At 42.2% G+C, this 57,536-nt stretch carries 64 protein-coding genes and 1 pseudogene (1 of these 65 running past the window's edge); 50 read left to right on the top strand and 15 right to left on the bottom strand.

Annotated elements, in window-relative coordinates; genetic code table 11:
* Both AC1U9Z_RS02340 and AC1U9Z_RS02335 read right to left on the bottom strand, forming a co-directional pair.
* Positions 1–260: the 5' end (the start) of a coproporphyrinogen-III oxidase family protein gene (locus AC1U9Z_RS02340; protein WP_479955568.1), read on the bottom strand. It extends 1,012 nt beyond the left edge of the window; the window shows 260 of its 1,272 coding nt (coding positions 1–260); its start codon is at positions 258–260; its stop codon lies off the left edge, out of view.
* Between the two features lie 2 nt (positions 261–262).
* Positions 263–721: a helix-turn-helix transcriptional regulator gene (locus AC1U9Z_RS02335; protein WP_479955567.1), complete on the bottom strand. Its 459-nt coding sequence runs from the start codon at positions 719–721 to the stop codon at positions 263–265.
* Positions 722–1,274: 553 nt separating this feature from the next.
* On the opposite strand from AC1U9Z_RS02335, the gene mtnP reads away from it, so the two are divergent.
* Genes mtnP through AC1U9Z_RS02310 form a run of 5 tightly spaced genes read left to right on the top strand, consistent with a single transcriptional unit; the run spans position 1,275 to position 6,390 of the window.
* Positions 1,275–2,066, top strand: a complete 792-nt coding sequence (gene mtnP, locus AC1U9Z_RS02330; RefSeq protein ID WP_479955566.1) for an S-methyl-5'-thioadenosine phosphorylase — start codon at positions 1,275–1,277, stop codon at positions 2,064–2,066.
* Between the two features lie 5 nt (positions 2,067–2,071).
* Positions 2,072–3,115: an S-methyl-5-thioribose-1-phosphate isomerase gene (gene mtnA, locus AC1U9Z_RS02325; protein WP_479955565.1), complete on the top strand. Its 1,044-nt coding sequence runs from the start codon at positions 2,072–2,074 to the stop codon at positions 3,113–3,115.
* A 1-nt stretch (position 3,116) separates the two neighbouring features.
* On the top strand, positions 3,117–4,373 hold the full coding sequence (locus AC1U9Z_RS02320) for an adenosylhomocysteinase (protein ID WP_479955564.1): 1,257 nt from the start codon (positions 3,117–3,119) through the stop codon (positions 4,371–4,373).
* Positions 4,374–4,385: 12 nt separating this feature from the next.
* Positions 4,386–5,045 carry a class II aldolase/adducin family protein gene (locus AC1U9Z_RS02315; RefSeq protein WP_479955563.1) on the top strand — a complete coding sequence of 220 codons (660 nt, stop codon included), beginning with the start codon at positions 4,386–4,388 and terminating at the stop codon, positions 5,043–5,045.
* Between the two features lie 43 nt (positions 5,046–5,088).
* Positions 5,089–6,390, top strand: a complete 1,302-nt coding sequence (locus AC1U9Z_RS02310) for an amidohydrolase (protein ID WP_479955562.1) — start codon at positions 5,089–5,091, stop codon at positions 6,388–6,390.
* An 82-nt stretch (positions 6,391–6,472) separates the two neighbouring features.
* Here AC1U9Z_RS02310 and AC1U9Z_RS02305 read toward each other — a convergent pair whose 3' ends face one another.
* On the bottom strand, positions 6,473–7,645 hold the full coding sequence (locus tag AC1U9Z_RS02305; protein ID WP_479955561.1) for an AlbA family DNA-binding domain-containing protein: 1,173 nt from the start codon (positions 7,643–7,645) through the stop codon (positions 6,473–6,475).
* 260 nt (positions 7,646–7,905) lie between these two features.
* Positions 7,906–9,330: an aspartate aminotransferase family protein gene (locus AC1U9Z_RS02300; RefSeq protein ID WP_479955560.1), complete on the bottom strand. Its 1,425-nt coding sequence runs from the start codon at positions 9,328–9,330 to the stop codon at positions 7,906–7,908.
* Positions 9,331–9,533: 203 nt separating this feature from the next.
* Here AC1U9Z_RS02300 and ylxM point away from each other — a divergent pair, with 203 nt between their 5' ends.
* The 23 genes from ylxM (at position 9,534) to AC1U9Z_RS02185 (ending at position 27,018) form a co-directional block, all read left to right on the top strand.
* Entirely contained in the window at positions 9,534–9,887 is a 354-nt protein-coding gene (gene ylxM / locus AC1U9Z_RS02295; RefSeq protein WP_479955559.1) for a YlxM family DNA-binding protein, read from the top strand.
* An 18-nt stretch (positions 9,888–9,905) separates the two neighbouring features.
* On the top strand, positions 9,906–11,246 hold the full coding sequence (ffh, locus tag AC1U9Z_RS02290) for a signal recognition particle protein (RefSeq protein ID WP_479955558.1): 1,341 nt from the start codon (positions 9,906–9,908) through the stop codon (positions 11,244–11,246).
* 35 nt (positions 11,247–11,281) lie between these two features.
* Entirely contained in the window at positions 11,282–11,551 is a 270-nt protein-coding gene (rpsP, locus tag AC1U9Z_RS02285; RefSeq protein WP_333530334.1) for a 30S ribosomal protein S16, read from the top strand.
* Positions 11,552–11,575: 24 nt separating this feature from the next.
* A complete protein-coding gene (locus tag AC1U9Z_RS02280; RefSeq protein ID WP_011878377.1) occupies positions 11,576–11,803 on the top strand; it encodes a KH domain-containing protein in 228 nt (75 codons plus the stop codon).
* 51 nt (positions 11,804–11,854) lie between these two features.
* Entirely contained in the window at positions 11,855–12,268 is a 414-nt protein-coding gene (locus tag AC1U9Z_RS02275; protein WP_479955557.1) for a YlqD family protein, read from the top strand.
* Between the two features lie 3 nt (positions 12,269–12,271).
* On the top strand, positions 12,272–12,781 hold the full coding sequence (rimM, locus tag AC1U9Z_RS02270; protein ID WP_479955556.1) for a ribosome maturation factor RimM: 510 nt from the start codon (positions 12,272–12,274) through the stop codon (positions 12,779–12,781).
* A 14-nt stretch (positions 12,782–12,795) separates the two neighbouring features.
* On the top strand, positions 12,796–13,560 hold the full coding sequence (gene trmD / locus AC1U9Z_RS02265) for a tRNA (guanosine(37)-N1)-methyltransferase TrmD (RefSeq protein WP_479955555.1): 765 nt from the start codon (positions 12,796–12,798) through the stop codon (positions 13,558–13,560).
* A 113-nt stretch (positions 13,561–13,673) separates the two neighbouring features.
* The gene (rplS, locus tag AC1U9Z_RS02260) at positions 13,674–14,021 is read left to right on the top strand and encodes a 50S ribosomal protein L19 (protein WP_333530338.1); all 348 of its coding nucleotides are present in this window, start codon (positions 13,674–13,676) and stop codon (positions 14,019–14,021) included.
* A 93-nt stretch (positions 14,022–14,114) separates the two neighbouring features.
* Entirely contained in the window at positions 14,115–14,672 is a 558-nt protein-coding gene (gene lepB, locus AC1U9Z_RS02255; RefSeq protein ID WP_333530339.1) for a signal peptidase I, read from the top strand.
* A 78-nt stretch (positions 14,673–14,750) separates the two neighbouring features.
* Positions 14,751–15,605, top strand: a complete 855-nt coding sequence (gene ylqF / locus AC1U9Z_RS02250) for a ribosome biogenesis GTPase YlqF (protein WP_479955554.1) — start codon at positions 14,751–14,753, stop codon at positions 15,603–15,605.
* A gap of 77 nt (positions 15,606–15,682) precedes the next feature.
* Positions 15,683–16,336 (top strand): ribonuclease HII, encoded by a 654-nt coding sequence (locus tag AC1U9Z_RS02245; RefSeq protein ID WP_479955553.1) that lies wholly within the window; start codon positions 15,683–15,685, stop codon positions 16,334–16,336.
* A gap of 340 nt (positions 16,337–16,676) precedes the next feature.
* The gene (locus AC1U9Z_RS02240; RefSeq protein ID WP_479955552.1) at positions 16,677–17,030 is read left to right on the top strand and encodes an NADH-quinone oxidoreductase subunit A; all 354 of its coding nucleotides are present in this window, start codon (positions 16,677–16,679) and stop codon (positions 17,028–17,030) included.
* Positions 17,021–17,617, top strand: a complete 597-nt coding sequence (locus tag AC1U9Z_RS02235; protein WP_479955551.1) for an NADH-quinone oxidoreductase subunit B — start codon at positions 17,021–17,023, stop codon at positions 17,615–17,617. Before AC1U9Z_RS02240 ends, AC1U9Z_RS02235 begins: the two co-directional genes overlap by 10 nt.
* On the top strand, positions 17,595–18,038 hold the full coding sequence (locus tag AC1U9Z_RS02230) for an NADH-quinone oxidoreductase subunit C (RefSeq protein WP_479955550.1): 444 nt from the start codon (positions 17,595–17,597) through the stop codon (positions 18,036–18,038). Before AC1U9Z_RS02235 ends, AC1U9Z_RS02230 begins: the two co-directional genes overlap by 23 nt.
* Before the next feature lie 29 nt (positions 18,039–18,067).
* The gene (locus tag AC1U9Z_RS02225; protein WP_479955655.1) at positions 18,068–19,162 is read left to right on the top strand and encodes an NADH-quinone oxidoreductase subunit D; all 1,095 of its coding nucleotides are present in this window, start codon (positions 18,068–18,070) and stop codon (positions 19,160–19,162) included.
* A 20-nt stretch (positions 19,163–19,182) separates the two neighbouring features.
* Positions 19,183–20,232 carry an NADH-quinone oxidoreductase subunit NuoH gene (gene nuoH, locus AC1U9Z_RS02220; RefSeq protein ID WP_479955549.1) on the top strand — a complete coding sequence of 350 codons (1,050 nt, stop codon included), beginning with the start codon at positions 19,183–19,185 and terminating at the stop codon, positions 20,230–20,232.
* A gap of 5 nt (positions 20,233–20,237) precedes the next feature.
* Complete coding sequence (locus AC1U9Z_RS02215; RefSeq protein ID WP_479955548.1) at positions 20,238–20,735, top strand: NuoI/complex I 23 kDa subunit family protein; 498 nt, start codon at positions 20,238–20,240, stop codon at positions 20,733–20,735.
* The gene (locus AC1U9Z_RS02210; protein ID WP_479955547.1) at positions 20,735–21,253 is read left to right on the top strand and encodes an NADH-quinone oxidoreductase subunit J family protein; all 519 of its coding nucleotides are present in this window, start codon (positions 20,735–20,737) and stop codon (positions 21,251–21,253) included. The genes AC1U9Z_RS02215 and AC1U9Z_RS02210 overlap by 1 nt, the downstream gene beginning before the upstream one ends.
* A complete protein-coding gene (gene nuoK / locus AC1U9Z_RS02205) occupies positions 21,237–21,554 on the top strand; it encodes an NADH-quinone oxidoreductase subunit NuoK (RefSeq protein ID WP_479955546.1) in 318 nt (105 codons plus the stop codon). Before AC1U9Z_RS02210 ends, nuoK begins: the two co-directional genes overlap by 17 nt.
* Positions 21,555–21,584: 30 nt before the next feature.
* Positions 21,585–23,519 (top strand): NADH-quinone oxidoreductase subunit L, encoded by a 1,935-nt coding sequence (nuoL, locus tag AC1U9Z_RS02200; protein ID WP_479955545.1) that lies wholly within the window; start codon positions 21,585–21,587, stop codon positions 23,517–23,519.
* Positions 23,519–25,033 (top strand): complex I subunit 4 family protein, encoded by a 1,515-nt coding sequence (locus AC1U9Z_RS02195; RefSeq protein ID WP_333530352.1) that lies wholly within the window; start codon positions 23,519–23,521, stop codon positions 25,031–25,033. Before nuoL ends, AC1U9Z_RS02195 begins: the two co-directional genes overlap by 1 nt.
* A 3-nt stretch (positions 25,034–25,036) precedes the next feature.
* Positions 25,037–26,467, top strand: coding sequence for an NADH-quinone oxidoreductase subunit N (locus AC1U9Z_RS02190; RefSeq protein WP_479955544.1), 1,431 nt, complete (start codon positions 25,037–25,039; stop codon positions 26,465–26,467).
* A gap of 182 nt (positions 26,468–26,649) precedes the next feature.
* Positions 26,650–27,018 (top strand): YraN family protein, encoded by a 369-nt coding sequence (locus AC1U9Z_RS02185; protein ID WP_479955543.1) that lies wholly within the window; start codon positions 26,650–26,652, stop codon positions 27,016–27,018.
* Between the two features lie 39 nt (positions 27,019–27,057).
* Here the strand turns inward: AC1U9Z_RS02185 and AC1U9Z_RS02180 are convergent, their stop codons facing one another.
* The 4 genes from AC1U9Z_RS02180 to AC1U9Z_RS02165 all read right to left on the bottom strand — a co-directional run bounded on the left by AC1U9Z_RS02180 (position 27,058) and on the right by AC1U9Z_RS02165 (position 29,158).
* Complete coding sequence (locus AC1U9Z_RS02180; protein WP_333530355.1) at positions 27,058–27,312, bottom strand: hypothetical protein; 255 nt, start codon at positions 27,310–27,312, stop codon at positions 27,058–27,060.
* A gap of 26 nt (positions 27,313–27,338) precedes the next feature.
* Positions 27,339–27,497 carry a hypothetical protein gene (locus tag AC1U9Z_RS02175; protein ID WP_333530356.1) on the bottom strand — a complete coding sequence of 53 codons (159 nt, stop codon included), beginning with the start codon at positions 27,495–27,497 and terminating at the stop codon, positions 27,339–27,341.
* Positions 27,498–27,602: 105 nt separating this feature from the next.
* Positions 27,603–28,352: an SIR2 family NAD-dependent protein deacylase gene (locus AC1U9Z_RS02170; RefSeq protein WP_479955542.1), complete on the bottom strand. Its 750-nt coding sequence runs from the start codon at positions 28,350–28,352 to the stop codon at positions 27,603–27,605.
* 467 nt (positions 28,353–28,819) lie between these two features.
* Positions 28,820–29,158: a DsrE family protein gene (locus AC1U9Z_RS02165; protein WP_479955541.1), complete on the bottom strand. Its 339-nt coding sequence runs from the start codon at positions 29,156–29,158 to the stop codon at positions 28,820–28,822.
* A gap of 141 nt (positions 29,159–29,299) precedes the next feature.
* On the opposite strand from AC1U9Z_RS02165, the gene AC1U9Z_RS02160 reads away from it, so the two are divergent.
* Both AC1U9Z_RS02160 and AC1U9Z_RS02155 read left to right on the top strand, forming a co-directional pair.
* Positions 29,300–30,829 carry a YifB family Mg chelatase-like AAA ATPase gene (locus AC1U9Z_RS02160; RefSeq protein WP_479955540.1) on the top strand — a complete coding sequence of 510 codons (1,530 nt, stop codon included), beginning with the start codon at positions 29,300–29,302 and terminating at the stop codon, positions 30,827–30,829.
* A gap of 59 nt (positions 30,830–30,888) precedes the next feature.
* Positions 30,889–31,335 (top strand): CBS domain-containing protein, encoded by a 447-nt coding sequence (locus AC1U9Z_RS02155; protein ID WP_333530360.1) that lies wholly within the window; start codon positions 30,889–30,891, stop codon positions 31,333–31,335.
* Between the two features lie 134 nt (positions 31,336–31,469).
* Here AC1U9Z_RS02155 and AC1U9Z_RS02150 read toward each other — a convergent pair whose 3' ends face one another.
* The gene (locus tag AC1U9Z_RS02150) at positions 31,470–31,844 is read right to left on the bottom strand and encodes a DnaJ family domain-containing protein (protein ID WP_479955539.1); all 375 of its coding nucleotides are present in this window, start codon (positions 31,842–31,844) and stop codon (positions 31,470–31,472) included.
* Between the two features lie 220 nt (positions 31,845–32,064).
* Between AC1U9Z_RS02150 and brnQ the strand changes: the two genes are divergently transcribed.
* Positions 32,065–33,369, top strand: coding sequence for a branched-chain amino acid transport system II carrier protein (brnQ, locus tag AC1U9Z_RS02145; RefSeq protein WP_479955538.1), 1,305 nt, complete (start codon positions 32,065–32,067; stop codon positions 33,367–33,369).
* A gap of 276 nt (positions 33,370–33,645) precedes the next feature.
* Positions 33,646–34,215 carry a hypothetical protein gene (locus AC1U9Z_RS02140; protein WP_479955537.1) on the top strand — a complete coding sequence of 190 codons (570 nt, stop codon included), beginning with the start codon at positions 33,646–33,648 and terminating at the stop codon, positions 34,213–34,215.
* 101 nt (positions 34,216–34,316) lie between these two features.
* Here the strand turns inward: AC1U9Z_RS02140 and AC1U9Z_RS02135 are convergent, their stop codons facing one another.
* Complete coding sequence (locus tag AC1U9Z_RS02135) at positions 34,317–35,078, bottom strand: TatD family hydrolase (RefSeq protein WP_479955536.1); 762 nt, start codon at positions 35,076–35,078, stop codon at positions 34,317–34,319.
* Positions 35,079–35,326: 248 nt separating this feature from the next.
* On the bottom strand, positions 35,327–35,509 hold the full coding sequence (locus tag AC1U9Z_RS02130; RefSeq protein ID WP_333530365.1) for a hypothetical protein: 183 nt from the start codon (positions 35,507–35,509) through the stop codon (positions 35,327–35,329).
* A gap of 450 nt (positions 35,510–35,959) precedes the next feature.
* Between AC1U9Z_RS02130 and AC1U9Z_RS02125 the strand changes: the two genes are divergently transcribed.
* Positions 35,960–36,784 carry an ATP-binding protein gene (locus AC1U9Z_RS02125; RefSeq protein ID WP_479955535.1) on the top strand — a complete coding sequence of 275 codons (825 nt, stop codon included), beginning with the start codon at positions 35,960–35,962 and terminating at the stop codon, positions 36,782–36,784.
* A gap of 293 nt (positions 36,785–37,077) precedes the next feature.
* Positions 37,078–37,470 carry a YtpR family tRNA-binding protein gene (gene ytpR / locus AC1U9Z_RS02120; RefSeq protein ID WP_479955534.1) on the top strand — a complete coding sequence of 131 codons (393 nt, stop codon included), beginning with the start codon at positions 37,078–37,080 and terminating at the stop codon, positions 37,468–37,470.
* Positions 37,471–37,528: 58 nt separating this feature from the next.
* Here the strand turns inward: ytpR and AC1U9Z_RS02115 are convergent, their stop codons facing one another.
* On the bottom strand, positions 37,529–37,861 hold the full coding sequence (locus tag AC1U9Z_RS02115; protein WP_479955533.1) for a helix-turn-helix domain-containing protein: 333 nt from the start codon (positions 37,859–37,861) through the stop codon (positions 37,529–37,531).
* Positions 37,862–37,920: 59 nt separating this feature from the next.
* A complete protein-coding gene (locus AC1U9Z_RS02110) occupies positions 37,921–38,400 on the bottom strand; it encodes a DUF456 domain-containing protein (protein WP_479955532.1) in 480 nt (159 codons plus the stop codon).
* 217 nt (positions 38,401–38,617) lie between these two features.
* Between AC1U9Z_RS02110 and AC1U9Z_RS02105 the strand changes: the two genes are divergently transcribed.
* From AC1U9Z_RS02105 to ligD, 8 genes are all read left to right on the top strand, one after another.
* Complete coding sequence (locus tag AC1U9Z_RS02105) at positions 38,618–40,018, top strand: MurT ligase domain-containing protein (protein WP_479955531.1); 1,401 nt, start codon at positions 38,618–38,620, stop codon at positions 40,016–40,018.
* Positions 39,990–40,712, top strand: a complete 723-nt coding sequence (locus AC1U9Z_RS02100) for a type 1 glutamine amidotransferase (RefSeq protein WP_479955530.1) — start codon at positions 39,990–39,992, stop codon at positions 40,710–40,712. The genes AC1U9Z_RS02105 and AC1U9Z_RS02100 overlap by 29 nt, the downstream gene beginning before the upstream one ends.
* A 98-nt stretch (positions 40,713–40,810) precedes the next feature.
* The gene (locus tag AC1U9Z_RS02095; RefSeq protein WP_479955529.1) at positions 40,811–40,966 is read left to right on the top strand and encodes a hypothetical protein; all 156 of its coding nucleotides are present in this window, start codon (positions 40,811–40,813) and stop codon (positions 40,964–40,966) included.
* 383 nt (positions 40,967–41,349) lie between these two features.
* Entirely contained in the window at positions 41,350–43,245 is a 1,896-nt protein-coding gene (locus AC1U9Z_RS02090) for a PrkA family serine protein kinase (protein WP_479955528.1), read from the top strand.
* A gap of 11 nt (positions 43,246–43,256) precedes the next feature.
* The gene (gene yhbH / locus AC1U9Z_RS02085; RefSeq protein ID WP_333530374.1) at positions 43,257–44,408 is read left to right on the top strand and encodes a sporulation protein YhbH; all 1,152 of its coding nucleotides are present in this window, start codon (positions 43,257–43,259) and stop codon (positions 44,406–44,408) included.
* Between the two features lie 5 nt (positions 44,409–44,413).
* Positions 44,414–45,832, top strand: coding sequence for a SpoVR family protein (locus AC1U9Z_RS02080; protein WP_479955527.1), 1,419 nt, complete (start codon positions 44,414–44,416; stop codon positions 45,830–45,832).
* Positions 45,833–45,960: 128 nt separating this feature from the next.
* A complete protein-coding gene (gene ku, locus AC1U9Z_RS02075) occupies positions 45,961–46,803 on the top strand; it encodes a non-homologous end joining protein Ku (RefSeq protein WP_479955526.1) in 843 nt (280 codons plus the stop codon).
* A 14-nt stretch (positions 46,804–46,817) separates the two neighbouring features.
* Positions 46,818–47,792: a non-homologous end-joining DNA ligase gene (ligD, locus tag AC1U9Z_RS02070; protein WP_479955525.1), complete on the top strand. Its 975-nt coding sequence runs from the start codon at positions 46,818–46,820 to the stop codon at positions 47,790–47,792.
* A 60-nt stretch (positions 47,793–47,852) separates the two neighbouring features.
* Here the strand turns inward: ligD and AC1U9Z_RS02065 are convergent, their stop codons facing one another.
* Positions 47,853–49,208, bottom strand: coding sequence for a sigma-54-dependent transcriptional regulator (locus AC1U9Z_RS02065; protein ID WP_333530378.1), 1,356 nt, complete (start codon positions 49,206–49,208; stop codon positions 47,853–47,855).
* The gene (locus tag AC1U9Z_RS02060; RefSeq protein ID WP_479955524.1) at positions 49,201–50,727 is read right to left on the bottom strand and encodes an ATP-binding protein; all 1,527 of its coding nucleotides are present in this window, start codon (positions 50,725–50,727) and stop codon (positions 49,201–49,203) included. The genes AC1U9Z_RS02065 and AC1U9Z_RS02060 overlap by 8 nt, the downstream gene beginning before the upstream one ends.
* Before the next feature lie 470 nt (positions 50,728–51,197).
* On the opposite strand from AC1U9Z_RS02060, the gene AC1U9Z_RS02055 reads away from it, so the two are divergent.
* From AC1U9Z_RS02055 to AC1U9Z_RS02020, 8 genes and pseudogenes are all read left to right on the top strand, one after another.
* Positions 51,198–51,356: a hypothetical protein gene (locus tag AC1U9Z_RS02055; protein WP_333530380.1), complete on the top strand. Its 159-nt coding sequence runs from the start codon at positions 51,198–51,200 to the stop codon at positions 51,354–51,356.
* Positions 51,357–51,505: 149 nt separating this feature from the next.
* Positions 51,506–52,000, top strand: a complete 495-nt coding sequence (locus AC1U9Z_RS02050) for a CBS domain-containing protein (RefSeq protein WP_333530381.1) — start codon at positions 51,506–51,508, stop codon at positions 51,998–52,000.
* A 30-nt stretch (positions 52,001–52,030) separates the two neighbouring features.
* Positions 52,031–52,354, top strand: a complete 324-nt coding sequence (locus AC1U9Z_RS02045; RefSeq protein ID WP_479955523.1) for a hypothetical protein — start codon at positions 52,031–52,033, stop codon at positions 52,352–52,354.
* Between the two features lie 28 nt (positions 52,355–52,382).
* Positions 52,383–53,171: a WCX domain-containing protein gene (locus tag AC1U9Z_RS02040; RefSeq protein WP_479955522.1), complete on the top strand. Its 789-nt coding sequence runs from the start codon at positions 52,383–52,385 to the stop codon at positions 53,169–53,171.
* A gap of 277 nt (positions 53,172–53,448) precedes the next feature.
* Positions 53,449–55,170, top strand: coding sequence for a SulP family inorganic anion transporter (locus tag AC1U9Z_RS02035; RefSeq protein ID WP_479955521.1), 1,722 nt, complete (start codon positions 53,449–53,451; stop codon positions 55,168–55,170).
* A 420-nt stretch (positions 55,171–55,590) separates the two neighbouring features.
* Positions 55,591–55,866: a hypothetical protein gene (locus AC1U9Z_RS02030; RefSeq protein ID WP_479955520.1), complete on the top strand. Its 276-nt coding sequence runs from the start codon at positions 55,591–55,593 to the stop codon at positions 55,864–55,866.
* 255 nt (positions 55,867–56,121) lie between these two features.
* Complete coding sequence (locus AC1U9Z_RS02025) at positions 56,122–56,505, top strand: Na-translocating system protein MpsC family protein (RefSeq protein WP_333530385.1); 384 nt, start codon at positions 56,122–56,124, stop codon at positions 56,503–56,505.
* Between the two features lie 227 nt (positions 56,506–56,732).
* A pseudogene (locus AC1U9Z_RS02020) lies at positions 56,733–57,536 on the top strand (SLC13 family permease); the annotation flags it as partial.

The raw sequence follows: 57,536 nt of genomic DNA, 5'->3' as shown, positions 1-57,536 counted from the left end.
GCGATGTTTTTATTGCTGAGATGCTCTTGATAGAGCATTAGTTCTTGGAGTAGGGCCTCTTTGTAGGCCAGAGCCTTGTTCCGATCATAGAGTACCTTATTATAAGGACAGTAAGGACAAAGGGTTTGGCAGAAGGGGATATGAATATAGATGCCCGTTTCATGATCGATTGTGTTAAAATCAACCATCTTTTCTTGATAGCCTTTGAATAAAAATTTATCTTTCTTTCCGATGATTCTTCGAAACAGGTCGGTAATCAAGCTTACCCCTCCCTTTCACATAATTCTGTTAATCTTTTTTGGATGTACGCAAGATCAAAGGAGGAACAGACGCGTCTGTCTTGCTGGTCCAAAATTCGATAATGTTGGCTGATGATGTTTTGCTGAACGATATAATTACCTCTTTGCTCTGTATGCTTCCACCAAATTTTACCGCCCAGAGTAGGTTCATAATTATCTTCATAGCTATTAAAAGCAAGGGAAAGTACTAAATCGTGGGGGTTTCCCCCTAAGGCCATTTGGATAATGTCACTATCCTTAAATAATACAGCCACTGCCACCGCACCAGTCCAACCTAAACTAGACCGGCCCTTTTCTATTTGGACCAAAGTCTTTTTTGATACACCGATAATTTCGGCCATTTTATCCTGGGTGAAGTCTTTCTCATTACGGATCAGCCTAAGTTTGTTATCAATAATTGTAATAAATTCGGTTCTATTCAAAAGCACCACCCTTATTTTCAATTTTAGTGTAATTTTACACTTTTTATTAACATATGTAAATGGAATTTTAAACCAAAAAGATTTAGCAATGCACCAGCCATACCTTATACTGGATACAGTGGTCCTGCTTAAACAGGATGCTAAGGAGGGCACGCATGGAGAAATGCAAGGATCTAATTAGCAGAGGTGCAAGGGATTAGACTGAGACCAGTGTAAAGGATGGCCTCGCACAGATGGCTAGTCGGTATCTGTTTTTCGATGGGTAGATGGGGCTAACCTTTCTAAATGAAGGGAAGATCCTTCGCTATCATTCAGGATGACATAGATAGTGGTTTTTAAAGCCCAAAGGCCCAAGGCCTTATCTTCGGGATGCTAAGGGCTAAGAGCTAACAGCCGGCCCTAAAGGAATGCCCTGCCAAAGGCGGACGGCTGATTTGTTGACCATACTTGAAAAATCAATTAGAATTGGAGGAAAGCATATCCAGCAAGGAGAATATTTCAAGTTTGTATATACCATTCTAATCATTAAGAATATAGTGAAAGGAGAGTCATTATGAGCGTTCGGATTGCGATAATTGGTGGAACGGGGGTTTACGATCCTAATATTTTAGATAATATTAGAAATGAGAAAGTAGTCACCCCCTACGGGGAAGTTGGCCTGAAAATAGGGGACTATCAAGGTAAATCCGTTGCTTTTTTAAATAGACATGGAGCAGGTCATTCTGTACCTCCACATTTGGTAAACTATCGGGCTAACATTGCTGCCCTTAAGGAACTGGGTGTTAAGAGTATTTTTGCCACAGCAGCAGTGGGTTCTTTAAACCGGAATATGGCACCGGGCCATTTTGTCTTTTCAGATCAGTTCCTAGATTTTACCAAAGTGCGTCAAAACACTTTTTTTGAGGGCGGCAAGCAAGGCGTTGTTCATATTGATATGACAGATCCCTACTGCCCGGAATTACGTAAGGTATTATCATCTGCAGCAGAAGAGTTAAGCTTAACGTATCACCAGTATGGGACCTATGTTACCTCTGAAGGACCCCGCTTTGAAACTCCTGCAGAAATAAATATGTTTAAACTTCTAGGTGGCGACCTGGTGGGGATGACCAGTGTGCCCGAGGTTGTTTTGGCTCGGGAGAAGGAGATGTGTTACGCCAATATTTCGATGGTAACAAACTATGCCGCAGGGATCTCGCCAACTAAGTTAACCCATCAAGAAGTATTGGATGTAATGGCTGAAAACGCTGGAAACCTTAGAAAACTTGCCATGAAAGCAATCAGCTTAATCGATGCCGAAAGGGGTTGTCTGTGCCAGGAGGCATTGGAAAAGCTGACGAAGGAGTGATTTGCATGAACGCAATTATTTGGCAGAATAACCAACTAAAGTTACTGGATCAGACTAAATTACCCGGCACCATGGAGTATATTGCATGCAATGATTATCGTACGGTGGGAGAAGCCATTAAATGTTTATCCGTTCGCGGGGCACCGGCCATTGGGGCTGCGGCGGCCTATGGGTTAGTAGTTGGTGCCCAACAGGTTGAAGCGAATGATCGAAAGACATTTTTAGAAAAGCTGGAAGCCATTGCCGGGGAACTAGGTGCCACCAGACCAACAGCGGTAAATCTTCGTTGGGCTCTGGATAGGATGTTAATGAGGCTAAATACTGCCCCAGAGCAGGACACTTTGGAACTAAAAAAAATCATGTTGGAAGAAGCCCATGCCATCTATAATGAGGACGTGGAAAGCAATCGAAGGATGGGAGCATATGGCCAGGAGTTATTGCCCGAAGAAGCCAGGGTACTTACCCATTGCAACGCCGGTGCTTTAGCAACGGCTGGCTATGGCACGGCCCTGGGGGTAATCCGAGCTGCCCATGAAAAGGGTAAAAAGGTCAGTGTTTATGCCGATGAAACCAGGCCATTGTTGCAAGGTGCCAGACTAACTTCCTGGGAAATGGTACAGGAAGGTATTCCGGTTACCCTGATTACGGATAATATGGCCGGCTATTTGATGTCGAAAAAAATGATTGACTGTGTGGTGGTGGGGGCTGACAGGATTACTGCCAATGGAGACGTGGCCAACAAGATTGGAACCTACGGCGTGGCGGTTTTGGCCAATCATCATAAGATACCCTTTTATGTGGCGGCACCCTTGTCAACCATTGATATGAGTCTTGCTTCGGGTGAAGAAATTCCCATTGAGGAAAGGGATGCTAAAGAAGTTACGCATCATGGCGGGCAGCCCATGGCCCCGGATGGGGTACAGGTATGGAATCCTGCCTTTGATGTCACACCAAACCCATTGGTGCAAGCGATCATTACCGAGAAGGGTGTTATTTTGCCACCCTACCAAGAGAACCTAGCTAAAATATGTAAAAGGCAGGAGGTCTAGTATGCCAGAATACATCGTAAGAGATATTAACCTAGCTCCTTCGGGCAGGTTAAAGATTGACTGGGTTAGTCAACATATGCCGGTATTAAATGAAATTCGCTCCCAATTTGAAAGGGAGCAACCATTTAAGGGTTATCGGGTGGCTGTATGTATTCACCTGGAGGCCAAGACTGCCTATTTGGCCGAGGTATTAAAGGCCGGTGGAGCCAAGGTATCCATTGCCGGTTCCAACCCTTTATCCACCCAGGATGATGTTGCTGCTGCCCTGGCAGTGGCTGGAATTAACGTGTATTCCTGGTACAATGCCACGGAAGAGGAATACTTTGATCACCTGCTGCATTTAATTGATGACCAGCCGGACATTGTTATTGATGATGGTGGTGACGTTGTTCAACTGCTTCATACCAAGAGAACAGAGGCTGCTGCCCGGATTATTGGCGGTTGTGAAGAAACAACCACCGGCGTATTGCGCCTGCGTTCACTGGCTAAGCAGGGCCAATTAAAATTTCCCATGATTGCGGTAAATGATGCTTATTGCAAGTATCTTTTTGACAATCGATATGGCACCGGGGAGTCTGTCTGGTCTGGTATTATGAGGACCACAAACCTGATTATTGCCGGCAAAACAGTGGTGGTGGCAGGCTATGGTTGGTGTGGCAAGGGTATTGCCATGCGGGCCAAGGGTATGGGGGCTAAGGTCATCGTAACCGAGGTAGATCCCGTCAAGGCCATTGAGGCCTATATGGATGGTTTTCACCCCATGAACAGTATGGAAGCTGCTAAACTGGGGGATATTTTTATTACCGTCACTGGCTGCAAGGATATATTTACTGCCAAACACTATCAACTGATGAAAGATGGGGCTATTCTTTGTAATGCCGGCCATTTTGATGTTGAGGTTAACAAACTCGATTTAATGTCTCTGGCCACCTCACGCCGCATTGTCAGGAAAGATATTGAAGAGTTTACCATGGCGGATGGTCGTAAAATATATCTATTAGCAGAAGGGCGTCTGGTAAACCTGGCTGCTGGTGATGGACACCCAGCAGAGATCATGGATATGTCCTTTGCCCTGCAAGCCCTAAGCGCCCGCTATGTTTTAGAAAAAGCTAAGGATTTGTCCAATGAAGTATATGTTGTTCCTAAAGAAATTGATGATCGGGTGGCAAATCTAAAACTAAAATCTCTGGGCGTAACCATTGATATACTTACCCCGGAACAAGAGGCTTATATTAATGAATGGAATCATGCAACCTAGGCGGGAAGATAGATGAAGAAGGATATTGAGCAAGTAAAACAGACAGTGGCGAGGCTGGGCAAAAAAATGTTGGAGTCTGGACTGGTTGCCGGTACCTGGGGAAATATCTCCTGTTGCATGAAGGGAGAAGGTTTAGTGGTGATAACTCCCAGTGGCATGGATTATGCTGCGATGCAACCCTCTGATATGGTGCTGCTGGATCTCACTGGGCAAGTAATCGAGGGAAGTCGCAAGCCATCCAGTGAGGCACCCTTGCACCTGGCAATTTATCGAAATAGAGAAGATGTAGCGGGGATAGTACATACCCACAGTGAAGTGGCAACCGCCTTTAGTGTTTTAAGGGAACCTATTGAACCAGTGGTGGAGGATGCCGCTATGTTAGTTGGCGGTCCTGTGCAGGTGGCTGACTATGCCTTGCCGGGAACAACTGAATTGGCTCAACACGTGGTCGCAGCTTTAGAAAACCGCTATGCCGTGTTGATGGCCAATCATGGCCTGGTGGGTGTTGGTCGAAGGGTTGAAGAGGCTTTTACAGTCTGTCAGGTGGTTGAAAAGTGTGCAAGGGTCTATGCCTGGGCTAGGGCCCTGGGAAAACCTGTGATTTTACCTGAACATGATGTATCGATGCTGAGCAGGATGTATCGTAGCTCTTATGGTCAGCCTCAAAAATAGATAGCACCCCTCTAAAGGGGAGCAGTTTTAGGAGAGATGAATTGTGAGTAGACTACTTATCCGCGGGGCGACAATTCTAACAATGGAAGGTCCAGATGCCATTATTGAGACCGGAGAAATATTAATTGAGGATGGCTGGATCACCCACGTGGGTTTACCTGGCTCAGCATCCGGCTCCTTTGATATGGACGAGATTATTGAAGCCGATGGGCAGGTAGCGATGCCTGGTTTTATTAATTGTCATACCCACGCTTCCATGACCTTACTGAGAGGCTATGCCGATGATCTTCCCTTGATGACTTGGCTGTCGGAAAAGATATGGCCCTTTGAGGCAAAAATGACCGGTGAAGATATTTACTGGGGGGCCATGTTGGCTTGTCTGGAAATGATAAAGTCCGGTACCACCTGCTTTGGCGACATGTACGATAGTATGCATCATGTGGCCAGAGCAGTGGAGGAAACAGGCATGAGAGCCATGTTATCTCGCGGCATGATTGGTGTTACACCCACTGCCGGTAAAGCCTTGCTTGATGCAGAGGAGTTAGCCAGGAATTGGAACGGGAAAGCAGACGGTCGCATTACGGTCATGCTGGGTCCCCATGCCCCTTATACCTGTCCGCCGGATTATTTGGAAAAAGTTATGAATTTAGCTGCCAAGTATAAGCTGGGTATTAACATCCATGTAGCTGAAACTTTAACAGAGGTAGCAGACATTAAAAAGCAGTATGGTAGGACACCGGTAAAACACCTGGACCACCTGGGGCTATTTAAATTTCCCGTGCTGGCTGCCCATTGTGTTCATTTGGATGACGAGGAAATGGGTATTTTAGCCCAAAAGGCCATGGGAATAGCTTATAATCCTCAGAGCAATATGAAACTGGCCAGTGGCATAGCACCTGTGGCCAGGTTGCTTGAATTGGGTGCAACGGTGGGGATTGGTACAGACGGTACGGCCAGTAATAACAACCTGGATATGCTGGAGGAATTAAGGGCTGGTTCCTATCTGCAAAAGGTCAGCACCATGAATCCAGAAGTAATACCAGCCTATCGGGCTCTTCAAATGGCTACCATTGACGGTGCCTTGTGTATGGGCCTAGGAGATCGGGTTGGTCTAATCAAGGAAGGTATGAGGGGCGACGTAATCTTATTAGACACTCAGGAACCCCACATGTGTCCACAGCATAATCTTGTGGCAAATATTGCCTATGCTGCAAACGCATCGGATGTCAGAACCGTTGTAATAGATGGTAAAGTTGTTATGCTGGATCGGGTTGTCTTGACCATTGACGAAGATAGGGTGATGTACGAAGTTAGGGAAAGGGCAGCACGTTTAGCTGGAAAATAGAATTACCAGCCCCAAACAGGATGGAAGTGAGAACCCGCTCACTTCCTTTTTTGCTATTAGCTGTTAGACATCCTAAACAAAGCTATCGAGCCAACCCTGACCGGGTAAGGGAATGGGTATCCAGTGCCTCAAAGCCGAAGCAGCGGTAGATATAGCCCAACAGGCGATCGGCTACCTGGCGTGGGTTTTCCATGGTTCGTGCCTCCCTGGGATTGAAGCCGTAGGGTAAAATGACATCCGTATAATTACAGCGAGGGTCGGGGAAGGTTTTATAAAAACTTAAAAATTTTGGGTCGTCCAAGCCTTTGCCATCAATGTTTTCCATGGCCACCTTGATGACAAATAAACCCATATAGCCGCTAAAGCGGTAAACTTCCCGGGTTAATTTAATTGTTCTGAGCAGGGCAATCTGTAGAGCCTGATAATTTAAAAACTCTAGCTGTCTTGGTTCTGATTCCCGGTCAATGCTTTTTAGCTGAGTCGGTATCGGGGTGTAATAAAAGACTACACCCGAACGCAGAATTTCTAAACGCTGTTGTTCTCCCTCAAAGGCAAAGCCCTCCGGTTCAAAACGAATATTCTTAGGCAGGGTGCCCTTCCAAATATTGCGGGCCATCTTTTTAAAACGAGATATCCGTTCCGGTACAAAAAAGGGTTCGATAAGTTTTAAATTAAGAGGAACTGGGCAGCACATGATTTTAAATAACACCTCTTGCCCACTGCTTTTTTGGAGTTTACGGTTGATAAATGCCTTAACTTCGGTTTTATTGAGTCGGCTCTTTTCAAACAAGCGATCAAGTATATGACGGTCTGTTTCCCGCACCGGGTCGGAGCCTTCCATATTTCTACGATAGATCCGACCATCCCGGATAATGTGGGGTGGGTAGCTACTCTCAGGAATGCGCACAACTAAAATACCTCTGTTAGGATTAGAGGATTTAAGGATTAGCTTCGATTCAAATAAAGGAACTGGCATAATTGTATCCCGGCAGATATTTCTAAAGCGATCCTTAGGATCATTGTTTATTTCAATACCGGGAAAAGAGGTTGGAACGTTCCTTGGATTACGTGCATCGGCACCAATAATGATCCAACCACCAAAGGTATTGGCAAAGCTGGCAACAATTTTGGCTAGATGTGTGGGAAAATCTTCTTTATACTCAACATAAAGTCCCTCGGAAGTTTCTGCCTCGATTAACTTATTGAGGTCTTGTTCTTCCAACTGTTCAATGGGTTTACCAAAGGGGTTAATCATAAGTACCTCCAGTTGGCCTTTTAACAATAGGTTACCACTTTTTGTACTGTTTGTGGCAAAAAACAGCCATCAGCCATCAGCTTTTTGACCGTGGGCAATGGGGCCACTGTGCCTTTTGTGCATGCTATTATGCTGGGCATTAGTTGGTGCTTTGTCATCCTGAGCGATAGCGAAGGATGACAAAAGCATTTTGCCCCAAAAACCCCTGAGCAAGCATGCATAAAAGCTGATAGCTAAATGTAGCCTTGTTACGTTAGCGGTTATTTAATTTTGCCCATTCTGCTAATGATACTTTTGGTACCCGATCCGACCATGCTTAAAAAGCCTGTGTGGTTTGCTAAAACACTTTCTAAGGCAGCAAGCAGACGATCAAGCTGCTCATAGGTTACGACTAAAGGTGGTTCTATACGAATGACATTGGGATTATTTAGGGTGTAGGCAGTGATAATCCTGTGTTTATTAAATAATTCCCCGGCCACTAGGCTGCCCATATATTCTTGGGCTAATTTATTAACAACGTTCATGGTAAATTTCAGTGAGAATTTGCCGGCGTTTTTTTCTGGTTGTTGAAATTCCAAACCAACCATTAAACCTCTGCCGCGAACATCCTTTAACAAGGGGTATTTTTTCTTGAGGTTGTTTAATTGGCTAATCAGATATGACCCCTTTTCCTTGGTTTCCTGGCACAGGTTTTGGTTGAGGATTAATTCAATCGTTTTCAGTGCCGCAGCACAAGCTACTGTATTACCCCCAAAGGTAGAGGTATGGAGCAGGGCTTTTTCCATCGTTCCGTAAGCCTGGCGCCAAATCTTATCCGTGGTTAAATAGGCACCCATGGGCATTACACCACCGCCAAGGGACTTGGCCAAGCATAGAATGTCTGGCTCCACATCCTCTGCTGTGCAGGCGAAAAAGGTGCCAGTGCGGCCCATGCCTGTCTGAACTTCATCGGCAATGAAAAGGGACCCATAGCGGCTGCACAGCTTCTTAGCACTGGCTAAATAACCCTTAGGTGGTTCAATAATGCCTCCTTCACCCTGAATTGGTTCCACAATAAAGGCGGCAACATCCTCCTGTTTTAATTTAGCCTGCAATGCCTCTAAATCACCAAAGGGAACCCCTTCCGCAGGGGAAAGAAGAGGTCGGAAAGGAATCTGGTATTTTTCTCTGCCAGTTACCGATAAGGCACCAAAGCTTTTGCCATGAAAGGAATTATGACAATAGATAAACTTCGTTCGGCCGGTGGCGATTCTAGCTAACTTTAAAGCACCTTCTACTGCTTCAGCCCCACTATTGCAGAAAAAACTACGCTGTAGGCTGCCAGGTGCCAGGTGGGATAAATTATGGGCCAGCGCGGCTGAAACGGCACTAAGCGAGGATTGAAGTAAATTTGGCCTGGTTTGAACCTGTTGCAAAGCCGCCAAAATGTCAGGATGATTATGTCCCAGATTTAAGGCACCATAGGCACCTAAAAAGTCCAAATACTCCTGACCTTGTTCATCCAATACGGATACACCCTGGGCTGAGACAAAGGGGGTATCAAAGTTAATCAGGCTTAACAGGGTCACCAGGCTGGCATTTAAATAGTGGGTGTGCAATTCTTTAACCTTATCCCGGCCCATGGTTAAGGCTTCTTCAAGGGTAATTTGCGAAGTACAACCACCGGAGCAGTGGTGATGGGACAAGACGAACACCTCCTTCTTTAATCGTCATTCATTGTTAGCCATTAGTTAATAATAAACTATGTTTTCCACTCTAACAAATACCAACTTTATATAATTACTGGGGCAGTCAAATCTTTTCCCTTGACAGGGGTGGTTCACTTCAGTAAAATATATCTGTAAAGTAAAAGTCCTTTATACTCACTTGGTGAAAGGGGGACTAAGCTTTGAAGAAGTTTCATAAGATAAATCTGCTCTATGATTTTTATGGTAGTTTATTAACAGAAAGACAGCAAAACTTCATTGAATTGTACTATGGTGATGATTTATCCTTGGGAGAAATTGCCGAGCAATTTGATGTAACAAGGCAAGCTGTTCACGATACGTTAAAAAGAGCCGAGCAAACTTTGACCAACTATGAAGAAAAACTTAGCCTGGTTAAAAAATTCGGTCAAGAGGATCAGTCCCTGGCAGAAGCAATAAATTTAATTAATCGATTTGAATCCGGTCAGGATATTAAAGGGCTGCATAAATCTAAAAGCATATTACAAGAAATACTAAATAACCGTCAAGAGCTTTAATGCAAAGGAGGCGTCTGAGTGTTTAAGGGTTTAGGTGAACGTCTGGATGAAATCTTCAAATCGTTAAAGGGTAAAGGGCGCCTTACCGAAGATGATGTAAACCAGGCCATGCGTGAAGTAAGGATGGCTCTTCTGGAGGCAGATGTTAACTTTAAGGTTGTCAAAGAATTTGTTGCCCAGGTAAAGGAAAGAGCCATTGGTCAGGATGTTTTAGATAGTCTTAGTCCGGCCCAACAGGTTATTAAGATCGTTAAAGATGAATTAACGGAGCTCCTGGGTGGTACCCAGGCTAAAATTAATATATCTCCCAAGGCACCTACCATTATTATGTTGGTGGGCTTACAAGGTGCTGGTAAAACCACGACAGCGGGTAAATTGGCAAAGCTTTTAAGCAAGCAGGGACGTCGTCCACTGCTGGTTGCCGGGGATATTTACCGTCCCGCGGCGATTAAACAGCTTCAGGTATTGGGAGATCAGTTAAATATTCCTGTATTCTCCATGGGTCAAGAAAATCCTGTTAAAATAGCTCAATCTGCGGTGGAACAGGCCAACAGTACAGGCAGGGATTTAGTCATTATCGATACAGCCGGGCGTCTGCACATTAATGAGGAATTAATGGATGAGCTGGCCAATATTAAATCCTCGGTAAAGCCCCATGAAATCATGCTGGTTGTGGATGCCATGACCGGGCAAGAAGCCGTCAATGTAGCGGACAGTTTTAACGAAAAACTTGGTTTAGATGGCATCATCATGACCAAGCTGGACGGTGATGCCAGAGGCGGGGCCGCACTTTCAGTTCGCAAAGTAACAGGTACCCCCATTAAATTTGCTGGTATGGGAGAAAAATTAGATGCCTTAGAGCCTTTTCATCCAGACCGTATGGCCGACCGTATTCTAGGGATGGGAGATGTATTAACTCTCATTGAAAAGGCCCAGGCAAATTTTGATGCTGAACAAGCCGCTAAATTAAATAAAAAGATTCGTCAGGCAGATTTCAACCTGGAGGATTTTTTAGAGCAGATGCAGCAGGTTAAAAAGCTTGGACCATTGGAACAGGTTTTAGGTATGATTCCTGGTATGGGCAAATTAACCAAGCAGCTTAAGGACCAGCAATTGGATGGTAAAGAACTTGCCCAGGTGGAGGCAATTATCTACTCCATGACCGCCTGGGAACGTCAACATCCTGAAAAGATCGATGGCAGCCGTAAAAAACGGATTGCCCGGGGCAGTGGCACCAGGGTACAGGACATCAACCAATTATTAAAGCAATTTGAACAAACCAGAAAAATGATGAAGCAATTATCCAACATGACGAAAGGTGGCAAGAAGGGAAAAATGAAATTACCTTTCTTACAATAAATAATTGAAACCTATTTAAGGAGGTGAAATACAAGATGGCTGTTAAAATTCGTCTAAAACGTATGGGGGCTAAGAAAAATCCCTTTTACCGTATAGTGGTTGCTGACTCCCGTTCTCCACGGGATGGCCGTTTTATTGAGGAGATTGGGTATTACGATCCCGTCAAGAAACCCGCTGACGTAAAAATCGACGAAGCAAAAGCCCAAGATTGGCTTAAGAAAGGCGCTCAGCTTTCTGATACTGCTAAGTCACTGTTCGTTAAAGCCGGTATTATCCCAGGTCGGGCCAAGTCCAATGAGGCCTAAGGTTTCCAGGGGAGGTCCAGAACTGTGAAAGAACTTGTAGAAATTCTTGCCAAAGCCCTGGTAGATCAACCGGACAAGGTAGAGGTAACCATGGTGGAAAAGGAAAGATCTGTGGTTATTGAGTTACGGGTAGCCCCTGAGGATATGGGGAAGGTCATTGGTAAACAAGGACGCATTGCCCGGGCCATTCGTTCGGTGGTAAAGGCTGCGGCAACCAAGCAGCGTAAAAAAGTAGTCGTTGAGATTGTTTAACAAAGGGGGCTTATCAAAGCCTCCTTTGCTCGCATATAGGGGGTCAATTCATTGTTAACCATTACTCGCCCTGTTATGGTAAAGGTTCGCATCACAGACCAGTATAAAAGGACTTTGGTTTTGGAACTTCAACAAACGGTGGTAAAGCTAGAATTAGAATTACAGCAATTGGAGCTTCAGTCCCGGAAATTAAATGAAATAGCAAAGAAAAACCCCAGTGCGGTGGAAATTCCTTTGGCTCAGCTAGAGCAGGAAAGGCAAAAGCGAAAGGATACCAGGCTAAAGCTTTTGGATAAAATAAAAGAAGTTGGTAAATTGGAAAATGGTATGGAAGTGCTGCAGGGGAAGGTAGAAAGTTTTGTTCAGGTTCGCGTGGGAGATGATTGGAACCAATTAATGAATGCAGAAATTGTACTTCAAGATGGTAAAGTTGCGGAAATACGAGCTCTAAGTCCGGAGGAATAGGCCATGTCCCAAGATTACATTAAAGTTGGAGAAATTGTTAATACGCAGGGTGTCAAGGGGGAAGTGCGGGTTATTCCCACTACCGATTTTCCTGAGCGCTTTGTGAAAAATTCGAGGGTGTCTGTATTGCTCCGGGATCAGAGAAAGGATTACACCATCGAAAGAGCCTGGGAGCATAAACAATTCATTATTATCAAATTTGTGGAAATCCCGGATATGACAGAAGCTGAAAAACTCAAGGGTGGCTTGCTGCAAATTACCCCCGAGGAATTGATTCCCTTACCGGAGGGCAATTATTACATCTTTCAAATTATTGGACTGAGGGTATATGACCAGAGTAATCAGGAATTAGGGAATATAACTCAGGTATTACAAACCAGAGCCAATGATGTGTATGTGGTAAAAAATGACCAAGGCAAAGAAATATTAATTCCGGCCATCAAGTCTGTGGTTAAGAGCATTGACGTTAATAGTGGTAAAATGGAAGTTGTTTTACCGGATGGACTAATATAAATAAGGTGAGTTCCATGAGAATTGATATTCTTACTCTTTTTCCCGAGATGTTTCAGAGCCCCTTTAATCACAGTATTCTTAAACGGGCTCAGGAAAAAAAACTTCTTCAGATTAATACCATCAATATACGAGATTTTTCGCGCAATAAACATCATACGGTGGATGATACACCTTGTGGCGGTGGTGCCGGCATGGTCATGGGACCGGAGCCCTTATTTGAATGCTTTGATTTTTTAAAGGAAAAGAATGGCGGACAAGTGGGCCGGGTGGTTATGATGTGCCCTCAGGGGGAGCCCTTTAGCCAGGCGTATGCCAAGGAACTGGCGAAGGAAGAAAACTTAGTTATTGTCTGTGGGCACTATGAGGGTATCGATGAAAGGGTACGGGAAGTATTGGTAACCGACGAAATATCCATCGGTGATTATGTACTAACCGGCGGTGAATTGCCAGCTATGGTGGTTGTGGATGCCCTAGCCAGAATGATTCCGGGGGTATTGGGTGAGACGGCCAGTGCCGAGGAAGACTCCTTTTACCATGGCTTACTGGAGCACCCCCACTATACCAAGCCCAGGGTCTACAGGGGCTATGAAGTGCCAGAGATTCTATTGTCCGGTCACCATGAGAATATTCGTAAATGGAGAAGACGACAGTCTCTCCTAAGGACCCTGGAACGACGACCCGAACTTTTACGGGAAACAGCATTAACCAAGGAAGATAAAAAGGTTTTGCTTGAATTGCAGCAGCTTTTGCAAACCTTAAAACTGGAAAAGAATAAATAGAAATCTTGCCCACTAAGGCAGGATATGATATAATTTTTCATGTTGGTTAATTACGGGCGGTCCGCTGCCTTTGGGAAGGTAAGAACGTCTAGGCGAGGAAGGGGGTCAAGCAAATGAACCTCATTCAATCTTTAGAACAAGAGCAGCTCAAAAAAGAAATTCCGTCTTTCAGACCGGGTGATACCCTGAAGGTTAACTACAAGGTTAAAGAAGGAAACCGCGAACGTATTCAGGCCTTTGAAGGTGTGTGTATTCGTCGTCGTGGCGGTGGTTTGAGTGAAACCTTTACCGTTCGTCGTGTATCCTACGGCGTTGGTGTAGAGAGAACTATCCCTTTGCACTCCCCCAAAATTGACAGCATTCAAGTGCTTCGTCGCGGTAAAGTGCGTAGGGCCAAACTGTACTACTTACGTGCCCTGCGTGGGAAGAAAGCCCGTATTAAGGAGCTTAACACTCGCTAAACTAAAGGGGACTGAAAACCAGTCCCCTTTTTGGCATGCCCTTTAAAGTAAGGTGTCAGACAAGTTTTCTAAGCCTTTGGGGAGGTTATGACCATGAAGCAGTTGGATCCTCAGAAAGAAGAACAAAATGCAACCAAACCCCAAAAATCGGCCCTTCGTGAGATGTTTGAGTCTATTGTCATAGCGGTTTTATTAGCTGCTGTGATACGTCTTTTTATACTAGAACCCTTTTACATTCCTTCTGGTTCCATGGAGCCTAATCTAATGATCGGTGATCGGATCATTGTCAGCAAAGTCACCTATCATTTAAAAGAGCCTCAGCGGGGCGATATCATTGTCTTTAAATTTCCCCTGGACCCCAGTAGGAACTTTGTAAAAAGGCTAATCGCTAAAGAAGGCGAAACAATCGAAATAAAAAACAGTGTTTTATATATAAATAATCAGCCTGTGCCAGAGAACTACTTACCTAAGGGGCTTGGATTTCAGGATTATGGACCCGAAAAGGTTCCTGAAGGCCACTACTTTATGATGGGTGATAATCGAAATAACAGTGATGACAGTCGGGTTTGGGGTTTCTTGGATAAGGAATTAATTGTTGGTAAGGCTGAAGTTATTTACTGGCCCATGAATCGGATTAGTTTAGCTAAATAAGTTTCAAACTTTAAGCTTTCGTAGAGGCTATTTTTGGGTAAACTCTTACGGAAGCTTTTATTTTATGGAGGGTTTTCAGTGGAAAATCAAATACAATGGTTTCCGGGGCATATGGCAAAGGCCAAACGTCAAGTACAAGAGGCTTTAAAGTTGGTGGATGTAGCCTTTGAACTGCTGGATGCCCGTGTTCCAGTTAGCAGCAGTAATCCCATGATCGATCAGATATTAGATCAGAAACCAAGGTTAGTTATTTTAAATAAAAGTGATTTGGCTGATCCCAACCTGACTAAACTTTGGTTGAGAGCCTTAGAAAAACCCCACATTAAAGCAGTTGCCTTGGATACCCTTAAAGGAGAGGGGCTTAAAGAAGTGCCCCGGGCAGCCGCTGCCTTGGTAGCTGAGCAAATGGCTAAGCTGGCAGCCAAGGGACGCAGGCCCAGGGCCATTCGCTGCATGGTACTGGGAATTCCCAATGTGGGCAAATCTACCTTTATCAATCGTATCGTGGGTAGAAGAGTCACCAAGACGGGTGACCTGCCTGGTGTTACCAAGGGACAACAGTGGATTCGGACAGAGGGTTCCCTGGATTTATTGGATACTCCTGGTATATTATGGCCGAAATTTGAAGACCCACAGGTTGGCTTCAAGTTGGCCGTGACCGGAGCAATCAAAGAACAGGTAATTGATATTTATGAGGTAGCACTAAAACTATTGCAGTGGTTATTGGAACATGACCCGAACAAATTAAAAGAAAGATATAAATTAACGGAACTCAGCCCGGAAACACCGGTGCTATTGACAGCCATTGGGGCCAAAAGAGGCATGTTGGTGTCGGGTGGCGTGGTGGATGAGTTGAAGGCGGCTCAACTTGTTTTAAAAGAATTTCGGGAAGGACTTCTTGGGCGTCATACTCTTGATTTACCTCCGGTGTAAAAGGACCATAAGGCAGGAATAGTTCCCCTGGGATCGAAGTAATCCAGTGGGAATTATTTTATGAGAGGTAGATTAGCATGGTTTCTTTGGCATTAGAAGAAAAACTCTGGCAGCAAGGAATGACCTTGGTTGGTTTTTGCGATGAGGCTGGCCGGGGGCCGCTTTTGGGCAATGTAGTTGCTGCTGCGGTGATATTACCAATTGGTTTGTTGATTGAAGGAGTAAATGATTCTAAAAAACTTACTAGTAAAAAAAGAGAAAACCTATATAATGTTATTTATAACGAAGCCATTGCCGTAGGTATAGGCGAGGTTGATCATCAGCTAATTGATCAAATCAATATTCGTCAGGCCAGTAGGTTGGCCATGAAAAGAGCGGTGGAAAACCTAAGGGATAAAAAGGATAAAAGGGTACAACCGGAGTATTTGTTAATTGATGGGGAAACCATTGACCTGGATACTCCACAGGAAAAAATAATTCACGGTGATGCATTATCCCACGGCATCGCCGCAGCCTCAATTTTAGCGAAGGTGCATCGGGACAGGCAATGTTTATTGTGGGATCAGCTATATCCTGGTTACGGCATTGCCAAGCATAAGGGTTATTGTACCAAATTTCATGTAGAGGCATTGTTGGCAAAGGGCCCCACACCGATTCATCGCCGGACCTTTATCAAGAAAATTGTCGCTAAGGCGACGGTTGAACAACAGGAGCTATTTATAGTAAAATAAGTAAACTTAATACATTAAAAATACAAAATATTAGGATAATTTAGCTACATCAGAATAGTTCGACAAAATCTAACATACGAATACAACTGTGTTCCAAATCGATACAGATAAACGGTCGATTGTTGTTACATAATGTTACAGAGTCAACATGGCAGTTTGTTATTAAAAAATTGGGACATGATAAACCTTGGGTTTATTTCGTATAGAAATCAGGTAACACAATTATTATAGTTGGCTTGAATATTGCATCATAATTGATAGTGCCCTATTGCTATTTTTTGGGTTGTTGCAGTAAGTCTTAATTATCAACCTTATTTTTAAGGAAAGGAGAGGATATAATATGTCAGATTGGGTAGGAGTGGCTTTATTTATTGTCGTAGGTATTGTTTTTGGAGCCGGTGGTATATTAACCAGTTTTCTCATTCACCCCCGCAGTAAAAACAAATATAAGCTAGAGACCTACGAGTGCGGCTTACCCACTGAGGGTGCCACATGGATAAGATTTAAGACCCAGTATTTCACCTATGCAATAATGTTTGTTATTTTTGATGTGGAAGTAATTTATCTTTATCCCTGGGCCGTAGGTTTTGAAGAATTGGGCTTACAAGGACTTATTAAAATGTTTATTTTCATCTTTATTCTAGTTTTGGGACTTTGGTATGCCTGGAAGGAAGGTGCCCTTGAGTGGAAATAAAGGATCAAGAAAAAGTTACCAATCCGGAAGTTAATGATGAAATGCGTGAGGAAACCGTTAGAAGATTGAAAAAGCTAGGGGCGGAACCAGCGGTGGTTGGAGAATTATCTCGTTTAGTATCTGTTGGTCCCTTGGAGAAAATGTTGAACCTAGCTAGATCAAATTCACTCTGGCCCCTGGGTTTTGGCTTGGCCTGCTGTGCCATCGAAGGTTTGATGGCTGCCAATATGTCCAGGTTTGACTTAGCTAGATTTGGCTATGAGGTTATGCGGAATACCCCTCGCCAAGCTGATGTAATGATTGTCTGTGGTACTGTAACCAAAAAGGCGGCACCCTTTGTGGTGCGGTTATATGAACAAATGGCAGAGCCTAAATATGTTGTCGCCATGGGCAGCTGTGCCATTTCCGGCGGACCCTTTGTGGACTCTTACAGTGTGGTTCCCGGGGTAGATCATCTCATTCCCGTTGATGTATATTTGCCAGGATGTGCGCCCAGACCGGATGCACTTATCCATGCATTATTGAAATTAAAAGAGAAAATAAATAATCCTGAGGTGGTGAAACGTGGCCGTGAAACCACTGACTGAAATAATTGAAGAACTTAATAAGAAATATCCTGCCATAGAGGTGTCGGAAAAAGGTTATCTTACGGTGCCGACGGATGTACTGGTGGCCTTTATGAATGACCTAAAAAATAACCATGGCTTTAATTACCTAACCAATTTAACTGCTGCAGACTACATGGAATATTTCGAGGTAGTATATAACCTTTGTATAATAGGACAGCCAGATATGCTTCATATAAAAACCAAAATTGACAGGCAAGACCCCAAGGTGCCTTCCATGGTTCCCATCTGGGGCGGAGCCATTTGGCAGGAAAGGGAAGTTTACGATCTGTTGGGAATTACCTTTACAGATCATCCGGATTTAAGAAGAATATTATTGGATGATGAATGGGAAGGACATCCCCTCCGCAAGGATTATGAGTGGGAAGGCGGACGTGATTAGACCGGAATGAGAGGTGATACACTTTGTCCATGAGAACCGAAGAATTTATGCTAAATTTAGGGCCCCAGCACCCCAGTACCCATGGTGTTTTTAGGATTGTGCTAACCTTAGACGGTGAAACTGTGGTGAAGGCTGTACCCGTTCCGGGATATTTGCACAGGGGTATTGAAAAATTAGCAGAGGCCAGAACCTATACACAGGTTATACCCTATACCGATCGCTTAGATTATTTAGCTGGTATGCTACAAAACTGGGGCTATTGTCACGCAGTGGAAAAGTTAATGGATGTTGAAGTGCCTGAAAGGGCTGAGTATATCAGGGTAATTGTGGGGGAACTGGCAAGGATAGCCAGTCATCTTCTGGCCACAGGTGCCTATTCAGGTGATATGGGGGCATTGACAGGTTTTATTTACACCTTCCGTGATCGGGAGGATATTATGGATCTATTTGAGATGATCTGTGGTGCACGGCTTACCCCCAGTTATATGAGAATCGGTGGTGTGTCTGCGGATATTCCTGATGGTTTCCTAGAAGGTTGTCAAAAGTTTCTTGACAAAATACCCGCAGCCCTTGATCAATATCACACATTAATTACCGGCAATGAGATTTTTCAGGCAAGAACAAAAAATATTGCTATTCTGACAGCGGAAAAAGCCATCGAGATGAGTTTATCTGGGCCAGTTTTAAGGGCTTCCGGGGTCAATCATGATCTTAGGAAGGTCAGACCCTATGGTATTTACGATCGTTTTGACTTTGATGTTATCGTAGGAACTAGAGGGGATTGCTTTGAACGCTATTATGTTCGGTTACTGGAGATAGAGCAGTCGGCTAAAATTATCCAACAGGCTTTAAATCAGCTACCAGAAGGACCCATTAAGGGGAAGGTTGCCAAAGTGATAAAACCAGCTGCCGGAGAAGCCTATGCAGAAATAGAAAGCTCCAAAGGGATAATGGGTACCTATGTTGTAAGTGATGGCAGTACCAAACCTTATCGAGTTCATTTTCGCCGGCCGTCTTTTATAAACTTAGGCTATTTGGACGAGATGGTGAAGGGTTGGAAAATTGCGGATGTGATATCTATTTTAGGTAGTATAGATATCGTTCTAGGTGACGTTGATGCTTAGATTGTGGGGAGTGAGGCAAAGTGGAAAATTTATTTGTTAATATAGCCAGCGGGACCAGAGACCTGCTGGGGTCCGCTGGCCTATCCGTGGTGGCCTCTGATTTTATAATGATGGTATTAAAATTAGTGGCCGTTCTTCTTTATATATTGATCAGTGCCCTGTGGCTGGTGTATATGGAGAGGAAAGTAGCTGCTTATATACAATGTCGGATAGGACCTAACAGGGTTGGACCCTGGGGGTTGTTACAGACCGTAGCGGATATTGGTAAATTAATAAGCAAGGAAGTTATTATTCCAAAATGTGTAGATAAAAAACTATTTTTACTTGGACCAATATTAATTTTTATGCCTCCTTTGGCAGTTTTTGCAGTGGCTCCCTTTGGTAAAGGAATGGTGGCCATAGATTTAAACATTGGGGTTTACTATTTTTTAGCGGTGGCATCTCTTTCAACGGTGATAATTTGGATGTCTGGTTGGGCCTCTAACAATAAATATTCCTTACTTGGTAGTATGAGGGTAGTAGCACAGATGGTTAGTTATGAAATGCCCTTAATATTATCCATTGTAGGTGTTATCATTTTAACCGGAACCTTAAATATGAGTGAAATCATCGAGGCACAGGAAGGTGTTTGGTTTATCCTGCTGCAGCCCCTTGGTTTTTTGATTTATCTAATTGCTGCCGTTGCTGAAACAAACAGGGCACCCTTTGATTTGATGGAGGGTGAATCTGAGATTATTAGTGGCCCCTTTACTGAATATAGCGGTATGGGCTTTGCGATGTTCTTCCTGGCGGAATATGCCAACGTAGTGTTAGTTTCCGTTTTGGCCACCACACTGTTTTTAGGGGGATGGCAAGCACCCTTCGGTCTTACCTTAATTCCTTCGTGGATTTGGTTCTTATTCAAAGTATATATCATGATCTTTATCATCATGTGGTTCCGTTGGACTTACCCACGGATTAGGGTGGATCAACTGATGGAATTTGGTTGGAAGGTATTAATACCCCTTTCCATAGCAAATATCTTTGTAACCGGTATAGGTAAATATCTTTATCAAACAATAGGGGGGTGATTGTAGTGTATGGTAAGGGTTTAATAAAAGGCTTAGGAGTTACAATTAAAGAATTTTTTAAACCAAAGGTAACCGTACAATATCCTGATAAACGATTACCTATCCCCGATAGATTCTATGGTCGACCGGAATTTGATTATGATAAATGTATTGGCTGTAACCAGTGTGTTAATGCCTGTCCTAATAAGGTAATTAAACTGGAAACTGAAACAGTGGATAAAAAGAAAGTAGTAACCAAGTATGATTTTGACCAGCAATATTGTTTGTTTTGTGGTATGTGTGAGGAGTCTTGTCCCAAAGCTGCTATTACTTTCTCTAATGATTTTGAGTTAACTCAGTATAATCGCGACGATATTAGAATTAAATTTGTTAAACCAGAACAGGTTGAGAAGAGGAAAGAAGAAATTAGGAAAGCAACGGCAGAAAAGGCTGCAGCTGAAGCAGCTAAAGCTAGGGACGAAGCAAAGGGGAATCCCGAAGAATCAGGCAAGGAGGGAAATTGATGGCGAATATATATGAATTAATCGCCTTTGTCCTGCTGAGCGGGTTAATCCTAGGTTCTGCCTTGTTGGTGGTAACTTTAAGAAACTTAGTTCACAGCGTTCTTTGGTTGATTGTGACATTTATTGGTATAGCAGGTATTTTTGTTTTGTTAAGTGCGGATTTTGTAGCGGCGGTTCAAGTGCTGGTTTATGCGGGTGCCGTTTGTATTATGATTGTCTTTGGTGTCATGTTTGTTCAGCGGCCGGATATAGAACATTCAAACCCAGTCAATGGACGTTATAAAATTGCATTTCCGGTGGTTGGTGGGCTTTTTGTTTGCATTGGTTTACTTATGGCTCGCAGCCAGTGGGATATCAGCCAACAAGCTGTACCTGAAAAAACTATTCAAGCCTTATCACCTATTCTACTGTATGACTTTACCATACCCTTTGAAGTGGCAGCTGTCCTTTTGACGGTAGCCCTAACAGGTGCCTTATTACTGGTTAAGGAGGTGAAGGCAAATGGGGACAGGTCTTAATCCTTCTTATTTTATTGGGTTAAGTGCAGCTCTTTTTCTCATCGGAGCCTATGGTGTGATATCCAGAAAAAATGCCATTGCTGTATTGATTTCCATTGAATTGATGCTTTCGGCTGTAAACGTCAATTTAGTGGCCATGAATAAATTTTTTACCCCGGAAGCCTTCGTCGGACAAATCTTTGCAATCTTTATCATTACCGTTGCTGCTGCGGAGGTTGGACTGGGCTTAGCCATTGTGATTGCTATTCATAGAAAACGGCATTCCGTTAATTTAGATGATTTTGATCTAATGAAATGGTAGCCCGCGGGTTGGAAGGAAGGTGTTAAAGAAATGGTTGAATTTGCTTTAGGTCATGCCTGGCTAGTTCCCTTACTACCAGCCTTGGCCTTTGTCTTGATCGTTTTTCTTACTAGACCCTGGCCGAAACTTAGCTCGTCAATTGCGATTGCCGCAATGGTGTCATCCTTTGTTTTGGCTGCTTCCATCGCCTATGGGGTTTTTACCAATCCGCATTTTATTGAAGAGCCATTGGTTTATTCCCTCAGATGGTTTGGTATGGAAGGGTTTACAGTCAACGTTGGGGTAAAACTGGACCCCACTTCTGCCATGATGCTTTTCATGGTTTCATTGGTGGCAACCTTAATTCAGATATATTCCACAGGCTATATGAAGGGTGACCCTCAGTACTCGGTATTTTTCTCCTACCTGTCACTCTTTGCAGCCTCTATGCTAGGACTAGTCATCGCCAGTAACCTACTGCAGATGTTTATTATGTGGGAATTGGTGGGCCTTTGCTCTTATCTGCTCATCGGTTTCTATACCTTTAAGATTTCAGCCAGAGAAGCAGCCAAAAAGGCCTTTATGACAACTCGTATTGGGGATTTCGGTATGCTATTGGGCTTACTGTTTTTGCAAATTATCTTTGGCACCCTTGATTTAGTTGAGTTGGCCCAAAGGGTTCCGAACTATGAACAGTATGGCTTATCCCTTGGTTTGCTGACTTTCATTGCGATACTTGTATTTATCGGTCCCATTGGTAAATCTGGTCAATTTCCCCTGCACGTATGGTTGCCGGATGCCATGGAAGGGCCTACGCCAGTTTCTGCCCTGATCCACGCTGCCACCATGGTAGTGGCAGGTGTCTATCTGGTAGGCAGAACAATGTTCCTCTTTACTGAAGTTCCTGGTGCCATGGAAGTAGTGGCCTTTATTGGTGCCTTTACTGCCTTATTTGCCGCCACCATTGCCATTACTCAAAGAGAAATTAAGCGTATTTTAGCCTATTCCACGGTTTCACAGTTGGGTTATATGATGTTGGCTTTAGGGGTTGGCAGCCTTTCCGCCAGTATGTTCCACCTGTGGACCCACGCTTTCTTCAAGGCACTGATGTTCCTGGCAGCAGGCTCTGTGCTGCATGCTTTGCATGACAAGGCAGATGTTTGGAAAATGGGCGGTCTGATCAAAAAAATGCCCATCACCGGTTGGACCTTTGTCATTGGCGGTTTAGCCATTGCCGGTATCCCACCCTTTGCCGGTTTCTGGTCGAAGGATGAAATTCTGGTTGTGACCATGGAGTATGCCCAACATGGTCATGGACTGGGCTATGTTTTATTTGCGATGGCAGCCTTTACAGCATTTTTAACCGCCTTTTACATGTGGCGGATGATCTTCTTAGCCTTTTTCGGTGCGGAAAAACCAGAAAATCACCCTCACGAGTCCCCTTTAAGTATGACCTTCCCGCTGATGGTTCTGGCAGTGTTTGCCACAGTGGGTGGTTTAATTGGTACTCCCTGGGCCAATGTTTGGGGTCAATGGATTCATTTTGGACATCCCCATGCGGCAGCACCTGCCTATGGACTGATGGCACTATCCGTCGTTCTGGCCTTGGCTGGCATAGGCTTAGCCTATACCCTTTACTGTAAGGATACGGAAAAGCAAAGGGCCCAACAGCTGGCAGAGAAATACCCGACCCTTTACAAGATTTCCTACAACAAGTATTACATTGATGAACTTTATCAATGGTTTAATCAAAAGGTTGTGGATGGTGGAGCAAAGGTACTGTATTGGTTTGATATCCATGTGGTGGATAAATTCATTAATGATATGTCAGAGCTCACAGGCTTAACTGGAAAAGGTTTTCGTTATTTTCAAACCGGTAAACTGCAGACCTATGCCTTGGTGTTCTTCCTTGGACTGCTGGTCATAACTGTGGTACTGGCCTTTGGTGATCCAACTTCCGCTGGTATCATGGGAGGTGTTAAATAATGAATATTCCTGTACTAACCTTAACCTTACTATCTCCTATCCTGGCTGCCTTTGTGATCATGTTTATCCCCAAAGAAGAGGATAAGCTGTGTAAATGGGTAGCAGCTGCTGGTACAGGAACAGCTTTACTCCTAAGTCTATACGTTTATTTTGGCTATGACCAATCCGTGGGCGGTTTGCAGTGGGTAGACTTTGGTGGACCCGTTCCCTGGATTCGCGATCTGGGAGTTTCTTGGTACATGGCGGTGGATGGCCTAAGCCTACCCATGCTGTTGCTAACGAACTTAATCGGTTTTACAGCGGTATTTGCTTCTTGGAACATTACCCTGCGGGCCAAGGAATTGATGATCTACCTGCTGGTTTTAATTGCCGGTGTGATGGGAACCTTCATCGCCCAAGATTTGTTTATCTTCCTCCTGTTCTATGAAGTGGTGGTTATTCCCATTTATATTATGGTTATTATCTGGGGCAGCTCGAAACGGGTCACCAAGGAATATGCCGGCATGAAGCTGACCATCTATTTATTAATTGGATCGGCATTCCTGCTGGTGGGCGTAATTGCCATCTTTGTGCAAGCTTTGCAGATAACGGGTGTACCCAATATGAGCTTTGAAGCCCTGTCTCGGGTGGCTTTTCCGGAGCAATTCCAAATCTATATGTTTGCCTTATTGCTGATTGGTTTTGGTTCCTTGCTTTCGATGTGGCCCTTTCACTCCTGGTCACCGGATGGTTACGCCGGTGCACCCACTGCGGTATCCATGATTCACGCAGGGGTTTTAAAGAAAATTGGGGGCTACGGTCTGATTCGCTTTGCGGTGTTTGTACTGCCCCTAGGAGCAAAATTTTGGGCCCCTTATATTGCTGTTTTGGGTGTGATCGGTGTGGCCTATGCGGCCATGGGAGCCTTGGCCCAAAAGGATCTTAAATATGTTGTTGGTTATTCTTCTGTGTCCCACATGGGCTATGTATTGCTGGGGGTAGCTACCCTGGGCGTTGTAGGGGTCAATGGGGCTGTGGCAAACATGTTTGCCCACGGTGTTATGGCAGCATTATTCTTCTCCATGATTGGCTTTATTTATGAGAAGACCCATACTCGTTGGATTCCGGATCTCGGAGGAATATCCCATTACGCGCCTCGCTTGTCCGTTGGTTTTATGATGGCGGCCATGGCGTCTCTGGGCCTGCCAGGTTTAGTCAGTTTTATACCAGAGTTTACTATTTTTGTGGAATCCTTTAAGGTCTATGGTATATTGGCAGTTCTCGCCATTGCCGGGATTATTATTACCGCTTTGTATGTATTGCGGGCCGGTGCCAACACCCTCTTTGGACCTGCCAGAGAAGAATACAAAGACATTAAGGATATTCGAGGACCGGAACTGGTGCCACTGGTTGTCCTGGGCGGGGTTCTAGTTATCGGAGGTATTCTTCCCTCACTGCTGTTTGACATGGTGAATAGCGGGGTAGCGCCCATTCTAGCGCATATCAACGAAGCCCTGCAGTTAGGGGGGAGATAATAAATGGAACTTAATTTTTCGTTGCTAATGCCTGAGCTTGCCTTGTTTGGAGTAGGATTACTAACCTTTGTTTTGGGGTTGCTTGTTCCTTCCCAATCAAGAAAGGGATTGGGGAGCATTGCTCTAATGGGACTAATCCTGGTACTGGGTGTTACCGTGGCTAACTGGTCTAACCAGGGAGTCATGTTAAATGGCATGTATATTGTGGATCGTTATGCCATGTTCTTTAAGATCCTATGCCTAACCTCGGCGATACTGGTTGTATTCGGTTCGTACAAATATGTCGACCAGCAGGTAAAAAATCACTTTGAATATTACTCAACCATTATGTTTACCACCCTTGGTATGATGGTAATGATTTCAGCCGGTGATTTTATTACCCTGTATATGGGACTTGAACTGATGACCATTTCCTTTGTTATTCTGGCGGCTTTTCGCTCCACAGAGGCCAAATCTTTAGAGGCTGGCATGAAGTATCTGTTATTGGCTGGCATGTCAACGGCCGTGTTGCTTTATGGTCTAAGTCTGGTATATGGTACCACAGGAACCATCCTGATTGGAGAAGTTGCCAGTAAAGTTGCCGCAGGGGTAGACTCCCCGCTGTTAATCGTAGGATTGGTTATGCTGGTGGCTGGTTTAGGATTTAAAATATCAGCGGTGCCCTTTCACATGTGGTCGCCGGATGTTTACGAAGGAGCACCTACACCCGTAACCTCTTTCCTGGCCGTAGCTTCCAAGGCAGCCTCCTTTGCCGTTTTCGTTCGGCTGTTTATTGGCGGTTTTGGTGTGATCCAGGAACACTGGGTTGGGCTGATTGCAGTTTTGGCTGCTTTAAGTATGGTCATTGGCAACCTGGTGGCGATACCCCAAACAAACATTAAAAGGATGCTTGCTTATTCCAGCGTTGCTCAGGCAGGCTATATCATGGTTGGTTTAGTTGCTGTTTCAGAGGCCGGCATTAAAGGTGTTATGTTTTATGCCTTTCTCTATGTCTTTGCAACCATAGGGGCCTTTACCGTGGTGGCAGCGGTTAGCAACCAAACCGGCAGTGATGAAATCGCAGATTATGCCGGACTGATTCAAAGGGCTCCGCTGGCAGCCAGTGTCATGTTGGTTTCTCTTTTATCAATGGCAGGTATTCCGCCATTGGCAGGTTTTGTAGGAAAGTTCTATCTTTTCCAAACGGTGGTTCAAGATCATCTGTGGTTAGTCTTTTTAGGCTTAATCATGAGTATGATTTCCGTCTATTACTACTTGAGGGTGATACTCGTAATATTTAGGGATGAACCGAAGGATGCCTCACCCATCCGATTGGGAGGAGCCACCGCCATAACCTTGGTGATCACCATGGTGGCTACCATTCTTTTAGGCATTTATCCCGGCCCATTGTCTGAAATGGCAAATACGGCTGCCCAATCCTTTTTAATAAGATAAAACGTGACCCCCGTTTTCATAACTTCTCCTCCCCATGTAGATCATTGTCTATGTGGGGATTTTTTTTAGCGAAGACAGCAAGGCTAAAAGCCAAAAGACGAATGGCTAATTTACGGAGGAAAATTTAGCTGGAATCAAGAAACTTAGTACAAGTCACGAGGCGTCATGGAAGGAGGGGGAATATGACCTTTCAGAGAAAAGCCCTGGGAAAAAGAGGGGAAGAGGAGGCCTGTAAATATCTTCAGAAAATGGGTTACCGTTTGCTGGAAAGAAATTACCGTTGTAAATTAGGGGAACTGGACATTGTTGCCAAAGACTCACCAGGCGTGTTGGTATTTATAGAGGTTCGCTCCCGGTCGGGCAAGAATTTTGGTCTACCCGAAGAAAGCATAAACTACACCAAGAAAAACAAACTCAGAACATTGGCCAATTATTTTTTAATGACCAGACCTGAGTTTACCAGAGTACCTTGCCGCTTTGATATTATGGCAGTTTATTTCAACAAAGAGGGTCAACTTGAAAAAATAAACCACATCAAAAACGCCTTTTAATGCCTTTCCAACTGTCCAACTAGCCAACTTTCCATCTAACTAACCAGACTGAGCATATTTGCAAAAGCTCTTGCATTCCGGAATAAAGTAGCGCGAAATACAGTCCTCGGGGAAGCCAGGCAGGCTCTCATAACAGGACGGTGTGTTTTTAGGACGGGAATAAGCACAAGCCACACAGGCTGGTGTGCACCCAAAACGTAGGCAGGCAGTACCACGGGTACCAAATTGAATCTCAACATAACAGGGACGGGGCGTGTCAGAACGGTGATAGGTTAAATTAGGTCCGCCACCCATTAATGAATTCCTCCTTATTTGTATTTTTATTTCTTTGGCCACTTAAATTGCATCGTACCAAGTACAAAGAAGCCAATACCTAGCAAGCCAAACTCCACTTTTTGCTCTACAAAAAAGCTAATGATAATAAATACTATGCCAGTTGTTCGCAGTGATTTCGAAATACTAGGACGCTTATCATCCAAAATCTTTCACCCCTGCACTTGTTTTTGCTTATGTTAACATATTACTTAGTCGATAACAACCGTCATCCGCTCCCTGATAGAGGTGGGTGGCAGCGAAGCTGACGGCTAATAATAAGGCCCCGTACTTTTCTCCATGCTGCTAACAAGGTCCCGGAGTACTTTACTGGCTGGTTCACGAAAGATTAATTGGGCCTGTTCATCCCAGGCAGTGGGCTCTTTATTAATAATCACAATACCCCGGGACAAATAGGGTAACGAAGCAACCGGCTGCACTTGTAAGCTGCTGCCAATTACTAATAACAACTGACAACCTGACATAACCTTTTCTGCTATAAAGTAATCCTCTGACATCCTATCCCCAAACAACACAACCTGAGGACGCAGCAAGCCACCACAATTTGGGCAATGAAAATGATGGCGAAGCTGTTCTAGGCCATAATCATGTTGGCATACTAAGCAGTAACATGCTCTTAAATGGCCATGTACTTCCCAAACCCTTTGCGACCCTGCCTGTTGATGCAGTCCATCAATATTCTGGGTTATGGTACCCAAAAGCCAACCCATCGCTTCAAGCTTTGCCAAAGCCAGATGGGCTTTATTGGGCCTGGCTCGAAGGCATGTATCCCACCATTGAAAATTTAGAGCATAAAAGGATTTGGGGTCTTTTTTTAGTGCTTTGATGCTAGCTACTTCCTGCGGGTCATAGCGATGCCATAAACCAGTATCTTTGCTACGAAAATCGGGGATACCACTTTCTGTGCTGATACCGGCACCAGTTAGTGCCAGAACCTTACCCGCCGTTTTAATTGATTCCACAAGCTTAATTATTCGATCCTGATATAGCAGTTGAGACATCCTTTCATAAAATTATTATATGAGGGCCAATTCTTTTTATTTCCACCAATAGCGTTACTTTTCCTTGACAAATTATAAACAAAATTGAAACAAATCACCCTTAAGATAAAAAGGACCGCCCCAAAGGGGCGGTAGGTTTAGGAATAATTTTTGTCCGAGATTTTTTCCAAGGAGTGGGACATTCTTCTCATATAACACAAGAAGGGAAGGGTCATCGCTATCGAGGCTAAGGTCATAAACATTAAGCCGGGTCCATGGTTTCTATGATAGTCATTAAACATAACTACACCTCCTTGCAATTATTTTTTCTATTTTTAAAAAATAAACCCGAAGAAGATGATGGTATATAAACCATTTCATTTAAAAGAAAAAGAGACTTTCCGTCCCTTCATGTAAATCAAGATATTTTAATGGCAATCCACCTAACAACATTAGGCATGCAAAATAATTGTAAACAAAGGCAAAATCTAAAATGTAATTACCTTATTGCCGTTTTTTATGTAATCAGTTAATATCTGACCGGTATATTTGACATCTACTCCCAGTGCCTGTAACGCTTCAGTAATACCGTAAGAGTCAGAACAAGACTTACAGGCAATTACATTGACACCTAATTCCTGCATTCGTTTTATATGGTCTTGTAGTTCCTTGTCCTCGGTTAATAACTTAGAAGATGCCCCCCAGACCATTAAAGTAATTTTCTCCCACCAACCCCTAAGCATAGAATTAGTGGAATACATGAACACCATCCTTATTGCCACATCCCGATCCCCACTGGTCCAAATTACCACAAGCTCGTCCTGCACTTATTGATCACCTCATTAAAGATTTTATTTTAATTATAACATTTAACTAATTCGAAATATTGCCTAAATTTAAAGGAAACTTATTAATTATGGTGAACTAGATCTAAAAAGAAGTGGGGAAGTTTAGATGGGGGAAATTACGTGCTAGCAATTATTGATAGTGTAGCTTTACTTGGTTTAGATGGTCAAAGGGTTCGGGTGGAGGTAGATGTTACGCATGGTTTACCTGGCTGGGATATTGTTGGCCTCCCCGATATTGCCGTTCGGGAGTCTAAGGACAGAGTTCGCTCTGCTATTAAAAACTCCTTTATGGATTACCCCATTCAGAGAATAACCGTAAATTTAGCCCCTGCGGATCTGCGTAAGGAAGGGCCAGTTTATGATTTGCCGATTGCTGTGGGCATTTTAGCAGCCACTGGTCAAGTTAATCCCGAACGGACGAATGAAATGTTGTTTATTGGTGAACTGTCCTTGGATGGCTCCCTGCGGGGTGTCCATGGGGTATTGCCATTGGTCATGGCAGCCAGGGACCTAGGAATAAAAAAGGTTATTGTGCCGCTGGACAATGCGGCAGAGGCGGCATTGGTTAGGGATGTTGAAGTATTTGGTTTAACAAATCTAGTCGAACTCTCAGGGGCACTAAGGGGGGAAACTGAACTAATACCTTTTTCATTGGAAGAGTTTACTACGGCCCATTCTGATGGAGAAGGGTTAGATTTTGTAGATGTACGTGGCCAATTAGCCGCCAAACGTGCAATGGAAATTGCTGCAGCCGGAGGGCATAATATCCTTATGCTAGGTAGTCCGGGTTGTGGGAAGACCATGTTAGCCAGAAGATTACCTTCCATATTGCCGGAGCTTAGCTTTGAAGAATCCCTGGAGGTAACTAAGATTTATAGCTTAGCCGGTCAATTGCCTGCTAAAAACCCTTTAATCCGTCAACGGCCCTTTCGATCACCTCATCACACCAGTTCAACTGCAAGTCTGGTGGGTGGCGGAAGAATTCCCAAACCGGGTGAAATAAGTCTCGCTCACTATGGTATACTCTTTATGGATGAAATTCCGGAATTTCATAAAGACAGCTTAGAGGCACTTAGGCAACCACTGGAGGACGGGTGCGTCAGTGTTTCCAGAGTTGCTGCCAGCTTTACCTTTCCAGCTAATATTATGCTGGTTGGTGCCGCTAACCCTTGTCCCTGCGGTTATCAATTAGACAAAGAAAAAGAATGCACCTGCACGCCACATCAGGCCCAAAAATACATTAACAGAATTTCAGGACCTTTATTGGATCGCATTGATATTCACCTGGAAGTACCTAAGATATCCTACGAAGAATTAAATAATGCACCTCCTGGGGAATCCTCATCTGCCATCAAATCTAGGGTAGAAAAGGCTAGGTGGGTACAAAGGGAGAGGTTTAATAAAAACTCCCTCGCCTGTAATGCCGCCATGGGACCGAGGGAAGTTCGTAAGTATTGCAAGACGGATGCGGCCGGAGCAAAGTTATTACAAGAGGCCTTTAAAAGAATGGGCCTGAGCGCAAGATCCCATGACCGTATTTTAAAGGTTGCCAGAACCATTGCTGATTTAGCAGGAAGTGAACATCTTTCAGCGAATCATTTGGCTGAGGCGATTCAATACCGGAGTCTTGATCGAATACTACGGAGCTGAAATGTTTTTAGTTTAAAAATGTGGATAGAATACTAGTAGCGATAGAGGAGGTAGAATTTATGCAAGCCAAGGACATTATGAGTACCAATGTTATTACTGTGAAAGGTGATACTACGATTAAGGAAATCGCCGAAAAATTAATAGAAGAAAAGATATCCGGTGTACCAGTGGTTGATGAAGAAGAAAATCTGATCGGAATAGTAACAGAGGGGGATCTCCTGCACAAAGAAGCGAACCCCCGGACTCCCAGGTATTTTGGCATCCTAGGAGCGGTTATTTATTTTGGCGGCATGGAACAGTATAAAGAAGATTTTAAAAAACTGGCAGCCCTAAAGGCCTCTGAAATAATGACCACTAAGGTAGTAACTGCTGCAAAGGAAACGGAGGTCAGTGATCTGGCCAATTTAATGATTAAACACAATATAAAAAGAATCCCCATAACTGAAAATGATAAAATCATCGGAATGGTAAGTAGGGCAGATATTATTAAAACCTTCAAAATGTAGGGAGCGACCCCCGTGTCGTTCCGTTACGGTCGCACCATAAATTGCATAAAGACTTGCAAAAGGTTATAAAGAGATAAAATGGGCGTGTTGCCAAACTACTTTCTTTAGTAGCAGGCAACACGCCCATTTTATCTCTAAGACCCTTGAAATTTAGCCAAAATCTGATCCTTATACATACTTAGGGCCGGGGAAGCTGCACTTCTTTTTTCCATTAATATATTAAATCTAAGTATTTTTTCATTGAGCTTTTTTGTTAAACGATTCTTTTCGTTTTCGTCATAACAATAACTAATAAGTTTTTCTAGAGAAACAATTTCCTTTTTAATTTCTATTTCCTCCGGTACAATACCAGCATTTTTCAGAATACGGTAACCAGCACGGAGGTCCTCGGGTATATGGGACAAATCTTCAAGGGGCAGCGGTTTACCACTGCCGGGTAGATCATTGAAATCTCCCCTATTAATTGATTCTTTTATTTTGTTTTCTGCAATTAGTGTAAAGATATCCATATGAAAATCACCTTCAATTTATATTATATTACAAAGTTTCCCGGTGTAAAATTGTTTAATAATTAAACAGGTTATTTTTTTACTCAATCAAACTAACTTAACACGGACACCTTGACACTCTAAAGAAAATGGAGTTAAATAATATATGTTGAAAAAAACAACCTGTACATGTGACCGGAACATTATACAGTACAATAAACACTAATGAAGGGGATTTATCATGCAATTAACGAAGAAAGAAGTGTTTTTTACAGGATTAGCACTCCTGGCTATGTTTTTTGGTGCAGGAAACCTTATTTTTCCTCCCTTTCTAGGACAACAGGCAGGGGAGCATTTGTGGACTGCTATGTTTGGCTTTATTGTTACTGGTGTAGGACTACCCTTAATGGGGGTTATGGCCGTGGCGAAAGCAGGGGGAGACTTGGAATATTTAGCCAACAGAGTTCACCCGCTTTTTAGCAAAATAATTACTACGATTGTCGTTTTATCCATTGGACCGCTCTTAGCTATTCCACGTACCGCCGCTACCACTTATGAAGTAGCAGTGGTTCCCTTTATCGGCAAGGCATCTGGTTTAAGCCTAGCCATTACATCCTTAATATTTTTTGCAGTTGTGTTACTTTTTGTTTTACGTGGTTCTAAAATAGTTGATGATATTGGAAAAATACTTACACCATTTTTGATAATATTTTTAGCAATCGTTATCATTAAAGGTATTATTGCTCCTCAGGGTACCATCGGTGTGGCACAATTCGAAGCACCCTTTTCCAAGGGATTCTTGGAAGGTTATAATACCATGGATGCACTGGCCTCGGTAATCTTTGGCATGGTAATCGTAAATGCACTGCAAGCCAAGGGAATAAAAGACAAAAAGGTCATAGAAAAAACTACCATTTGGGCCGGCATAATTGCTGCTACAGGGTTATCGACGATTTATTTGGGATTAGCTTATATTGGTGCTACAACGGGTAGTTCCTTTGCCGGGGACAATCCTGGCCAAATGTTATCTTTTTTAACCACAACCTTATTGGGTTCCATTGGTAGAACGGTTATTGCCATAGCCATGACATTAGCCTGCTTAACCACTGCCATTGGATTAGTGGCCTGTTGCGGTAACTTTTTCAACCGCTTAAGCAATGATAGGATAAGTTATAATCGTGTTTGTATCATTACTGTACTGGTAAGTTTATTGTTAGCAAATATGGGTCTTGCCAAAATATTGGAAGTATCTGTCCCATTATTGGTAACAGTTTATCCGATAATTATCGTGTTAGTAATGCTAGCCCTTTGCCATAATCTTTTTAATGGCAATCGGATGGTATATGTTGCATCTATTATTGGCACGTCGGCAGTGGTGCTGACTGGTCTGGTAGAAATGATAGCAACGAAAATAGGCGCGGAAGTTCAGGGTATTACAAATTTAATGGCTATGATACCTTGGCATGACCAGGGCCTAGGTTGGGTCATGCCAGCCCTGTTAATGGCTGCATTGGGACTATTTGTTTCGCCAAAACAACAGAATTAATGTAAAACAAATTCCGATACCCTGCAGCCATGTGGCCTGTGGGGTATTTTTATGCATAATAAAGGTATAAATTGATTACGTAAGATAAAATCGTAACATTGGAATATTATTTAAGGAAAAAGAGAATTACTATGCCTAAATAAGTCCGCCATTGATCCACCACGGCTGAGTAATTTTCAGCTATCCCCGGTCATTAAGTGAAAGCTCTATAATTAAACCCTGCAGATTTTGACTGCAGGGTTTAATTACCTTGGATATTCCTCTGGAGGTGAATTATTGTATCACAAAGGTCAAGCACTGCTTAAGGGGCTGGAAAGGGCTAAGAAAATATCAGGTTCAGATGGCAATCGAATAAATTGGGACAACTTCGATGAAGATAAATTTATTGCTGAATATACTGATATGAAAGATGTTCTTTTAAGGCACAAGCATATGTCTATTGATATTGACAACATCTGGATCTGCGAATTATTTCACGAGGCAAGAAAATTTGAAAAAAGTTTAGAACGAGTTCTTGACAGTATTAAATTGTATAAAACAGGAGTTTTTTTTTGGAAAAAACGTTGGGAAGATAAGCTAATGGAATTGATGGAAATATCAGAGGACCTGCGGCAATTTGAACAGGAAGTGTTTGAGTATCAAAATGTTACAATATTTTCGGATCAAACAAATTCCATGGTATCATCCAATCAAATGCTTCGCATCATCAAACATAAAGAAAGCCGTGCCTATGATTTTATTAGTCTAAGGCTTTCTGCCATTGAGAATAAGAGGGTAAGCTATGTTAGCCTAATGGTGGCAATTGGTGTAACAATCATTTCTGCCCTTAATTATTTTTGCGGCTAGTAGGGTGCGGTCTTGACTGTTCCGTTCAACGCAACGCGACAAAAATGGAATGGTCAAGACCATTTCCTACAAGAAAAAATGTTAACAAGAATCATCCGAGCCTAAATATTAAATGTTTTTTCTGCCTTTTTACAAGTTATATTTTCTATAATTGTTTCACTTACCCCACGTGATTTTAAGTACTGATAGGCTTTTATCACAGCGGTGGGATCATTGGGGAATAGGTTACTGAAATCACAGTTTAACATACCATGCTGGAACTGTTCCATATTTTCATACAAAGCCTCGGTGGTTACATTTCTGGGACGGATGGTAATGGCGGGCATCGCCCCAAATTGATTAACCATATCGAGGATGTCGAGGTTTACATGATCAACTATTAATAAATGTGGCGGAATGTTTGCCTGGGCTGCTATGTTTAGTGTCAATTCGGTAATTGGCAGCCTATTTTCAAAGGGGGTATGAACAATTATTGGGAGCTTATGATCCCGGGCAACCTCAAATTGTGCCTTAAGCACATCCCTTTCCAATTGAGACCCTTGGTTCATACCAACCTCACCAAGACCCACAACCCCTTCAATTTTTAAAAAGTCAGGCAGAGCATCAATTACCCTGGGCCAGTCGTGGGGTATGCCGGCTGGGTGTACACCGATGGTACTATATAGTTTAATACCTAATCCATCCGCATTTTTCTTATAGAAGCCGGTTATCTGACGAAAATGGTCAAAGTAGCTTTCAGCATGTTGGGCACCTAAAACAATGGCACAAGTAATTGCCTTTTTAATACCACCCTCAGCCATCGCCTGTAAGCCCTGGTAAGACATCATTGTAACATGAAGATGACTGTCAACTAAGTAAGACATCATTCAACCTCCTTTATATTAGACATTGGTTATCCTGAAAAATAATCAGGCTACCGTGGTTGGCATAAGTCTTTGTCATCCAGAGCGACAGCAAAGGATCTTTCTAGTATTGAAAGCTTAGACTGAAGATCCTTCGCTGTCGCTCTGGATGATATGAAATTTCATTCTTTGCTGGTGTCATTTACGGCGCGCGAGGTCAATCGCTTATCGTCAATGGGCTAACGGCTAAAGGCTAATAGTGGCCTTACTTAATGTGTATTTTTTTCTTGAGAATAGTTAATAGCAATTTTCAAATGCTTTAGTTCATCCTCCGATAAAGGACAGCCACAGGAAGGACAGGAGAGGGTATCACTTTCCAATATTTCCTGGGTACTTAGGGAAAAAGAATGATCACAATCAGGACACACAAATTGAACATTTAAATCAGTCAAAAATACACCTCCATTTATCATGCGCTGGCCTTTGGTTTCTTATTGGATGACTTTTTCTGCTTATTCTTTAGTTCTAGATATTTAAAATACATCGGCAAGCAAAAAAGAAATATACCAAAAGACAAAACCATTGGTTCCCAGGTAAAACTATCAGACTGATTAACGATCCCGTCAATAAACATCACGAAGGAAACCAGGAAAACCACAGTCGACCATGCCATCAAGAGGGATGGTAAGGTCCTTTTGGCTGGGCAATATTTTTTAATGCCAAGCAAGAAAAAAAAGGTAGCGATAATCCAAACCCAAGATGCAAGCATTTTCTACTCCTTATTATTATGCTATGATTTATTATAGACTGATCGTAAAGGTTTGAAAACCATTTATACCCAACAAGGGTCGAAATTCAGCTAATTGGGTAAAAATATTTAACTCCTAATTGGAGGGCGAAGAATGGATTACTTTAACCCCGAAAAAATAGTAAAAGATTTAATGAGAAAACAAAAGTCAAATATTATTATTGAACAAAGGACTAAGTTTGAATGCAATAGGTGCCAGGATCGGGGCATCTATATGGAGGGTGAATTGGCTGTCCCTTGTCAGTGTGTGAAACGCAAAGCATTGGAAAAAAAGTTTAAAAATTGCCAAATACCAAAGTCTATGCTTAAGCATTCTTTTAACAACTTTCAATTTAGTTATTATTCTAATAATATCAAGGAACCCCTATCAAAACGAACCTATTTAGAAATTGCCCAAAAAACCTATCAATATGCCCAGGAATTTGCGAGGGATTTTGTCAAGGGAAATGCCTATGAAGGATTATTGCTACAAGGTCCTGTTGGTTCGGGTAAAACATTTCTAGCCTGTTGTATCGTAAATCACGTGCTGCGCAATTCAGATAAGGAAGTTTTGTTTGTTATTGTTCCAGATTTGTTGGAAAAAATCAAAGCCACTTATAGCAATACGGGTGATTATACGGAATATAGCCTGGTGGAAGCTGCCTGTGGGGTTCCGTTGTTGGTCATGGACGATTTGGGTGCCCATAATTATACAGACTGGACGAAAAATAAGCTTTATAATATTATAAATTACCGAGTGAATCATGAACTGCCGACAATCATTACCACCAACTTATTTTTAGCTGGGGATTTAACAAGCTTAATTGGCGAGCGGACGGTCTCCAGAATCGAACAAATGTGTCGGCCGTTATGGTTAGAAAGGGAAAGAGATATTCGAGAGGTATTGAGGGAGGAAAAGGCGGTTCAATTAAGACCATAATGAAAAACGAAGGAAACGGGAAAGTACCTGTGAAAAAAAGAACTATAAGAAAATAATGCAAATCCCTTGACCTTTAAAATCTTTGGAGTATAATGAATACAATAACGGTGGGGGTTATTAACTGCATCCGTTGCGGTTTAACTCTTGCCTACACACAACCTTTAAAAAGTCCACTTATTGTGGACTTTTTTCATTTGACTTTCTTGTTTTTGGGAGGGTAAACTTTTCAATATGCATTGAGACAAGATATAATAAAAAGCTAGAGCGAGTAAAAAGATTGGGGGAAGTATGAAATGACGGAAGAAATAATAGCAGAAGAATTATTAACCAGCGAAAAGGTTATTGTAGGGGAAATAATCGCCACGGAAAAACATCCTGATGCCGAAAAACTAACAGTATGTACTGTAAATGTTGGTCAAGAGGAACCACTACAAGTCGTTTGTGGGGCAAAGAATGTAGAATCCGGACTCAAGGTACCAGTGGCTTTGCATGGGGCTAAACTTCCCGGAGGCAGAAAAATTAAGAAAGGGAAACTCAGGGGAGTTTTAAGCAATGGTATGATTTGTGCCCAGGATGAGTTAGGGTTTGAGCGAAATATAGATGGTATCTGGGTCTTAGCCAGCGACACTGAAATAGGAACCCCAGTACCCTTTAAGGAAATAACCCAAACAGAAACTGCAGAATAAAAAAGGGGCTGTTACACAAAAAACGGTTAGTGGTTCTGTGTTACAGCCCTTTTTATGATTAATAATCTAGATCCCAATGGTTTGATTCCAGCCATTTATCTAGACCTTGTTTGGTAAAAATATATTGGTCATTTACTTTTAAATAGGGTATTTGTAGGCCAGAGATTTCATTCGACATATATTTTAAAGTTTCCGTGCTGATATGGAGATAATCGGCTGCTTCATCAAGTGTCATGATATTTTTTTCTTCTTTTTGATTTAACAGAATATGTTCAAAAGATTTTATGCTAGCGGATAGATGATTGAATGAAGTACTTATTATGATTGAACTAGCAAATATGGAAATTGACAAAATAACTGCTCCCAGTAAATAAATTTTATTTTTATCCATTGTGATCAACTCTTTCTTTCTCAAGTCCTCGGGATACTTCATTTTTGCCTCTGTCGAATTTATTGAATAACACTAAAGAACCAAACAATCATTAAAATTTGTATAAATAGCTTGATCAGGGCCCCTCCTAAAAATCCTAACAAGGTACCAAAACCAGATTTTATAGCCTGATCAAAACTGCGTTTAGCCAATAATTCTCCGATAACAGCACCCAGCAAGGGTCCAAGGATGATACCCAGGGGACCCAGAAGTAAAAGTCCTGCAAACATCCCGATTAGAGAACCACGGACAGCGGTTTTGGAGCCGCCATATTTCTTGACACCCCAAATATTTGATAAATAATCAATGGCAAAAATAAAGGCTACCAGGATTAACTGTCCAGCAAAAAAGGACCAGGTTAAGTGAGTGAAATGTTCAAAAAAACCATAGATCAACATTCCGATAAGCAACAAAGGAGCACCAGGCAGGATGGGCAGAATAATCCCAGCCATGCCGGCAATGAAAAAGATACACGCAATAATTAAGCCGGTAGTGGACATTGAATCACCTCTTTTTATAGGCTGTGTGCCATGGGCCATGGCACACAGCTCAAGGCCTTTATCCTATCTTACCACAATGTCTAAGAGAAAAAGAATAATTTGTTGACGCCTGTTTAGTAGAGATATCTATTTACCTGGTAGGAATAATTGCCAATTAAAAGGAAGCAGGATATAATAATCGTTGTTAATCAGAATTTATGATAATGGTGGGTTGTAGATGAATATTAGACTAATCCTGGCGGTTTGGCTGGCAAAGTTGGCCGCCTTTGCGAGCCGAAAGTTTGGCTGGAAAGGATCTTCGTTACCAGGGGTGGTGGCCAGAAAGATCTATCAGGGTACCTTAGCGGATCTAGCAAGACAAGCCCGTAAAGGTGTAATAATGGTTACTGGCACCAATGGCAAGACAACAACCAATAATATGATTGCCAATGTTATCGAAACCGGCGGCTACAAAGTAGTTATCAACCAGGAAGGTGCCAATTTAATTACTGGGGTAACCGCAGCCTTTATCAAACAGGCAAATTTACTAGGCAAAATTGATTGTGATTTTGCCTTGCTGGAAGTAGATGAAGCATCTTTTCCCAAGGTGGTGCAGGAGGTAAAACCCCATTATGTAGTGGTCAATAATTTTTTTCGTGACCAATTAGATCGTTATGGTGAACTAGACACCACTGTTAAGTTGGTTAGGGAAGCCTTAAAAACTTTAGCAAAGGTGCATTTAGTATTAAATACAGATGACCCACTGGTGGCTCAAATGCAGCAGGTAACGGGTCATATCGCCAGTTTTTATGGGTTAGTACCCAACCAGCGTTCAGAAAATGAGACCAAGCAAACCAGAGAGTCAAAATTTTGTCCCCATTGTGGCAATGAACTGCATTATGATTCTTTTCAGTATAGCCAATTAGGGTCCTATAGCTGTACAGAATGTGGCTTTAAACGTAAAGAACCTGAAGTTGAGGCCAGGGCTATTCACAACCTGGGAACTTCATTAGAATGCAGGGTCCGCTATCCCCAAGGGGAAGCTGCCTTAACGATTAATACCCAGGGTTTTTATAACCTGTATAATGCCCTGGCTGCCTTCTCGGTAGGTTATCTAGTAGGAATATCCGTTGAACAGATTCAACAGGGGCTGCTCAAGTATAAACCGGCCGTAGGAAGGATGGAAACCTTTTACTACCATGGGAAAACAGCCCTATTAAATCTAGTTAAAAACCCAACTGGATTTAATGAGGGAATTTCTACCCTGCTCAGTATACCGGGTTCAAAAAACGTATGGATGGCCATCAATGATAATGACGCGGATGGCAGGGATATCTCATGGCTCTGGGATGTGGATTTTGAACACTTAGCCGAGGCCCAGGCTAGTATTGAAACCTTTACCTGTTCAGGCTTACGAGGGGAGGAAATGGCCCTACGCCTTAAATATGCAGGTGTACCTACTGATAAAATAACAATTGACGGGGACATGACAGCGGCCATTCAAAAAACCTTAGAGGGTCCCGGAGAAAGTACCTATCTTTTTTCAACCTATACTGCCCTTTGGCCAGCACAGAAGATATTACTAGAGTTGGCAGAAAAGGAGGAAACCCATGTTAAAGGTTTGCCATCTGTATCCTGATTTATTAAATCTGTATGGGGATAAGGGTAATGTAATTGCTTTTTTACAACGTTGTCGCTGGCGGCAAATACCGGTGGAACTTGTTGAAGTGAATGTTGGGGAACCGGTGAATTTCCATGATATTGACTTTTTATTTCTTGGCGGGGGATCGGACAGAGAGCAGAATTTAATGGCTGCGGATCTTCTGGCAAGAAAAGATTCCCTGATCGAAGCCATTAACCAAGGACTGGTGGTATTGGCCATCTGTGGGGGATATCAAATGCTGGGCCAATATTACCTTACCACCGATGGTCAAAGGATTCCCGGCTTAGGTATTTTAGATCATTATACAAAGGCCGGCAATGTAAGACTGATTGGTAATGTTATCATAGACATGAAAATTGGATCTGAAACCATCAAGGTGGTAGGTTTTGAAAATCATTCGGGTCAAACCTTTATCGGCAATATGGAACCCCTGGGTAAAATAATTACCGGCTATGGCAATAATGGTCAGGACGGTTTAGAAGGGGTCCGGTATAAAAACGTTTTTGGTTCCTATTTACATGGGCCACTTTTACCTAAAAATAGTAAACTAACGGATCGATTCATTAAGCTTTCTTTAGAGCGACGGGGCATAAAACAAGATTTATTGCCATTGGAAGATCATTTTGAGGATCTGGCAGTTAAAGTGATGGTAGACAGGCACATTAAATAATAAATAATTGAAAAAGGTATTGTCAGTTGGCTTACAATTTGTTAGAATAATCACAAGAGCTAATACTGTATACAAAATACTCTTACGGGGGTGGTTGCATGCAATACCTTTTAACTTGGATTGAGGGAGAAGAAGTTTGTTACCGCTTGGTACCTAATTTAAATATTGATAAATCATTAATGGAAGACAAAAATTTAATCATTACGAAACTTGATCCGGAAAAAGTTGAAGAAGAAAAAAAGTACCATCACTAGTCTTGATGAGTCAGGAGAGTCACCTGACTCATTTTTATTGCAACCAAAGGGAGTATCGCAAAGCTACTTTTAGTAGGCCAGCGACACTTCCTTTTTCATTTAAATTGGGAACGACTCCTGTTTTGTTCCCCACATTATATTGCTAAGTCTTTTTTTGTTTTCAGAAAATTGGATCTACCCTATAAAATGTTGGTAACTTTTTATATATAAGAGAATAGAATAGACAAAATTTACAACAAAATTTGTATATCCAGCTACTTGTACAAAAAGATAACAAAAAAGTTACTTTTAGTACAAACCGTCTTTTTATATCACGGTCGGCATATAAATTTTATAGTAAGTTTTGTCTAACCGATTTCTAGTGCAAAGGAGTGATAAAAGGGGTGGATTTTCTTAAGCGTTTGGAAGATTACCGATCATTAGAAAATAGTCTAGCTTGGCAGGGTTCTTTTCACGATTATCTAAAAATAGTCAAGGAAAAGCCCTATATAACTCAATTGGCCCATGCTAGGATCTACAATATGATTAAAGAAGCTGGGGTCAATGAGAAAGAAAGCAGTAAGGAATATAAATTCTTTTCGAAGGAAATATTTGGCCTGGATAAACCACTGGAAAAATTAGTGGAAGAATACTTTCATCCGGCAGCCCGTCGTCTTGATGTTCGCAAGAGAATTCTTTTGTTAATGGGTCCGGTAAGCGGTGGTAAGTCTACCTTGGTTGCCATGCTTAAAAGTGGACTGGAACAATTCAGTCGAACGGAAAAGGGTGCCCTCTACGGCATTAAAGATTGTCCGATGCATGAGGAACCCCTGCATCTAATTCCCAAGGAACTAAGGGAAGAGTTTTCGAAGGAATATGGCGTTTATATTGAGGGTGAGCTTTGTCCATCTTGCCGTATGATGCTGGAAACTGAGTATGGCGGTAAAATAGAAAATGTCCAGGTGGAAAGAGTTTTCCTCTCAGAGGATAACCGTACAGGAATTGGTACCTTCACCCCTTCAGATCCCAAATCCCAGGATATTGCCGACTTGACCGGCAGTATCGATTTTTCAACCATTGCTGAATATGGATCTGAGTCTGATCCCAGGGCCTACCGTTTTGACGGTGAATTAAATATATCCAACCGTGGTCTGATGGAGTTCCAGGAAATGCTTAAATGCGACGAAAAATTCCTTTGGAACCTGTTGTCCCTATCCCAGGAAGGCAATTTCAAGGCCGGCAGATTTGCCTTGATTTATGCGGATGAAATGATCATTGCTCATACCAACGAAAATGAATATCGCACATTTATTAGCAATAAGAAAAATGAGGCACTTCAGTCACGTATTATTGTCATGAAAATACCTTACAATTTAAAGGTCACGGATGAAGTGAAAATATATGAAAAGTTAATCAAACAAAGCGATTTAAGTGCTATTCATATAGCCCCTCATGCCTTAAAGGTTGCCAGCGTTTTCTCCGTTTTGTCCAGATTAAAGGAATCGAAAAAACAGGGCATGGATATTGTAAAGAAAATGAAGCTTTATGACGGAGAAGACGTGGAGGGTTTCAAACAAAAGGATTTAAAAGAGCTTCAAAATGAAGCAATTGATGAGGGAATGAGCGGGGTTGATCCACGTTATGTAATAAACCGCTTGTCCTCTGCCCTTATTCGAACCAATACCCAATGTATCAATCCCCTGGATGTATTAAGGGCAATCAAGGATGGTCTTGACCAGCATCCTTCTATAACCCAAGAGGAAAAAGAAAGACTGCTCAACTTCATTTCGATTGCTCGTAAAGAGTACGATGAAATGGCTAAAAAAGAAGTACAAAAGGCCTTTGTTTATTCCTTCGAAGAATCTGCCAAGGTATTGTTTAATAACTACTTGGATAATGTAGAAGCCTTCTGTAATGGTGTTAAAATCAAAGACCCAATTACCGATGAGGAAATGGATCCCGATGAGAAACTAATGCGGTCTGTTGAGGAACAAATTGGCATATCAGAAAATGCCAAAAAGGCCTTCCGAGAAGAAATCTTAATTCGTTTGTCTAGCTACGCCAGGAAAAATAGAAGGTTCAATTACAACAGCCATGAAAGATTAAGAGAAGCCATTGAGAAAAAGCTTTTCGCGGACTTAAAGGATATTGTAAAAATTACGACATCGAGCAAAACCCCGGATGGAGAGCAGCTAAAAAGAATCAACGAAGTAAGTGCCAGATTAATTGCTGAACATGGATATTGCCCTGTTTGTGCCAATGAGCTTCTAAAATATGTAGGTAGCTTGTTAAGCCGCTAGGAGTGATAGCAGTGACATATAGTTTTATAATATCGAGGGAGGATTGGTCACTTCACCGTAAAGGTGAGGTTGACCAACACCGTCACCGTGAAAAGGTACGTGAAGCAATCAAAAAGAACCTGGCAGATATTGTTAGTGAAGAAAGTATTATTTTGTCCGATGGCCAGAGAGTGGTTAAGGTACCTATTCGTTCGCTGGAACAATATCGCTTTCGTTATGATTTTAGAAAACAGAAACATACGGGGCAGGGGGACGGAAAAAGTAAGGTTGGCGATATATTGGGCAGCGATCCTGGGCAACAGGCCCCGGGCAAAGGCCCCGGAGCGGGTGAAGATCCCGGTCATGACTATTATGAGGCAGATGTTACCATCGATGAAATAGAGCAAATTGTCTTTGAGGATTTGAGCCTGCCCAATTTAGAAGAAAAAAAGAATAAAAAGTTAGCTTCCGAGTCCGTAGAATTTCGGGATGTTCGTAAGATTGGGATTCAAAGCAATGTTGACCGTAAAAGAACCATACTGGAAGTTTTGAAGCGGAATGCATTAAAGGGTAAACCGGGTATTCATGGTATCACCCCGGAGGATCTAAGGTATAAAACCTGGGAGGTTGTACCTAAATTTGAATCCAGTGCCGTGGTCCTAGCCATGATGGATACTTCCGGTTCCATGGGACCCTTTGAAAAGTATATTGCCAGGAGCTTTTTTTTCTGGATGGTTCGTTTTCTCAGGACCAAATACCAAAATGTCGAAATCGTATTTCTGGCACACCATACCGAGGCCAAAGAGGTCAGTGAAGAAGAGTTCTTTACCAAGGGAGAAAGTGGGGGAACCCGTTGTTCATCCGTTTATCAGCTTGCCCTGGATTTAATTAATGCCCGATACCCAAAGGATGATTACAATATATATGCTTTTCATTTCTCGGACGGTGATAACCTGACCAGTGATAATGAAAAATGTATTCAATTAATCGATCAGTTATTGAGTAAGTGCAGTCTGGTGGGTTATGGGGAAATAGAAGGACCCTACTACTATACCAGCACCTTAAATTCATTCTTTAAAAAGCTAAACCATTCCCGCTTTCTCAGTGTAACGATTCGAGATAAATCAGGGGTATATCCTGCTTTGAAAGCGTTCTTTAAAAAACCCGACCAAGAGGGAGGGTAAACTCAATGAGAGATCAAATCACAGAAGAAATACGACAACTGGAAGAAGCTATCCCGAAAATGATTGAAATTGCCAGGGGATTTAATCTGGATTTTTACCCCATGCGTTTTGAAATATGTCCCGGTGATATCATTTATACCTTTGGTGCCTATGGTATGCCAACTCGCTATACCCACTGGAGTTTCGGCAAAAACTATCACCGTATGAAAACGCAATACGATTATAACTTAAGCAGAATATATGAAATGGTTATAAATTCAGACCCCTGCTATGCCTTCCTATTAGAGGGCAATACAATTATTCAAAATAAGATGGTCTCAGCCCATGTGTTGGCCCATTGTGATTTTTTTAAAAACAATGTTTATTTTAGCGCTACCAATCCTAAAGACATTATTGAATCGATGGCCGTGGCAGCAGAAAGAATTCGCCAGTATGAATTAATTCACGGCCAACAAAGGGTGGAGTCCTTTATTGACACGGTTATGTCCGTTCAGGAGCATATTGAACCCCACAGGATGATTAAGCAAAAGGATCCTAGGGACCAAGAGAAAAAGGAAAAAGTATGCTGCTCCGGTAACGATAAGGGAACTCCCTATGATGACCTATGGAACCTAGAAAAGTCAGCCCCTAGCTGTAATTGTCCAGGAAACTGTGCCAGAAAGAAAAAAACCCTGCCACAGCAACCAGAAAAAGATCTGCTTTTATTCATTATGGAAAATGCCAAGGGTTTGGAAGAATGGCAGTTGGATATTTTATCAACCCTAAGGGATGAAATGATCTATTTTTGGCCCCAAATGCAAACTAAGATTATGAATGAAGGCTGGGCCACCTATTGGCATCTGAGAATTATGAGAGAAATGGACTTAGATGAAGCAGAAGTGATTGAGTTTGCCAAGATGAACGCGGGTGTTATCCTGCCCTCCCGCAATAGCATCAACCCCTATTACCTTGGTCTAAAAATGTTTGAGGATATAGAAAAAAGATGGGATCAAGAATATGGGGCGGGTGCTGGCAGAGAGAAAATATTTGAAATCAGGGAAATCGATAATGATGCATCCTTTCTGAGAAATTACCTGACAAAGGAACTTGTGGAGGAACTGGATTTATACCTTTACAGAAAAATTGGGCATGATTGGAAGATCGTAGAGAAAAATTGGGAGAAGGTCAGGGACCATCTGGTAAGCAGTATGACCAATTGCGGTATTCCTGTGATTATGGTGGAAGATGGGGATTATGACCTGCGGGGAGAGTTATACTTAAAAAATATCTTTGAAAACAGGGAACTTGATATTAAATATCTGGAAAAGACACTCATTCATGTTTATAATCTTTGGAACCGACCCGTTCACCTGGAAACCAAAATCGATAATAAACCGGCTTTATTTTCCTTTGACGGGGAAAAGGGCAATCGAAAATTTCTATGAAATAAAAAATCCGCTGCCCATACATAAGGGAAGCGGATTTTTCTGCTGGTTCATGTATTTATGGTTGGTATAGGAGACTTTTTGCTAGCGAGGGGGACATACTAAGAAAAAAAGCAGGAGGATGAATGATGAGACCCCTTTGGAAAGGTGCGATTAGTTTTGGTTTAGTCTATGTCCCGGTTAAAATGTATGCTGCCACAGAAAAGAAAAATGTTAAATTTAATTATTTACATGAAAAATGCAAAACGCCCGTACAATATCGCAGATATTGCCCCTATTGCGATACGGAAATTAATAATGAGGAAATCGTCAGGGGCTATGAGTACGAAAAGGGAAAATATGTAGTGATGAAGGATGAGGATTTTGAGAGTTTACCGGTGGAGGGCAGTCGCAGTATTAATATCGTTGATTTTGTAGATTTAACCGACATTGATCCATTGTATTTTGAAAAGGGCTATTACCTGGCACCGGGGGAGGGAGGCCAAAAGGTCTTTGAACTACTAAAAAAATCCATGCAGGAAACAGGTAAGGTAGCCATTGCCAAAGTGGTTATTCGTAATAAGGAATCACTGGCTGCCATCCGGGTCGCCGAAGGAATTCTTAGTATAAGCACCATGTTTTATCCCGACGAGGTTAGAAAACCACAGGGTATCTCTGAATTGGATTATAAAGTAGAAGTCCATGACAATGAATTGAAAATGGCGGTAAGTTTAATTAATAATTTGTCAGCAGCCTTCCAACCAGAAAAATACACCGATGATTATCGGCAACAGCTCTTAGAAGTAATCCAAGCAAAGATCGCCGGCGAAGAAGTGGAAACAGTACCCACTGCACAAACTGAAAAGGTTGTGGATCTAATGTCGGCTTTAAAGGCCAGTATCGATCTGACCCAAAAAGAAAGGGATCATAACAAGCCAAAGGATACCGTTAAGAAAAAAGCCAGCAGGGCCAAAAAAGCCACTGCTTCATAAAAGGAAGCGAAATCATGCGTAAAGTGTTGCCAAAGATTAAGCCCATGTTAGCCGTATCAGCAGAACCCTTTAATAGTGATGACTTTTTATATGAAATAAAATGGGATGGTTATAGGGGACTGGTGTACCTGGAAGAAGAAACTACAATTCTATCACGTAACCTTATGGATCTGACAGAAAGATTTCCAGAATTGCAGAAGTTTCATCAAAAGGTAAGCAACAAACCAGTAATCCTTGACGGTGAAATAGTTGTCTTAGATGAAGGAAAACCTTCCTTTAGTAAGTTGCAATCCCGGGGTAAAATAGCTGATTCGCTAAAAGTAAAAAGACTTGCCAGAGTAATGCCGGCGACCTTTATAGCCTTTGATATTTTGTATCAAGACGGTGCTAGCATGATGCAGCTACCTTTGGCGCAAAGAAAAATAGCCTTGGAAAAAACGGTAGAGCAGGGTCCCAATTTAATTGTGTCACAGTATGTTTATGGTTCAGGCATTGAATTTAGTGAGGTAGTTAAAAAGGTAGGTCTTGAGGGTATCATGGCCAAACGGTTAGATAGCCTTTATACTCCTGGAAAAAGGGCAACTACTTGGAGAAAAATACGCAACAATAAAACAGCAGAGTTGGTCATTGCTGGCTGGGAAAAAGGTGATGGATACAGAAGACTTGGTTCCCTCGTACTGGTTTGCTTTCATCAAGGAGAATGGGTTTATGTAGGGAAGGTGGGGACAGGCTTTACCAGGGATGAGGAAGCACATTTATTGACAGAGCTGAATCAAATCAAAACTTATGCCGCCGTTTTTATCCCAAGCAAAGGGGAATTCCGTGCTCCTCTTTGGGTCAAACCCCAATTGGTATGTGAAGTGACCTACACAGAGGTAAGCCCGGATGGTCGCCTAAGGCACCCAAGCTATCAGGGGCTTAGGGAAGATAAAAAGCCGGAGGAGTGTACGATAAAGCAATTGGCCGTGAGTCATGCGCCAAAGACCTAAAAGCATAACATGCATCAAAAGCCCACGGCAAAACCCACGACCAACCACTAACCACCAAATTTATAGCTTTATTTGATACTTTTGAGCCCTGTAAAGCAATGCGGAGCGGGTAATACCTAGCAATTGGGCAGCTTTGGTCTGATTGCCCTGGCTTTTTTCCAGGGCTAATAAAATTAGTTCCTTTTCCACTTCATCAAAGGAGATGCCTTTCTCAGGGAAATTAATGATAAGTTTTTGGTTTGACGCGACCTTCGTATTATCCGTCTTTTGAATTTCCTTTGGCAGGTTATGGGGGTTTATTTCGTTCCCCTGAGCTAAAATAATGGCTCTTTCGATAACGTTTTGCAACTCACGAATATTGCCGGGCCATTCGTAGGACATCAATAAACCCATAGCATTCGGAGACATTCTTTGCTCCCGTGAAGGGTTGAATTTTTTTATAAAATGCATAACCAATAAGGGTATGTCCTCTTTACGCTCCCTTAGGGGAGGCAAATGAATGGGTAAAACATTGAGCCGGTAATATAGATCCTCTCGGAAGGTACCATTTTTAATACATTCAAGGGGATCTCTATTGGTGGCTGCGATAACTCGAACATCGATTTTTATACTGTCGGTGCCGCCAACCCTTTCAAATTCCCTTTCTTGCAATACACGCAGCAGTTTTACCTGCATGGACAGGGGCATCTCGGTGATTTCATCCAGAAAAAGAGTACCCTCATGAGCTAATTCAAATCGCCCCAGTTTTCTAGCCACCGCCCCAGTAAAGGCACCTTTTTCATGTCCGAATAGTTCACTTTCCAATAGGGACTCAGGAAGTGCGGCACAGTTAATGGGCACAAAGGGCTTTTCCCGACGGAAACTTAATTGGTGGATAGAAAGGGCTGTTATTTCTTTGCCGGTGCCACTTTCACCTGTTATCAAAACCGTGGCACTACTATCTGCAACCTTTTCTATTAAAGAACAGACTTCTTGAATTTCCTGACTGTTGCCAACAATTTGGCCATACCTTTTATTTATTTCCGAACGATAAAAGGTTACCTCTTCTTGCAAATGGCTAACCATTAAAGCCTGTTTAACCACTAATTTAAGCTCATCCAGATCAAAGGGCTTGGTAATATAGTCAGTGGCCCCTAATTTCATCGCTTCGATGGCAGTATCAATTGTGCCATGGGCCGTAATCATAATCACAGGTAATTTGGGGAGCATATCCTTAGCCTTAATCAGTACCTCCAACCCATTCATTTCTGGCATTTTTAAATCTAAGATAACCAATGATGGAGTTTCCTTGCGGATAATATCAAGACCCTGACTACCTCTGGTGGCGGTAAAAACCTGGTAACCCTCTTGGCGCAGTCCCTTTTCCAAGGCCCAACACATATGCTCTTCATCGTCAATTACTAATATTTTATTCAATCACAACACTTCCTTCCTGTGGGTTGGATTGGGGTAAACGAACATCAAAGGTTGTGCCTGTGGGTGACGTATTCGACACCCAGATGGCCCCTTTGTGCAGATGAATGATCTGATGACAGATGGATAGGCCAAGGCCAGCCCCATCCTCCTTTGTGGTATAGAAGGGGTCAAATATGCGGGGGAGATCCTTAGCCGTAATACCTTTTCCAGTATCGCTAAATTGTACGATAAGATAATCCTTTTCAGCAAAGGTTCTAATTGTTAGGCTGCCACCGTCAGGCATGGCCTGAATGGCATTGATAATTAAATTGACAAAGACCTGCTTAATGCGGTCCGAATCAATGTTTGCCTTAGGTAGTGATGCATATTCTTTCATTAATTTAATATTATTCTGTCTCAGCATGGGGTGGGTAAAGGTAAGGACAGATTCAAGCAACCAATTTAAATCCGTTGGACTGACAATTGGTTTACTGGGTCTGCCAAAGTCCAATAATTCTTGAATAACTTTATTTCCCCTGTCAATTTGCTCACAAATGACCTTGGAATAGTCTTTTATTCCTTCCAGATTTTTGTATTCTCCCTCCATGACTTGAACCGTGGCTCTAACGATGCCCAAAGGGTTTCTCAACTCATGGGCTACTCCCGTAACCAGTCGTCCCAGAGCCACCAGCCTCTCCGACCTCATTAATTCATCTTGCAGCCTTTTTTTCTCCTTTAGCGAAGCTGCCAGGTTATTAATGGACTGCACCACTTCCCCGATCTCCCCAGGCATGGCCGGCAGCCGTTTATCAAGGTCTTCCTCCATGCTCAACAGCCCTTTTTTAATAACTTGAATTTCAGATGCCAAATTGTGAATCACATAGAGGGCTGCACCTAGACCGAAAAATAATCCCAGTAAGGTTAGGTACCTGGTAATAAAACTAAACTGTCTGCTTTGGGCAAAAACTGGATGCACACGCTCATCTGCCCACGCAACAGCAATGAGCTCCCCGTTAAGTACGACAGGCATTAAACATTCAAAGGCTTGATCTCCCAGTGATCCGGTGATCCGGGATAATGGCTTTTTCGTGGCAGACACCGCTACTATTCCGGAAGAAGCCTCATCAAATATCCTTTGCTCCCTGGCTTTTACATCCGAGGGTTTCTCTGGACGATATTCATGCAAAAAACCAAAAACATAAATTTCCTTTGAATCTGCCAGATAAAGGCCCAGACGCACACCAGGATTGGCATCAGTCAATGGCTTGGCGGTAACTTTAAAGGCCTCTTCCAAAGACTTTTTATATTGATCCTCTACAAAACCATTTTTAACCGATTGTTCCAGATGTTTATCTAAAGAACTCACGGTTGCCTTAACAATGGTACCCAGGCGTTCTTCCTTGGTTTTTAATAACATTTCATCCTTGGCACCGGAAAAGAAAATATCATAAACCATGACTAAAATTGGAATCAATAAGATAGCGGAGACCAAAACCATTATTTGAATGGCAAAGGATTTATTTTTTAAGGTTGGTAACAAAGCATCCTACCTCCCCCTTGAAGTGTTCAATAATATACATTTGAAAAACTAACTGCTTTAAAACAGACAACTCATTGGTATTTGTTACGGTAATCACAAAACCAGGCGCAGTAAGGTTTTTTTTCGGAACTAAATGGTGGGTAGGCTAAAAAAATGCTGCGGGAAGGTAGTGTTGTTTAAAAACAAACAATTTTAAAAATACAAAGCCGCTAGCTATAACGTTTTATGGTTGGCATCAAGATTGCATTAAAGATAATAATAAAAGAATAAAAAATATATAGGTCTTTGCTTGGGTTACATTATAGCATATTTGAAGAATTGCAGAAATGAAAATGTTTGCTTTTGACCAAAAAAAGCAACTCCTAGTGATCTTAGGATTATTTAGTGCTTGAAAACAATCAATTAGTCTGAATTACGACAACAAGAATATGCTCAGTGGGTTATGATGATTAAAATGGGGAGGTCTTTATATGACAAGTGCACAATTTATCGAATGGGTTCAGGAGAAATTTGATGCTTGTAACATTCACAATGAAATTGAAACCAGTGAATTAATTGTGGAAGTCATTAGGAAATATCGTTCCCTGGGGAAAGATGAGGAACTGAAAGAAGATATTTTAGATGCTTAGGTTTCTGGGTATATCATCGGGAGCAAAACTTTCAGGTATACAAAAGGGCTAAACGAAGGCCGACGTCATATCCGGAGGACACCGTAGGTCAAGTTTGGCTTTAGGGTATGCGTCAGTCAAGTTTTTCTAAATAAAGGGTGTGAGTATTAGTGCCCTGTAATACGGAAAAAAAAGTACGAGATATCATGGTGCCTATTCAGGACTATGCAACTGTATTTTTGGAGAATTCTTTACGGGACGCTATGTTTGTTCTAAAAAACACTTTCTATTCTGGGCAAATGGCTGGATCACAGGCCCATCGGTCTGTACTTGTATTCAATAATAAAAAGCAATTGGTTGGAACGCTAAGTTTTCGAGACATTATTCGATCGATTCCTGTTGAACGTGATGGAGCAAAATGTTGGGATGGGATATTTGAGGCTGTTTGCTTATCCCAGGCGGATAAAAAGGTTAAGGATGTCATGCAACCTGTTCAGGCAGAAAGGCTTCAGGTGAGTGACAGTATTCTGGAAGCGATTTTACTGCTGACCAATCATGAAATTGAATTGGTGCCAGTTGAAGAGAAGGAAGAAATAGTTGGCATGATTAGGGCGGTGGAAATATTTAAAGAAGTGAGCGAATTGGTAGAAGCAAATACCTTTTAGTCCTTTAGCTTACAAGAGTGAGGGGTAAAAATGGAACTGGAATCTTACCTAAAAAAACGAGGTTGCCTTTGGGCAATGGAGAATATTTCCGAGCGATTAGATCGAGATAAGTTGGCTAGTGCCGGCAAGCTCTGTGCAGCATACCCGCATTTAGATGCGAACCTGTTAAGCACCAGTTTGGTTTTGACTGATCTAATATGTAAAGGTGTTGTTGGGTTTGATCTAAATAGTATTTTAGCAGCATTGGGAAATATGGATGCGGAAGAAAAGCTAAGGGTTTTACAAGTGCTGGTGGAAGCCCAAACGGACTATGCATCCGGCGAAGCAAAAATCCTCCAATATTTCTACCATTAAGAGAGTAAAAAGTGATGGAGTGATTGTATTGGATAAAAAGTTAAATCGCAAGGCTAAACATAACCACGGGGAAAATTTAAAAATAATGTTAAATGAATTAAGGGATTATAGTGACTGTGGTGGTGCATCACTGGAATACCTAGCGTTGAAATGTGGCGTAAGTACCAGGCAGATTTATCGTTATTTAAACGAATTGCAAAAAATGGGTTATGAAATTTTAAAAACAGCCAGCCATCATCCCGAATATCCAGGGGGTTACACCCTAAGAGAAAAGGAACAGGATTCTTCCGGTGAGTTATTAATGTTGAATATGTTATCAGAACTTGACTTTGTTAAGAATGAAATACTGTATGCTCGTTATTTTTTACAAGAATTATTAGTTCGGAAATGCATGTGCCAAGTGGGAATCGTTATCCCCCTTGAAATACCTTTGTTCTCCTTTACAAGTGATGATGCATTATACGCCAGTCGCCAGACCATGATTATTTCAAAAACATCCGAAAGTTCTTGGGAGGAGATAAAAATTAGGGTATCCGCAAAGGTTCTTAGTAGTGTATATCAAGTTCTAGGTGGTGACATTATCTCCAAACAAAAGCTAAAGGACGGTTCATCCTTGGTTCAAATTCGCACCAAAAGAGGCAAAGAAATGGCCGGCTTGCTGACGAGTTGGGGAAAAGAAGTCGATATCATTGAGCCTGGGCATCTTCGTTTTAAGGTTCTTCATAACTGTAAAGACATTCTGCACCACAATCGATTAAGAAGACTCGATAAAAATGATGTGGTATCTACCAAGAGTAAGTACTTAATTAGTTATTAAAGATTAAATTTTTATTCCTTAATGGTGCGTGCGTTAACGTCACGGAAGTTTAATAGTAACATCCTTAAAAGCTTATACATTTTGATAATGCTAAATAGGTAGAGGGGAGAGGATGTGCAGTATAAGAGGGTGGCCTTAATTTAGCTGGCGATAAAAACAAATAAAAATAAGATTTTTTTGCAACTAACGTAGCTCTAAATTTCACATTTGCTACTCAATTACATCATGTCTACAGCACCTTATTGTTAACGAAAAATTATTTGTGGAGGCATGTACTATGAATATTTTAAAGTACGTACCCATATTGGACACCTTGAGAAACTATGATAAAAAGGACTTTCGTTTTGACTTTATCGCGGCAGTAACTGTAGCCGTGGTTGCGTTACCCCAAACAATGGCCTATGCCATGATTGCCGGTGTACACCCTGCCTATGGGCTTTATGCAGGGATTGTCTTAACCATCTTAGCATCCTCCTTTGGCAGCTCAAATCAGTTGGCCACAGGTCCAACAAATGCCATCTCCTTGTTAATAGCTGCTTATATGGCCGCCTATATAGGGCAGGATAATTTTTTTGGCAACCTGTTTTTACTTACCTTCATGGTTGGTGCCATACAGTTTGTCATGGGTACCTTTAGACTTGGGTCGCTGGTAAACTATGTATCCCATGCCGTGATTGTTGGGTTTACGGCCGGTGCTGGTATCATTATTGCCATGGGGCAACTCAATAATCTGCTAGGTGTTAAGCTTCCCTCTGGTCACTTATCCAGTGTTGGCAAGGTAGCGGCTTGCTTCCAAAACCTCGATAAAATGAATTATGTGGCATTTGGTATTGGGATATTTACCATTGCAGTTATTCTAATATCGAAAAGAATTAGCAAAAACATTCCGGGTGCTTTATTGGGTGTTGTTCTATCGGTAATCCTTGTCATGGTCTTTGGTTTAGAAAAATATGGCATAAAGGTAGTGGGGGAAATTCCTCAAGCCATCCCACCCCTAAGTATGCCTAACTTTAGTTTAGCTGCTGCGGTTGATCTTAGTGCCGGGGCAGTGGTAATTGCTATCATTGGACTTGTGGAAGCAGTAGCGATCTCTAAGGCCATTGCTTCTAAAACCCTGCAAAAAATAGATCCCAACCAGGAGTTTATTGGTCAGGGTGTTGCTAATATGGGCGGAGCCTTCTTTAGCAGTATTGCTGGTTCTGGTTCCTTTACCCGTTCGGCCATTACCTTCCAGAATGGCGGCAGAACCCGTCTGACAGGTGTATTAGTAGGTTTTATTATCTTAATTGTGTTGATTTTCTTTGCTCCCTATGCCAGATATATTCCCAATGCTAGTTTAGCGGGCGTAATTATGGTTGTGGCCTACTCCATGATCGATAAAAAGGCTCTGGTCAAGGTTGTTAAGACGAACCGCAATGACGCCGTCGTTTTATTGGTTACCATGTTTACAACTATTTTGGCCCCTGAACTTGAACAGGCAATCTATGCTGGTGTAGCACTTTCCTTAATACTCTACTTAAAGGATTCGGGTGTAGCCACGGTTAAAACACTGGCACCCGTTAAGGCTAATGATGGCAGGTTTGTGGAGCAGTCCATCAACGGTCAAAGTCCATCGATTGCTATATTCCAGTTAGAAGGCAACCTGTATTTTGGTTCATCCGCGGATTTGGAAAGAAAACTTTCAGATGGCTATTCAGACTCAAAGGTCTTTATGATTCGTTTTAAGGGTATTTCCGTTATCGATATCACGGCTTTAGAGGTTGTTGAAGCGTTCATAAACCGTGCCCATGGTGACGGCAAGCGGGTTATTCTAACAGGTGTTTCACCAAGAATACTTAAGATGTTGGATAAAATGCATATTGTGGAGCATATCGGCAAGGAAAATATTTTTATGGAAGACGATGAAGTGTTTGCAACCTCCGGCAAACCCCTGGATGAAGCAAGTTCCTTTGTACGAAAGGTTAGTTACAGTAATCAGGAAGGTTATGTGCATACCTAAAGGCTGTTTTGGAAATTGAGACAATATTTTATTATATTTATTTAATTAAAACAATATAGACGGGCTAAATATTTTACAGATTGTGAAAAAAGTTAATTACTCATACAGCATAAAGAAGCGATGAAGCATCGCTTTTTTATGCTGTATGAGTAATTTAAAGAATATAAAAGGAATAGTTAGTAATAGGGCCCTACTTTTACTAAAAGATGTTCTTTGGGGCTGTACAAAATTTCACGAAACCGTTATGGTAAGACAAAGCATTATGTCATCGGAATAAAGCATATAAAATATAACAGGCAGACAATATGCGAAGGCTAACTTGGCATGGGGTAGGCCAGCACATGTAAACGAAAATTTTTGTTGTACATTGTGCTGGCCTTTTTAGTTTCGGTCATATTTATAGTGTAAGGGGGTAGATTTATGGCTGGATTCTCCAAATGTGGGTTATGTGCCAAAAAAGATAACTGTGAAATTAGATTAAGACTAAGTAGTCTAATGCAAGAAGCCATTAAGTTAGTTGAAGATGAAGTAAAACGTCAGGCACCCGAGGAAATTGATTACATGATTACAACAGATATTGCCATAATTCCTACCAAATGTCAGCATTTTAGGTGTCGGGAAGGTGAATTGGAAGTCAACCAGAAGAGAGAAAGGCTATTCTTATTAGACAAAGAAATAGCACCCAGTGCAGTGTGAGGTTAAGTATAACTCCTGATTTTAAAGTTAAATCGGGGGTTTTTTTATTAGCCATTAGCTGTCTGTGATGACAAAAAAATTTAATCCCACGAAAAATAAAGCGGGAGGCTAATTGCTTAAGAACAAGTTATAAAAATCACATAAAATTAACGAATATCACCCTGTACATTAATTTTGTGATTTATTAAATTTAAACCACCAAAAAGTAGTGACAAATTGAACCTAGGTAATTTGTCATTATAAGGGGGCTGGTCTATGTCACAGTCCGTTATAGAAAAAAAGATTTGTGATGAGTTTGTGAAGTTTCAAAGGCTGCTGGTTGGTCGAGGTCCCGAGTGTACGAAGGCAATAATTTGCCGGGATATGGTAATTATTCGATCCACTGGGGTTTTGACGAAGGAAGAGAGGCATGTCAGCAGCAGCCGCAAGGGAAGAGCCTTAGTAAAGCAGTTAAGGATGGAGCTTAGGGACACCTATGTAGAACAAATCGAAAAAATAATCACGGATATTACACAATGCAAGGTAAATAGCAGTCATGGCGATATCAGTATTCGAACGGGTGAATGCATAGAAGTTTTTATTTTAGACACTAATTTAGAGAAGAAAATTAAATCCACTGGTGACGAAGCTCTTTCTTAAGGGTTCTGTTACCAGATGATCACGCAAGTTGGTGGGTATTTCACTAAGCAAATCTTGGTGATAACAGACCAGCGTTATCAAAGGGCAGATTGATCTGCTTTGTTGAACGCTGGTCTTTTTATTTTCTCAAGGGAGGTGGGAAGGAAGAAGTTTGTTCCAAGGTAGTCAACACAGCCAAAAAGCAAACGAACACCTAGAAGTAAAAATAAAGAGAGGTGTATTCTTTAATGAGTGCAAATGCTAAAAGAACATTTTTTATCCTGTTAGGTATAGCTTTGTTTTTTGCCTTTTACTTAGCCCCTCAATTTGATCCGGCCATTGATCCGTCCGGCAAAGCCTTTGAGTTGTCACAGGAAGGTAAAGCTGCCATTGGTTTATTCCTGCTGGCAGGTATTTGGTGGGTATTTGGTGGGTATTTGAAGTTATCCCCATCGGTGTTACTGGTATTGCTATCGGTGTTATTCAGGCATTATTCCTAATCCGTCCTGCTAAGGAAGCCTTTAAAGATTTTATGGATCCCACGGTGTTGTTTATTCTAGGTTCATTATTAATTGGTATTGTATTTACTAAATCAGGCATTACCAAACGTATTGCTTATAAAATGCTGGATGTAGTAGGTGAAGACACCAGAAAGATACTATTGGGTGTTTTTGTGATTACAGCGTTATTAACGCATATTATGGCTCACACAGCTGTGGCTGCTACCATGTTCCCAATATTAATTACAATTCTTGCCCTTTATGGTGAGGGTTCAGACGGTAAACCCACTAAATTTGGCAAGGCCCTGTTTATCGGTATGGCCTATACAGCTGGTGCCGGTAGTATTTGTACTTTGCTGGGTGGTGCCCGTAACCCTGCGGCAGTTGGTTTCTATACAGAGTTCACGGGTATAGAAGTTTCTTTTGTTGATTTTTCGCTGCACTTGGCTCCCTTTGGTTGGGCAACAGTCTTCTTAATCTGGGGGATGTTATTGCTGATTTATAAGCCCGAGAAGGCAAAGATTGTTGGTATTAGGGAAAAAGCCCGGGCAG

It is taken from the genome of Desulfotomaculum sp. (assembly GCF_982386235.1).
Note: the sequence above shows the minus strand (reverse complement) of the source record. Positions and strands in the feature narration are given on the sequence as shown.

Coding starts and splice junctions, on each gene's coding strand:
- mtnP (WP_479955566.1), top strand. CDS start 1,275: ATGAGCGTTCGGATTGCGATAATTGGTGGAACGGGGGTTTACGATCCT.
- mtnA (WP_479955565.1), top strand. CDS start 2,072: ATGAACGCAATTATTTGGCAGAATAACCAACTAAAGTTACTGGATCAG.
- AC1U9Z_RS02320 (WP_479955564.1), top strand. CDS start 3,117: ATGCCAGAATACATCGTAAGAGATATTAACCTAGCTCCTTCGGGCAGG.
- AC1U9Z_RS02315 (WP_479955563.1), top strand. CDS start 4,386: ATGAAGAAGGATATTGAGCAAGTAAAACAGACAGTGGCGAGGCTGGGC.
- AC1U9Z_RS02305 (WP_479955561.1), bottom strand. CDS start 7,645: ATGATTAACCCCTTTGGTAAACCCATTGAACAGTTGGAAGAACAAGAC.
- rpsP (WP_333530334.1), top strand. CDS start 11,282: ATGGCTGTTAAAATTCGTCTAAAACGTATGGGGGCTAAGAAAAATCCC.
- rimM (WP_479955556.1), top strand. CDS start 12,272: ATGTCCCAAGATTACATTAAAGTTGGAGAAATTGTTAATACGCAGGGT.
- trmD (WP_479955555.1), top strand. CDS start 12,796: ATGAGAATTGATATTCTTACTCTTTTTCCCGAGATGTTTCAGAGCCCC.
- rplS (WP_333530338.1), top strand. CDS start 13,674: ATGAACCTCATTCAATCTTTAGAACAAGAGCAGCTCAAAAAAGAAATT.
- lepB (WP_333530339.1), top strand. CDS start 14,115: ATGAAGCAGTTGGATCCTCAGAAAGAAGAACAAAATGCAACCAAACCC.
- AC1U9Z_RS02245 (WP_479955553.1), top strand. CDS start 15,683: ATGGTTTCTTTGGCATTAGAAGAAAAACTCTGGCAGCAAGGAATGACC.
- AC1U9Z_RS02240 (WP_479955552.1), top strand. CDS start 16,677: ATGTCAGATTGGGTAGGAGTGGCTTTATTTATTGTCGTAGGTATTGTT.
- AC1U9Z_RS02225 (WP_479955655.1), top strand. CDS start 18,068: ATGAGAACCGAAGAATTTATGCTAAATTTAGGGCCCCAGCACCCCAGT.
- AC1U9Z_RS02210 (WP_479955547.1), top strand. CDS start 20,735: ATGGCGAATATATATGAATTAATCGCCTTTGTCCTGCTGAGCGGGTTA.
- nuoK (WP_479955546.1), top strand. CDS start 21,237: ATGGGGACAGGTCTTAATCCTTCTTATTTTATTGGGTTAAGTGCAGCT.
- nuoL (WP_479955545.1), top strand. CDS start 21,585: ATGGTTGAATTTGCTTTAGGTCATGCCTGGCTAGTTCCCTTACTACCA.
- AC1U9Z_RS02195 (WP_333530352.1), top strand. CDS start 23,519: ATGAATATTCCTGTACTAACCTTAACCTTACTATCTCCTATCCTGGCT.
- AC1U9Z_RS02190 (WP_479955544.1), top strand. CDS start 25,037: ATGGAACTTAATTTTTCGTTGCTAATGCCTGAGCTTGCCTTGTTTGGA.
- AC1U9Z_RS02185 (WP_479955543.1), top strand. CDS start 26,650: ATGACCTTTCAGAGAAAAGCCCTGGGAAAAAGAGGGGAAGAGGAGGCC.
- AC1U9Z_RS02180 (WP_333530355.1), bottom strand. CDS start 27,312: ATGGGTGGCGGACCTAATTTAACCTATCACCGTTCTGACACGCCCCGT.
- AC1U9Z_RS02170 (WP_479955542.1), bottom strand. CDS start 28,352: ATGTCTCAACTGCTATATCAGGATCGAATAATTAAGCTTGTGGAATCA.
- AC1U9Z_RS02155 (WP_333530360.1), top strand. CDS start 30,889: ATGCAAGCCAAGGACATTATGAGTACCAATGTTATTACTGTGAAAGGT.
- AC1U9Z_RS02150 (WP_479955539.1), bottom strand. CDS start 31,844: ATGGATATCTTTACACTAATTGCAGAAAACAAAATAAAAGAATCAATT.
- brnQ (WP_479955538.1), top strand. CDS start 32,065: ATGCAATTAACGAAGAAAGAAGTGTTTTTTACAGGATTAGCACTCCTG.
- AC1U9Z_RS02135 (WP_479955536.1), bottom strand. CDS start 35,078: ATGTCTTACTTAGTTGACAGTCATCTTCATGTTACAATGATGTCTTAC.
- AC1U9Z_RS02125 (WP_479955535.1), top strand. CDS start 35,960: ATGGATTACTTTAACCCCGAAAAAATAGTAAAAGATTTAATGAGAAAA.
- ytpR (WP_479955534.1), top strand. CDS start 37,078: ATGACGGAAGAAATAATAGCAGAAGAATTATTAACCAGCGAAAAGGTT.
- AC1U9Z_RS02115 (WP_479955533.1), bottom strand. CDS start 37,861: ATGGATAAAAATAAAATTTATTTACTGGGAGCAGTTATTTTGTCAATT.
- AC1U9Z_RS02110 (WP_479955532.1), bottom strand. CDS start 38,400: ATGTCCACTACCGGCTTAATTATTGCGTGTATCTTTTTCATTGCCGGC.
- AC1U9Z_RS02105 (WP_479955531.1), top strand. CDS start 38,618: ATGAATATTAGACTAATCCTGGCGGTTTGGCTGGCAAAGTTGGCCGCC.
- AC1U9Z_RS02100 (WP_479955530.1), top strand. CDS start 39,990: ATGTTAAAGGTTTGCCATCTGTATCCTGATTTATTAAATCTGTATGGG.
- AC1U9Z_RS02095 (WP_479955529.1), top strand. CDS start 40,811: ATGCAATACCTTTTAACTTGGATTGAGGGAGAAGAAGTTTGTTACCGC.
- AC1U9Z_RS02080 (WP_479955527.1), top strand. CDS start 44,414: ATGAGAGATCAAATCACAGAAGAAATACGACAACTGGAAGAAGCTATC.
- ku (WP_479955526.1), top strand. CDS start 45,961: ATGAGACCCCTTTGGAAAGGTGCGATTAGTTTTGGTTTAGTCTATGTC.
- ligD (WP_479955525.1), top strand. CDS start 46,818: ATGCGTAAAGTGTTGCCAAAGATTAAGCCCATGTTAGCCGTATCAGCA.
- AC1U9Z_RS02055 (WP_333530380.1), top strand. CDS start 51,198: ATGACAAGTGCACAATTTATCGAATGGGTTCAGGAGAAATTTGATGCT.
- AC1U9Z_RS02045 (WP_479955523.1), top strand. CDS start 52,031: ATGGAACTGGAATCTTACCTAAAAAAACGAGGTTGCCTTTGGGCAATG.
- AC1U9Z_RS02035 (WP_479955521.1), top strand. CDS start 53,449: ATGAATATTTTAAAGTACGTACCCATATTGGACACCTTGAGAAACTAT.
- AC1U9Z_RS02030 (WP_479955520.1), top strand. CDS start 55,591: ATGGCTGGATTCTCCAAATGTGGGTTATGTGCCAAAAAAGATAACTGT.
- AC1U9Z_RS02025 (WP_333530385.1), top strand. CDS start 56,122: ATGTCACAGTCCGTTATAGAAAAAAAGATTTGTGATGAGTTTGTGAAG.